The sequence below is a fragment of the Pseudomonas sp. 37 R 15 genome, from assembly GCF_900004865.1.
Lineage (GTDB): Bacteria > Pseudomonadota > Gammaproteobacteria > Pseudomonadales > Pseudomonadaceae > Aquipseudomonas > Aquipseudomonas fluorescens_AM.
On sequence record NZ_CVTV01000060.1, the window covers coordinates 1 to 57,671 of the forward strand.

Below are 57,671 nucleotides of genomic sequence, written 5' to 3' on the forward strand. Positions count from 1 at the left end.
TGAACTGGCCTAATGATTTTGGACACTTCAATCGGGCGCTATGATAGCGCCCAAATCTGAGGTGTTTGGTTATGCGTAAATCTTATTCGAGTGAGTTCAAGCTCAAGGCTGCCAGCATGGTGTTGGATGAAGGTCAGCCGGTTACCGAGGTGTGTGCCACCCTGGATATCGGCCCCACAGCCCTGCGCCGCTGGGTCGATCAAGTGCAAAAAGAACGCTTGGGCTCGACCCCGGTAGGGGCCAAGGCGATTACTGCTGATCAACGAGAAATCCAGAGGCTCAAAGCTCTGCTCAGAGAGAAAGACCTGGATATCGAAATTCTAAAAAAGGCCAGTGCTCTCCTGCTTTTGGACGCCAAAGATCATTCACGTTGATCGATGAGCTGGACGAGCAGTACGGCGTTAAAAGGTGTTGCCAGGCGTTTGGGGTCAACCGCAGTAGCTTCTACGCCTGGCGCCAGCGCCAAGGCAGAGCAAATCCTGAGAGGGATAAGCTCAAAGCCGCGCTGGTCAGGCACCACAAGGCGTCCAGAGAGTCGGCCGGTGCACGTACGTTGTCCAAGGAGCTACAAGCCAAAGGGCATCGTATCGGGCGTTATATGGCTCGCAGTTTGATGCGCGAAGCTGGCATCGCCAGCCGTCAGCGCAGGCGCCATAAGTACAGGTCGCCGGGCGTGGAGGCCTTGGTGGCGCCGCACGTGCTCAAGCGAAAATTTGATGTGACGGCGGTTAATCAGGTGTGGTGTGGCGACGTGACATATATCAAGGTCGGCAAGCGGTGGATGTACTTCGCCGCCGTTCTGGATTTGTACGCTCGCAGGATCGTGGGCTGGTCGTTCTCGATGATTTCTGATGCCAACCTGACCTGCGAAGCGCTACGCATGGCGGTTGAGCTACGCGGCCATCCCCAGGATGTGTTGTTTCATTCTGACCAAGGTTGTCAGTACACCAGTCATAAATTCCGAAACGAGCTGCTGAAACAGGGGTTTAGGCAGAGTATGAGCCGTAAAGGCGAATGCTGGGACAACGCCCCGATGGAGCGTTTCTTTGGCAGCTTGAAATCAGAGTGGGTGCCTGAAACGGGCTACAAACTGGAACATGAGGCCCGAGCAGACGTGCAGCGCTATGTCTCGCGCTACAACATCAGCAGGCCTCATAGCTACAACGACTACCGGTCGCCGGTCGTGAAGGAAAGGTTGGCGGCGTGAACCTTAATCAGTGTCCAAGATTACTTGACCAGTTCAAGCCCCCTCCCACATTTAACGATGTTGCCTTCCCCACCGTTGAACGCCGTCAGCCGTGCATTTCAACCACCGCCGCCGAATCCAGGCCTTGAAACGCGGACACTGTGGGAGGGGGCTTGCCCCCGATGACGGAGTGTCAGCAGCAGCTGCACCAGCTGACCCACCGCCATCGGGGGCAAGCCCCCCCCCCCACACATTTAGCGGTGTTGCCTTCCCCACCGTTGAACGCCGTCAGCCGTGCATCTCAACCGCCGCCGCCGAGTCCAGGCCTTGGAACACGGACACTGTGGGAGGGGGCTTGCCCCCGATGACGGAGTGTCAGCAGCAGATGCACCAGCTGACCCACCGCCATCGGGGGCAAGCCCCTCCCACATTTTTGCAGTGCCGGCATTCTCAATGCCCTTGCGGAATAAACGCCACGCTCCCCCCCGACCGCCGCTGAAACAACCGCTCGCCATTGTCCGGCTGCGTCGTAACCACTTGATGATCAACCCCCAAAAATGCCAACGGCTGGGGATCTTCCCTGGAGTACTGCGCGACGATAATCGTGTGCTGCGGATCGACCCCCTGGCCGCTGGTTTTTTCCAGCCAGGCCATGAACGCGGCGCTGTCGCCCTGGCGCGGGAAATCCTGGGTTTCGCTGACGTAGTAGAACGGCTTGCCGCCGTTTTGCAGGTACATCGGCAGCTTGTTGTCCACTTCCACCAGCACCAGTTGCCATTGGTTCCACGGTGCGCTTTTCACCGCTTGGGCTTTCACATCGTCGGCAAAGCGGGTGACGCCGCCGTTGCCGGTGGTCCAGGGGTAGATCACGCCCAGCACCAACAGCATCAAGGCCGCGGCAATGCCGAAGCCTTTTTGCCAGCGCGGCCAGCGGTCCGGTTGTTGGCGCAGGCGTTCGCTCAGCCACCAGGCGCCGAGCAGTTGGGCAAATGGCACCAGGGGCAGTACGTAGTAGCTGCGTCGGCTGCCGCTGGCGGTGAAGAATACGAACAACAGGCCCAGGCTCCACACCAGCCAGCGCACGTTGGGCGGTGTACGGCGCCAATGACGGATGGCGAGCCACGCGCCGAGCATCCAGCACGGCGCCCACGGCAGGGTGTAGGCCGGCAGGTAGATCAGGTAGGTGTAGATCGGGCCCATATGGTCGAAGGGGTCGAAAAAGCGCACCACGTTTTCGCGAAACACCAGTTGCAGGCCGCTCTCGCCGTAGGTGGGAGCGCCGTAGAGGTGGGACAGCAAGAAAGGAATCGCGTAGAAGCCGCCGGCGATCAGCAGCGCCAGCACCAGCCGCGCATTGAGATGGCGTTTGTAGCGCTGCTGGCTGAGCAGATGCGGCAGCAGCACCAACCCTGGCAGTACGAACCCGATCAAGCCCTTGAACAGCGACGTTGCCGCCAGCAACAGGAAGAAGACGCTATAGCGCCCCAGTCGGGTGTCGTCCGGCCCGCGCCAATACCACCAGACCGCCGCCAGCACGCCGCACACGGTCAGCACATCGGCGGTGGCCACGCGGGCCCAGAACAGGAAGTAGAACGTGGTGGCGAGCATCCAGCCGGCGATCAGCCCGGTGCCTTTGCGAAACAGTTGCTCGCCGATCAGGTACACCAGCCAGATGCTCAGCCAGGCCGCGATCACCGATGACAGGCGCAGCGACCACGGGCCCAGGCCTCCCATGAGGTTGGCCAGGCCGGTGATCAGCCAGTAGGAGGGCAGGGGTTTGTCGTAATAGGGTGCGCCCTTCAGATACGGATCGAAGTAGTCACCGCTTTGCAGCATCTGCAGGGCGATGTTCGCCCAGCGCGTTTCCGGCCCCCACAGGTCGCGACTGCCCAGGCCCAGCAGCAGGAGCAAGGCCGAGACACCGAGCAATAAAGCGAGGGCGCCGCGTTCGGTTTTGCACACGCGCATGGGGTGTTCCTGTGAGGGTGATCAAGGTTGTTGGGGATAAATCGTCAGTACCAGGTTGCCCTTGCGGTAGCGCTTGCCACCGGGCGGCAGTTGGCCTTCCTCAAGGTGTTCGCTGGTGCTTTTGACGCGCATCAGCACGCCGACCGAGCCCTGGATTCGTGCTTCGCTCAACCAGGACTGAACGTTGTCCAGGATGACCTTGCGCGGTTGCGTATCCGGGTAATCCAGGCCGTAGCGCAGCTCTCCCGCCGTGTTGTAGAACGCCACCTGCGGCCGGCGCAGGCGCCAGGCCAGGGCGGACGCCGAGCCCAGTTCGTTGCTCAGCAAAGCATGGGTGTGTTGCAGTTCATCCAGATGCTCAAGCACGAACTGGTCGGGCATTTCGTTATCGGCAATGATCTGCGGCATGCTCGCCGGCAGCAGCGCCACCAGCAGGCCGATACCCAGGGCCGGCGTCGCCCATAACGTCAGAGGCCGCATCGCTTGCAGCAGGTTGGCCAGGATCCAGCCGAGCAGCACGATAAAGGCCAGGGACAGGCTGAACATCTCGGCGTGGCTGTTGCTGTAGATCGGGCTGGCGATCTGCAGGTAAATCAGCGCCACCATGGCCGTCATGCCGAGGATGAAATTGAGCGCACCGTTGATGAAGATCGCACGGGTTTTGTGCTGGTTGAGCAGGTCGATCAAGGCATGGCCCATCAGCAACGCCAGGGGTAACAGGCACGGCATGATGTAGGTCGGCAGCTTGCCGCTGCTCAGGCTGAAAAAGCCCAGGGGCAGCAACAGCCACAGGGCCAGAAAGACAATGGCCGGCTCGCGTCTGTCTTTCCAGGCCCTGATCAGGGTGGCGGGCAACAGGGCAGACCAGGGCAGGCACGCCACCACCATGATCGGCAGGAAAAACCACCATGGCCGCGCATGCTGTGCAGTGTCCGAGGCGAAGCGGCGGATGTGTTCATGCCAGAAGAAGAAACGCCAGTAATCCGGCTCGCGCCCATGGATCGCCAGCGCCCACGGCAGGCAGACCAGCACCGCGACCAGGATCGCCAACGGGCCGTAGCGCAGCAACTCGCCGACGCGGCGCTGCCAGATCATGTAAGGCATGGCGATCAGCACCGGCAGCAGCCACGCCAGAAAGCCCTTGGTCATGAAGCCCACGCCGCAGGCCAGCCCCAGTAGGGCCCAGGCCCCCAGACGCGCGCGTGGCGTGGCGCTGCCGAGCGCAAACCAGAGGGCGACCAGGCTCAGGTTGACCCAGAACGTGAATTGCGGATCGAGGTTGGAATACCCGGCTTGCCCGGCCACCAGGCCGAAGCTCATGTAGAGCAATGCGCAGGCGCAGCTTTTACGCGGGTCGCTCCACAGACGGCGGGCAATCAGATAGGCCAGCAGCACGCTCAATGCCGAGGTCAGGACGGAGGCGATACGCACGCCGAACAGGTTTTCGCCAAACACTGCCTGGCCCAGGGCAATCAGCCAATAACCCGCGGCCGGTTTCTCGAAATAACGCACCCCCATGAAGTGCGGCGCCACCCAGTTGCCGCTCATCAGCATTTCCTGGCTGACCTGGGCGTAGCGGGTTTCATCCGGGGTCCACAGACCGTGCAGGCCCAATGGCAGCACCAGGAAAATGACCAGGCCAAGTACCAGCACTGGCAAGGGCTTCAATCGGCTCATGAAAAACTCGCTCCTTGACGTTCAGCCGCAGGCGCGAAGTTTGAATAATTAAAGGCGTCGAGCATTAAGAGAGTCACTGCTTCATCAGAAAGTTAGGGCGTCCTGAACTAACAGGCGCGCTTAAAATGGCAGACGCGGGCTGTCGTTTTGCTGAACGCGCTACGCGGCAATATGTAAAAGAGTGTATTTAAAGTTGCTTCAGTGCGGCTGCCCATTCCTGACGTTTCATTGTGCCCAAGGCTTTGAGTTTGCCGTCGGGCAATACCTGTACGAACAGGGCGCTGCCGTACTCGGCCGCCTGCGCGTGGGGGTAGCCGAGTGCCTCCTGGAAGTCACTCATGCAGGCGCTATGGGTGATCAGCATCAGGTTGCGATCCGCCTGTTTATGGCTGAGGATTTCTTCGCCCATGGCATCACCGCAGATGGCGAGGGGACCGGGGGAAAGTTCAGTCTTGCCGAACATGAACAGCGACGTCTGCGCGGTGCGCGTGGTGGGGCTGCTGAGCACGTCGGTGCGCTCCATGCCCAGGCTTTCAAAGGCGCTGCCCAGGTCGGCCGCGCGTTGTGTGCCATTGACCGTCAGGCCGTCAGCCGGCCCGTAGCAGGGGTTGCCAGAGCGATCACAACGCTCTTCATGCCGTACCAGCACGATCAGGTCGCCGTTGCGCCAACTGGCCAGTACCCCGGAAGTGACCAGGCGGTTGCCGATGCCCAGGTCCTGCGGTGACCTTGGCCAGAATATAAAAACGTTCAATAGCAGGGCGATTACGATGATGCCCGCCACCGGCACGCGGAATTTTCTCAGGCGCTTCAACCTGGCCCTACGGGGTTTGGTCAGGGTAATGTCTGCCACGTTGTTCACCATGGGCACAAGTGATTGTTTGTTGTTAAAAGACCGGCGCAACTCATACGGCAGATGTTCCTGGTGGAGCAAAAGCCTGTCACAAGGCTGCTGTCTTTGAGCTGAACATGTGGATATTAAGAAACACCCTTAGGGGCAACTTAAAAGTTGTCGGTTAATGCTGCCTGGGTGGGGAATTTAAAGTGTTCCGGGTGGGCACGCGGTGAAATCAATGTGAAAAAATTGCGTGGGAACGTCCGGCAGCCGTTATTCTCGTTTGCAGTCCTTAACCCGAGCGTTCGTATGTTGCAGGTAGAAGGTGTTGTAAAAAACTACGCCACCCCCCAAGGCCCGCTGACCGTTCTGGCGGGTGTCGACCTGCACCTGGCGGCGCGCAGCAGCCTGGCATTGATGGGCGAGTCGGGCAGCGGCAAAAGCACGTTGCTGCACCTGGTGGCGGGGCTCGACCGCGTGGATGGCGGCAGTATTCTGATCGGTGACCAGCGCCTGGATCGCCTCAACGAAGGGCAACTGGCCCAGTGGCGGCGCACCGAAATCGGCCTGGTGTTCCAGCAGTTCAACCTGATTGGCAGTTTGCGTGTGGAGGACAACCTGGCGTTCCAGGCGCGCCTGGCCGGGCGGTTCGATGCGCAGTGGCAGGCGCAGTTGGTGGAGCGCCTGGGCCTGGGCGATTTGCTCAAGCGTTACCCGGAGCAGCTCTCCGGCGGCCAGCAACAGCGGGTGGCGGTGGGGCGTGCACTGGCGTCCCGCCCCGGCTTGCTGTTGGCCGATGAGCCCACCGGTAATCTTGACGAAACCACCAGCGATGAGGTGCTGCAACTGCTGCTCGACCTGTTGCGTGACAGTCCCACCAGCCTGTTGATGGTCACGCACAGCCCGCGCCTGGCCGCACGGCTGGATCAGCAGGTCGTGCTGCACCACGGCCGCGTCGTGCCGATGGAGCCGCGCTGAGATGGCGGTGTTCTATTGGGCGCTGCGTGCGCTGTTGAGCCATTGGCGGCGCCACCCGGTGCAGTTTTTCAGTGTGCTGACCGGCCTGTGGCTGGCCACCGCGTTATTGACCGGGGTGCAGGCCCTCAACAGCCAGGCGCGGGATGGCTACGCGCGTGCCAGCCAATTGATCGGCGGCGAACCGCAAGCCAGCCTGAGTGCGCCCGACGGTGCCGGATTCGCGCAAGCCGTGTTCGCCGAACTGCGCCGTGCCGGGTGGCCGGTGTCACCGGTGGTGCAGGGGCGGGTGGTGCTCAAGGGGCATGAAGAGCAGCGTCTGCAATTGATGGGCATCGAGCCGGTGTCGTTGCCCGGCAGCGGCAGCGTGGCGGGGCAACGCTTGAGCCAGGCGCAGATACTGGCGTTTTTCGACGCGCCGGGGCGCACCTGGATAGCCGCGCAAACCTTGCAGGCGCTCGGCCTGCATGAAGGCGAGCAACCGCTGACGGCCAATGGGCAACCCTTGCCGCCGCTGCAGGTGCAGCCGGACATGGCCCCCGGCATGCTGCTCACCGATATCGGTTTCGCCCAACCGCTGCTCGACATGCAGGGCCGGCTGTCGCGCCTGCTGCTGGACAACATCTTCGCCGCCCGTCATCCGACGCCGCCTGCCGGGCTGCAACTCAAGCAGGGCGACGACAATAACCTTTCGCGCCTGACCGAAAGCTTCCACCTGAACCTCGACGCCCTGGGCTTTCTGTCCTTTGTGGTGGGGCTGTTTATCGTGCATGCGGCCATCGGCCTGGCCCTGGAGCAGCGCCGGGGCCTGCTGCGCACCTTGCGTGCCTGCGGGGTCAGCGCACGCATGCTGATCCTGAGCCTGGGCGTAGAGCTGGGATTCCTCGCGCTGCTGGGCGGCGTGCTCGGCGTTGCCAGCGGTTACCTGCTCGCCAGCCTGTTGCTGCCGGATGTGGCGGCCAGCCTGCGCGGCCTCTACGGTGCTGAAGTCGCAGGCCAACTGAGCTTGAGCCCCTGGTGGTGGTTGGCGGGCCTGGGCTTGAGCTTGCTGGGTGCGTTGCTCGCCGGGGCCAGCAGCCTGTGGCGCGCGGCACGCCTGCCGCTGCTGGCGCTGGCCAACGCCCAGGCCTGGCACGAAGCCCACGGGCGTTGGCTGCGGCGCCAGGGCTGGGTGGCGGGTGTGGCGCTGGTCGTTGCGCTGCTGGCGCTGGTCTGGGGCAACAGCCTGGCCGCCGGGTTCGTACTGATGGCGAGCTTGCTGCTGGGCGCCGCACTCGGCTTGCCGGTGCTGCTCAATGGGGTGTTGAAGGGCGTGCTGGGACGCAGCCGTTCGGTGCTGGGCCAATGGTTCCTTGCCGACTGCCGCCAGCAATTGCCGGCCTTGAGCCTGGCCCTGATGGCGCTGCTGTTGGCGCTGGCGGCGAATATCGGCGCGGGCTCCATGACCTCGGGGTTTCGCAGCACCTTCAATAACTGGCTGGAGCAGCGCCTCACCGCCGAGCTGTACCTCAATCCGCAAAATCCGGCCCAGGCACAGCACTTGCAGGCCTGGCTGGCGCAACAACCACGGGTGCGGGCGGTGCTGCCCGGCTGGCAAGTTGCGGTGCAGTTGCAGGGCTGGCCGGCGGAGGTGTTCGGCGTGGTTGACGACCCCACCTATCGCCAGCACTGGCCGTTGCTGGAAGCGGCGAGCACGCCCTGGGACCGCCTGCTGCAGGACGATAGCGTGATGCTCAGCGAACAATTGGCGCGACGCTTGAACGTGCGCCTGGGCGACACCGTTCAAGTCCCCACGCCCCAGGGCCCATGGGCACCGACAATCGTCGGTATCTATGCCGATTACGGCAACCCCAAGGGCCATCTGCTGGTCAACGCCAAGCACTTGCTGGCGCATTGGCCAACGTTGTCACCGGTGCGTTTCAACCTGCGTGTGGCAACCCAGGATGTGCCGCCGCTGGTGCGTGACGTGCAGCGTGAGTTCGACCTGGAAGACAGCCGCATCATCGATCAACAGCAACTCAAGGGCTGGTCCAGCCAGGTCTTCGAACGCACCTTCGCCGCTACCGCCGCGTTGAACAGCCTGACCCTTGGCGTAGCGGGTGTGGCGCTGTTCATCAGCCTGCTGACCCAGAGCCAGAGTCGCCTCGGCCAACTGGCGCCGTTGTGGGCACTGGGGGTCACGCGCCGCCAACTGATGCTGCTCAACCTGGGCCAGACCTGGCTGCTGGCGGTGCTCACCCTGGTGCTGGCGTTGCCCCTGGGGCTGCTGCTGGCGTGGTGCCTGGATGCGGTGATCAACGTGCAAGCCTTTGGCTGGCGCCTGCCGTTGCAAGTGTTCCCCTGGCAGCTGGCGCAACTGATGGGGCTGGCGATGCTTGCCACGCTGCTGGCGTCGGCCTGGCCATTGTGGCAGCTGTACCGCAGCCGCCCGGCGGATTTGTTGAGGACGTTTGCCCATGAAGATTAAGGCGTTGGCGTGGGTAGTTCTGCTGCTGTTGCTGAGCGCATGCGATAAAGCCCCCGCACCCCAGGAAAGTTTCGCCGGCCTTGGCAGCGATGCCGCCGACTTCGTCCAGGTGGTGCCCGGCAAAGTGTTCACCTTCCCCGAGGATCACGGCCCGCATCCAGGCTTTCGCATTGAATGGTGGTACGTCACCGCCAACCTCAAGGACGCTCAGGGCAATGTCTTCGGCGTGCAGTGGACCTTGTTTCGCAATGCCGTGAAAGCCGGACCGCCACAACCGGGCTGGCGCGATTCCACGATTTGGCTCGGCCATGCCGCCGTCACCTCCGCCACCCGCCATTACGCCGCCGAGCGCTTCGCCCGGGGCGGCGTCGGCCAGGCCGGGGCGCAGGCGCTGCCGTTCAATGCCTGGATCGATGACTGGAACTTCGCCACCCGCACTGGCGCCGCCCACACTCTGGCCGACATGCAACTCAAGGCCAGTGGCGCGCAATTCGCCTATGATCTGCAACTGACCTCCAGTCGCCCACTGGTGCTGCAGGGCGACAACGGCTACAGCCGCAAATCCGACCAGGGCCAGGCGTCCTACTACTACAGCCAGCCGTTCTTCAGCGCCAACGGCAGCGTCACTGTCGACGGTCAGACCTACCAGGTCAGCGGCAACGCCTGGCTCGACCGTGAATGGAGCAGCCAGCCCCTGGCCGCCAACCAGACCGGTTGGGACTGGTTCTCCCTGCACCTGGACCGAGGCGAACAACTGATGCTGTTTCGCGTGCGGCAAAAGGACGGTGGCGGCTATCTCACCGGCACCTGGATCGACGCCCAGGGACGCACCGAGACCCTGCACAACGCGGATATCCAACTGGCGCCGCTGACCACCACCGAGATTGACGGACGCAGCATTCCCACGCGCTGGTCGCTGAAGATCCCCGGCAAACACCTGGACATCACCCCCGAGGCCGTCAATTCGAAGGCGTGGATGAACCTGGGGATTCCCTATTGGGAAGGGCCGGTGAAGTTCGACGGTGGGGTGGGGTATCTGGAGATGACCGGGTATTAGGTGATTTGAAGCCCCCGTGGAGGTCGACAAAATCTCAAAAAAAGTACTGTACATAAAAACAGTATTATCCTACAGTCCATCCCAGGTGACCGGATGTCGCCGATCACCTGAACTTCTATTTTTTAACTATGGATGGATAAAAAATGAAATCGAAAAAAGCCCTTATGCTAGGCGCGGCCATCATGGCCTCCTGCTTCGTCTCGGCCTGCGCCCTGGCTCAGCAAGCGCCTCAGAAACTCAGTGCCGACGCGGTCAAGCAGGCCGTGAACAAGGCGCTCAAGTCCGGCGGCAAGCTGGACGCGTCGAAGGTGTCGCCTGAGCTCAAGCAAAAACTCTCGGCGGCCAAGTCCGGCCAGTCCAAGGCGGTGACCAAGGCCCTCAAGTCCGCGCCGTTCGACAGCGTGGTCGGTGAGCTGAAGAAACCGACGCAAAGCGCACTGAAAAGCGCGGCGGTTGCAGCGTTTGAACCACTGTTCCCCACCCTGGATATCAACACGCTCTACACCGTCGATGAGGTGCAGGCCGGTAACGAGTTTGCCTACCACTTCAACCTGCCTCAGAACGCGCGAGTGGAGGTGCAACTGGTCAACCAGAGTGCAGGCGCGGACATGTCGCTGACCCTGTTCCAGGATGATGGCCAGGGCAACCTGAGTGTGGTGGGTACGTCGGATGCCGCAGGCAATGCCGATGAATACCTCAACGGTGTGCTGCCGGCCGGTGACTACTACTGGTACATGGTGGCCAAGGCCGCCGATAACGCGCAGTTCAGTTTCGGCGTGGCGGTGGACAGCAACATCGACGCGTTCGAGCCCAACGACAGCGCGCAAACCGCGTTCGTGTTGCCCGACTCGATGAACAAGGTCAGCGGTAATCTCGACAATGCCGGCGACGTCGATTACTTCGACTTCCAGGCGGTACGTGGCCAAAGTGTGAGCATGTACCTGGCGGGCGACGAGAACGGCAGCCGTAACCAGTGGATCTTCGACCGCTTCGATGGCACCAATTGGGTCACCGTGCCGGCCGGTTCCACCTCGACCTATCCGAGCGTAACGCCGGGTACCACCGTGAAGGTGCGCGTGCGCGCCAACCCGGCGGTGGCGCAGGACCCGAGCAAATATTACCAACTGAGCCTGGGCTCCACGCCGCGCCTGAACGCCAACAGTGTGAAAGGTGACAACATCGTGCGGGTGACCGAAGTGTGGTTGGCCACGCAAACCGCGCGGCTGTTGAATTGGTCGACCCAATGGTCGGACTCCACCGGCGCGCCGCTGCTGGGCGTCACCCCGGTGTTGCGCGTGGATAACCACTTCGTCGACTTGAACTACCGCTGGGTCGACTACAAGGCGACCACCAACAGCGCGGGTGTCTCCGAGGCCACGGCCAATATCGGTACCTGCTTCGGTGACTACACCACAGTGATCAACGACAGCAGCACCGGTGTGCCGTACAAGTGGAGAACCACCTACAACGAGGGCGGCTGGCGCATCGAGCTGGCCGAATTCCCCGGTGTGGGCGTCGGCGGTGACAACGTGCAATACGTCAGCCTGGGGCATATCTGCACCCAGGACATCATCCACTGACACAGTGATGTGAAACAGAAGGGGCAGCCTCCAAGGGGCTGCCCCTTTTTTGCTCCGTGTGCCGCAAATTTTTGCAGGCTGCAACCAATCGAATGTGGGAGGGGGCTTGCTCCCGATAACGGTAGATCAGTCAATGAATTTACTGACTGACCCGCCGCCATCGGGGGCAAGCCCCCTCCCACATTTGGATCGAGTCTGACCAATGACCCCTTGCGCACCTCGCATTTCCTTGTTAGCTTCTGCCAAAATGTTAACGATAACATTTGCTCTAAAAATAAAAACAAAACAGAGACCCACGCCATGAAAATGCTCCCGAAAACCCTGTGTTTATTGGCTGCCAGTATCACTCTGGGCAGCGTTTCCCCTGTGTTTGCCGAAGCCGCCAAGCCGATCCGCATCGGCGCCTCGTTCCAGGAAATCAACAACCCCTATTTCGTCACCATGAAAAACGCCCTGGAAGAAGCCGGCGCGAGCATCGGGGCGACACTGATCATCACCGACGCCCGCCATGATGTGTCCAAGCAGGTCAGTGATGTCGAAGACATGCTGCAAAAAGGCATCGATATCCTGCTGATCAACCCGACCGACTCGGTCGGTGTGCAATCGGCGGTCAAGTCCGCCCATGCTGCCGGTGTGGTCGTAGTGGCGGTGGACGCCCAGGCGGAGGGCCCGCTGGATTCTTTCGTCGGCTCGAAAAACTTCGACGCCGGTTTCCAGGCCTGTGAGTACCTGGCCAAACACATCGGCGACAAAGGCAATATCGCCATCCTCGACGGCATTGCCGTGGTGCCGATCCTGGAGCGTGTGCGCGGTTGCAAGGAGGCGGTGGCCAAGCACCCGGACATCAAGATTGTCAGCATCCAGAACGGCAAGCAGGAACGTGACCAGGCGCTGACCGTCACCGAAAACATGTTGCAGGCCCAGCCCACCCTCAAGGGCATTTTCAGCGTGAACGACAACGGCTCCCTCGGCGCGCTGTCGGCCATCGAAGCCAGCGGCATGGACGTGAAGCTGGTCAGCGTCGACGGTGCGCCGGAAGCGATCAAGGCGATCCAGAAACCCGGCAGCAAGTTCATCGCCACCTCGGCCCAATACCCCCGTGACCAGATCCGCCTGGCCCTGGGCATAGCCCTGGCCAAAAAGTGGGGCTCGCAAGTGCCCGCCACGGTTCCGGTGGACATCACCCTGATCGACCAGGCCAAGGCCGGGGACTTCAGCTGGTAAACCCCGGTGCCCCACGTCCGCCGTGGGGCCCTGGTCTTCCTCCTGAGTGCGAGGCCTTCGGTATGAGCAGTCTTCTGAAGCTGGAAAATATCTGTAAGTGTTACCCGGGGGTGCAGGCCCTCAAGTCCATCAACCTGCAAGTGGAGCGCGGCGAAATACACGCGTTGCTCGGAGAGAATGGCGCGGGCAAATCCACCCTGATGAAGATCCTTGGCGGCGTCGAGCATCAGGATGAGGGGCAGATCCTGATCGACGGCCAGCCCCGGCAATTTGCGACTTACCGTGATGCGATCGCGGCCGGCATCGGCATCGTGTTCCAGGAATTCAGCCTGATTCCCTACCTCACGGCGGTGGACAATATCTTCCTCGGCCATGAGCTGAGCAACCGCTTCGGCCTGTTGCGCAAACGTCAAATGTTCGAGGCCTGCGAGGCCTTGTTCAAGCGCCTGGGCGTGTCGATCAACCTGGAATGCGCAGTCAGGCACCTGAGCGTGGCGGAGCAGCAGTTTGTCGAGATCGCCAAGGCCCTGGCCCTGGATGCGCGTTTGCTGGTGCTCGATGAACCCACCGCGACGCTGACGCCCAGCGAGGCCGAGCTGCTGTTCGAGATCATGCGCGAACTCAAGCGCCAGGGCGTGGCAGTGATTTTTATCTCGCACCATCTGGAGGAGATTTTCCAGGTGTGCGACCGCATCAGTGTGTTGCGCGATGGCGGCAATGCAGGCGTCACTGCTGTGGCCGACAGCGATATCGACCGTCTGGTCGAGATGATGGTCGGCCGCCGCCTGGAATGCAGTTTCCCGCCCAAGCCCACCACAGCACGCGGGCCTTTGCTGCTGGAGGTCAAGGACATCCAGCTGGTGCGCAACGGCCCGCATAACCGCTTCGACTTGCACAAGGGTGAAATCCTCGGCTTTGCCGGCCTGGTCGGTTCCGGTCGCACCGAACTGGCCCTGGGCATGCTGGGCGCGCTGCCCTCGGTGAGCAAAGACGTGTGGCTGCGCGGCGAAAAGGTCAGCCTCGACGACCCGGCCCAGGCCTTGGCGCACGGCATCGGCCTGTTGCCGGAGAGCCGCAAGAGCGAAGGGCTGATCACCGATTTCAGCATTCGCGAAAATATCTCGTTGAACAACCTGCCCAAATACCAGAACGCCACGGGCCTGATCGACAAGGCCAGAGAGTGCGCCAGCGTCGAAGCGCTGATGCGCCAGCTGTCGATCAAGGCGCCCAGCGCGGAAAGCCGGGTGTTCAACCTCAGTGGCGGCAACCAGCAAAAGGTCGTGATCGCCCGCTGGATCAACCACCACTGCGACGTGCTGGTGTTCGACGAACCCACCCGTGGCATCGATGTGGGCGCCAAGGCGCAGATCTACGCGCTGATGCGCAGTCTCACTGAGCAGGGCTACGCGATCATCATGATTTCCTCCGAACTGCCGGAAGTCATCGGCATGTGCGACCGCGTCGCGGTGTTCCACAAAGGCGCGATCGTCAAGGTACTGGAAGGGTCCGCCGTCAATCCTCAAGAGGTCATGCGCCATGCAACAGGGGGTTCAAGTGAATACGTCCATTAACACCGCAGGTACCGGCCGGTTACGCCTGAACCTGGCGCGGTTGCTGCGCTCGCCGGCGTTTTATCCCTTTGTCGGGCTGGTGGTGGTGACCCTGGTGATGATCCTCGCCAGCGACACCTTCCTCACCGCCAGCAACCTGTCGAACATTGCGCGCCAGGTGTCGATCAACGCGATTATCGCGGTGGGCATGACGTGCGTGATTCTGACCGGCGGCATCGATCTGTCGGTGGGCCCGGTGATGGCACTGTCCGGCACGCTCACGGCCGGCTTGATGGTCGCGGGGCTGCCGCCAGGCCTGGCCATCGGCGCCGGGATGCTGGTGGGTGTGGCGTTCGGCATCGGCAACGGCCTGTTCGTGGCCTACCTGCATATGCCGCCGATCATCGTGACCCTGGCGACCATGGGCATCGCCCGGGGGTTGGGGCTGATGTACACCGACGGCTATCCGATTTCCGGGCTGCCGGAGTGGTTTGCGGTGTTCGGCCGCGCCAGCGTATTGGGCATCCAGGTGCCGATTCTGATCATGCTGTTCACTTACCTGGCGGCCTACGTGCTGCTGCAACACACGCGCATCGGCCGCTACATCTACGCCATCGGCGGCAATGAAGAAGCGGTGCGTTTGTCCGGTGTGCGCGCCGCGCGCTTCAAGTTGCTGGTGTACGGCATCAGCGGCCTCACCGCAGCGATTGCCGGGCTGGTGCTGACCTCACGCTTGATGAGCGGCCAGCCGAATGCCGGTGTGTCGTTCGAACTGGATGCGATTGCCGCCGTGGTACTGGGCGGTGCGTCGATTGCCGGCGGGCGCGGCGTGATCGTCGGCACCTTGCTCGGCGCCATGTTGCTCGGCGTCTTGAACAACGGCTTGAACATGCTCGGCGTATCGCCTTACGTGCAGAGCGTGATCAAGGGCGCAATCATTTTGCTGGCGATCTTTATCAGCCGTCAGCGCCATCGCTGAACCCCTATCCACACAGGAACGAACACCATGGACAAGCACACTGATATGCAAGCCGTCGTCTGCCACGGCCCCAAAGACTACCGCCTGGAACGCATCGGCAAACCCCAGGCGCGGCCCAATGAATTGGTGATCCGCATTGCCGCCTGCGGCATCTGCGCCAGCGACTGCAAGTGCCATTCCGGCGCGGCGATGTTCTGGGGCGGCGACAATCCCTGGGTCAAGGCGCCTGTCGTGCCGGGCCACGAGTTTTTCGGCTATGTGGTGGAGGCGGGCGAGGGCGCCGAGGAGCACTTCGACGTGGCGGTGGGCGACAAGGTGATCGCCGAGCAGATCGTGCCGTGCGGCAAGTGCCGATTCTGCAAGTCCGGCAAATACTGGATGTGCGAGGTGCACAACATTTTCGGCTTTCAGCGTGAGGTCGCCGAGGGTGGTATGGCCCAGTACATGCGCATTCCCAAGACCGCCATCGTGCACAGGATTCCCGAGTCGGTGTCCCTGGAAGACTCGGCGCTGGTGGAGCCCATGGCCTGTTCGATCCATACGGTCAACCGTGGCGATATCCAGCTTGACGACGTGGTGGTGATTGCCGGCGCCGGTACCCTGGGCCTGTGCATGGTGCAGGTGGCGGCGCTGAAGACGCCGAAGAAACTGGTGGTGATCGATATGGTCGACGAGCGTCTGGAGCTGGCGAAAAAGTTCGGCGCCGACGTGGTGATCAACCCGTCGCGCGACAACGCTCGCGCACTCATCAACGGCCTTACCGACCATTACGGCTGCGACGTGTACATCGAAACCACCGGCGTACCGGCCGGCGTCACCCAGGGCCTGGACCTGATCCGCAAGCTCGGGCGTTTTGTCGAATTCAGCGTGTTCGGCGCCGAGACCAGCGTGGACTGGTCGATCATCGGCGACCGCAAGGAGCTGGACGTGCGCGGCGCCCACCTCGGCCCCTATTGCTACCCGATTGCCATCGACCTGTTCGAGCGCGGCCTGGTCACGTCAAAAGGCATCGTCACCCATGACTTCCCCCTGGATGACTACGCCGAGGCCTTCGAACTGGCCAACTCGACCAAGTCGATCAAGGTGCTGTTGAAGCCGGTGCTCTGACGATGAACTACGTGATGGGTGTAGACATAGGGACCCAGAGCACCAAGGCGCTGCTGGTGGATGCCCACGGCACGATCATCGCCCAGCACAGCCAGGGCTATCGCGTGGATACGCCGAAAGTGCGCTGGGCCGAGCAATGGCCGCAGGTGTGGCTGGATGCGGTCGAGGCCTGTGTGGCGCAGTGCATGGCCAAGTCCGGCGTCGTGGCGCAACAGGTCAAGGCGTTGTGCATCAGCAGCCTGTATGGCGGCTCGGGGATCGCGGTGGATGCGCAGATCACACCGTTGCACCCGTGCCTTATCTGGATGGATCGGCGCGCCGGTGAACAGGTGCAGTGGGTACGTGAGCATGTGGACCTGGACCGGCTGTTCGCCGTCACCGGCAACTCGCTGGACAGCTACTACGGCTTCACCAAGATGCTCTGGCTCAAGCAGCATCGGCCCCAGGTGTGGGCCGACACGCGCTACCTGCTGCCGCCCAACAGCTATATCAACTGGTGCCTGACGGGCGAGCTGGCGGTGGACCACAGCAGCGCCGGCAATATCGGCGGTGTCTACGATGTGGCTGCGCGCGGCTGGTCGGGCGAGATGCTCGATGCACTGGGCATCCCGCCGGCGATGATGCCGCAGCGGTTGCTGTATTCCGGTGAGGTGGTGGGCGGTTTGCTCCAGGGCTGGGCCGCCCGCCTGGGCTTGCCGGCGGGCACGCCGGTGCTCGCCGGTGGCGTGGATGCGGCCATGGCGACCCTGGCTGCGGGCGTCACCCAACCGGGCAACCATGTGGCGATGATCGGTACCAGCATGTGTTGGGGCTACCTCAACCAGCGGGTGGACGCGCGGCACGGGTTGGTCAGCATGCCTCACGTCTATAACGGTCATCGCGACCTGTACATCTTTGGTGGCGCGATCACCGCCGGGGCGTCGGTCAGCTGGTTCCGCGAGCAGTTCTGCCAGGCCGAGGAGCAACAGGCCCAGGCCAGCGGCCAGGACAGCCTGGTGTTGCTGGAGCGCAGCGCGATGAATATCCCGGCGGGCAGCGAAGGCCTGTTGTTCCTGCCATACCTGATGGGCGAGCGCAGCCCGGTGTGGGACGACCGCGCCAGCGGCAGTTTTGTCGGGCTGAACCTGTATCACAGTCGCATCCACCTGTACCGCGCCGTGCTCGAAGGAGTGAGTTTTGCCCTGCGCCACAATATCGAAGCCGGCACCCGGGGCGCGCATTCCCTTGACCCGCGTTTGATCGTGGTAGGCGGTGCGAGCCATTCGGATGTGTGGATGCAGATCATCGCGGATGTGACGCGCTACCCGGTGTACACCATCGTCCAGGAAGTCGAAGCGGCGCTGGGGGCGGCGTTGCTGGCGGCGCACACGGTGGGGTTGGTCAGTGATGAGGCGATGGACAAGGGCTGGGTGCAGTTGGCGTTGCGGGCGCAGCCCAAGCGGGAGAATGTCGCGGTCTACGATCACGCGTTTGCCGAGTACCTGAAGCTGTATCCCGCGCTGAAACCGATCATGCACACCTTGCAGGCCAACTGACCCAACAGGGTCAAAAATGTGGGAGGGGGCTTGCTCCCGATGGCGGTGTAACAGTCGCCGCCTGTGTTGAATGACACACCGCTATCGGGGGCAAGCCCCCTCCCACAGTGGATCTTCATTGTTCTTGAGATTTTGATCTATGAACGCAATTTTTGACTTCACTCACCACCGCATCCTCGTCACCGGCGCCAGCAGCGGGATTGGCCGCGAAATCGCACAGCAGCTCATTGCCAGTGGCGCCGAGGTGTTCGCCCTGGGCCGGGACGCCCGGGCACTGGCCGAACTGGGCTGCCACATCCTGAGCGTGGATATCGCCGACAGCGCCGCGCTCGACCACGCCTTGAATGAGCTGCCGGCGCTGCACGGTCTGGTCAACTGCGCCGGCATTTCACGCCTGGAGCCCGCCGCCGCCATCAGCGCCGAGGCGTTTGATCAGGTGATGAGCGTCAACGCTCGCGCCGCTGCGCAGGTGGCCAGCCGCGTGGCGGCGAAAATGATCGAAGAGAACATCGCCGGCAGCATCGTCAACGTCTCCAGTCAGGCCTCGCTGGTGGCGCTGGATGATCATCTGAGCTACTGCGCCTCCAAGGCCGCCCTCGATGCGATCACCCGCGTGCAGTGCGCTGAATGGGGCCGCTTCGGCATTCGCGTCAACAGCGTCAACCCCACTGTCACGCTCACGCCGATGGCGACCATGGCCTGGTCCGATCCGGTCAAGCGCGACCCGGCGCTGGCCGCCATTCCCCTGGGCCGTTTTGCGCACACCGTGGAAGTCGCGTTGCCGGTGCTGTTCCTGCTCAGCGATGCGGCCAGCATGATCAGTGGCGTGAGCCTGCCCATCGATGGCGGCTATACCAGCCGTTAGCCGTTCTCCAACTGCCCGGCGATGACCACCTTGTCCCGTGGCTTGTACGGGTCTTGCAGGCGATCAAGCAGCAGGCGCACCGCGCTGCTGCCGGCCAGCGAGGCATCGTGGGCCACGCAGGCGATGGGCACGCCGAAAATATCGGCGAACGGCAGGCGGTCGATGCCGCAGATGGTCAGGCTGTCGTGGGCGATGTTGTGCATGCGTAACGCGCGCAGGGCGCCGAGGGTGATCAATTGGTTGAAGCCCATGATCGCGTCCGGCGCCGAGTGGGCGGCGAGGTAGTCGAGGGTGTGCAGGTAGGACGGCATCAGCGTGTAGTCCCCGGCCTGCACCTCGACCTGCACCTGAGGATGTTCGGCCAGCACTTCGCGCAGGCCCTTGAGGCGTTCGACGGTGATGCGCGAGTGCTCGGGGCCGGTCAGCACCAGCAGGCGCTTGAGGTCCGGGGTCTGGCGCAACAGGTAGTGCGCGGCCTGGATGCCGCTGTGGTAGTTGTCGAGCACCACGCGGCTGAACGGGCTGTCGTGGAGCGTGCGGTCAAGCAGCACCACCGGGGTCTTGCCGTTGCCCAGGCGCTCGAGATAGTCGGGTTGGTAGCTTGGCTCATCGGAGACCGGCGACAGGATGATCCCCGCCACGCGATAACCCAGCAGGGTATCGACGGCCTTGCTTTCCAGTTCTTCCAGCTCATCGGTGTCCACCAGCATGATGGTGTAGCCGTGCTTTTTTGCTTCGCGGGAGATCGCCTTGATCATCTCGCTGTAGAAGGGGTTGTCCACCGACGCGGTGATCACACCGATGATCAGGCTTTCACTGCGCTTGAGCCCGCGCGCGAAGGCATTGGGCACGTAGTCGAGCTCGCGCGCCACTTCCAGAATGCGCGCCAGGGTGGCGGGTTTGACCAGATCAGGTTTGCTCAACGCCCGGGACACGGTAATGGTGGTCATGCCCACCCGTTTGGCGATGTCGCTGATGGTGACGGACTTTTTCTTGTTCATCGGTAAGGCTGCAAGAGGACACTCCCGCAGGCTAGCATGCGCGCAGGCCCAGGGTGACTCAAATCAGCGGGTCCCAGCGTTGCGACCAGTCACCTTCGGTCTTGACCACTTCACGCAACAGGGTCAACGCCTGCTGCAGCACCGCAGAATCTCGTGCCCGCGAATACACCAGGTACGTCGGGAAACTGAATTCCGGCGCCTTGGCCACCCGCTGCATCACGCCGCTGTCCAGGTAGCTCTGCACCACGCGCGTGCGGAAATACCCGGCGCCGCCGTTCACCAGGATGTACTGCAGCGCCAGCGGCCCCAGATTGAAACCCACGGCGGCGCGCGCGCGGTCGGGCAAGGCGGCGTCGTGCTGTTGGCGAAAACCCTGGCCCCAGTCGATATACACATAGGGCTCGGGTTTGCTCGCCAGTTGCACCAGGATCAGTTTTTCTTCCAGGACTTGCTCGACCTGCAAGCCCGGCCAGTACTGCGGCTGGAACACCAGCGCGGCGTCAAGCACGCCCAACTCCAACTGACGCAACAGGTACTCGCCCTCGCGAATTTCGGTGCGCAGGGCATGCCCGGGGATATGCTCGCGCAGCGCCTTGGCCCAGCCGAGCATCAGCGGATTGCACAGGCTGACCTCTGCGCCGATATGCAGCACATTGCGATAGCCATCGGGCAAGGGCAGGTCGCGGCGCGCCGCTTCCCAGGTTTGCAGCAACTGGTTGGCGTACACCACAAAGGCCTCGCCGTCGGCGGTCAGGCGTGCACCAGCGCGATTGCGCACGAACAGCGTACTGCCCAACTGGTTTTCCAGGTTCTTCACCCGTGCGGTGATGGCGGTCTGGGTGACGTGCAGTTTCTCCGCCGCTGCGGCGAGGCTGCCGCAGCGGGTGATTTCCAGAAAGGTGCGTGCCAGTTCGATGTCCATGAAGCCCCCGGGAGATGAGTGGAGGGCATTGTAGTGGAACGCGGTGAGCACTGTGGGAGGAGGCGTGCCCCGATAGCGGTGTGTCAGTCACAGAGGCATTCACTGACACTCAGTAATCGGGGGCAAGCCCCCTCCCACATTCAATTGAATTTCAGCTCGGGTTGTGTGGTGCTTGCAAGTGCTTGGTAGGGGATGCCTTTGCATAAGCGTGACTTGCGCACCTTCGTCCATGCCCGAACCCTGCGGTGCGTTGTGACCCGCTTCGAGGGCAGGCATTTTTCAGTGATTGGAATGCAGTGCAAATGTGGGAGGGGGCAAGCCCCTTCCCACATTTCAATTGAATTTCAGCTCGGGTTTTGTGGTGCTTGCAAGTGCTTGGTAGGGATGCCCTTGCATAAGCGTGACTTGCGCCCCTTCGTCCACTCCCGAATCCTGCGGTACGTTGTGACCCGCTTCGAGGGGCAGCCATTTTTCAGTGATTGGAATGCAATGCAAATGTGGGAGGGGGCTTGCCCCCGATAGCGGTAGATCAGTCACAGATGCAGTGACTGACACTCAGTAATCGGGTTGTGCGGTGAATCAAGAGTGATCGAACGCCAGTGGATCCAGTTTCAAAGGGTCGTAGACCTGCGGCTCACTCCCAGCCGCCACGGTCGAGACACCGGGTGCTCGTCGGTGGCTGTTTGCCGTAGGCCAGAAACTCCCCGAGCCAGCGGCTGACACAGCCGTCGGCGGTTGTCTGGGCGGGTTCCTTGAGCAGTAGCGACTCGACGCCGGAAGCGCCCGGTTCGCCGTGCCCTGCGTTGACCAGCACCATGCGTGCGACACGTTCGGGAAACCGCGTCGCGTAGCGGTTGCCCAGGCGCGCCGCGTCGGCATTGCCGACGTAGTTGAGCCGGGACTCGCCCAGTTGCCCGCGCACATACTCCATATCCTGTGCCGCCTGTTCGAGGGCGTCGCCCCCTGTGAGGTCGCGGCTGCTCAGTTCGATCATGTCGTAGCGGTCGACCAGCTTACGGTAAGCCGGGTTGGCGTAAGACTCCCAAAGGCTGGCCAGATGCAGGGCAAAGGTGGCGTTTTTAGCTGTATGCGGCTCGCCGGACTGGATAAACACCACGCCCTCGCGGTTGAGCGGGTCGCGCGCGCCGACGCGTGTCACGCTCAGGCGTATGCGGCCGCGTCCAGGAGCGGCATGGTCGCGGGGCACCGTCACCAGGCCACATTGGGTACGGTCGAGTACGTCGGGGGCGAGCCGCTCAAGCACCGGGAAAGGGCAATCGAGTAACCAATCAATGGCGGTGGGCGCGATCAGGGGGTCGGCCAGGGCCAGGTGTGCGATCAACCAGCCGCCGAGGCAGACCAGGCATTTTCCAACAACGCTGGGTTTCATTAAAAGGTCCCGGGAAGCCGTATGAAGTCGGCTTTTTTACCAAGGACCTTGGGTCTAATAATGTAAGGCGATTAAACGGATCGTGTACGAAACTGGAGTTTCGTTTATCAGGTGTCGCTATTCCAGCCACCGCCCAATGCTTTGTACAACGCGATGCTGGCTTGCAGGCGCGACAGCCGCAGCTGCACGTCCAAGTCCTGGGCCGCGTACAGGGTGCGTTGGGTCTCCAGCACCGTGAGCAGATCTTCGGCACCGGCCTGGTAGCGGCTTTCGGCGATCCGGAACGCGGTTTGGGCCTGTTGCAGTTCTTCAACTTGCCATTGGCGTTGCTGGTCGAGGCGGCTGATGCTGCTGAGGGCTTTTTCCACATCGGCAAAGCCGTTGATGATCGCCCCACGGTAGATTTGCAGAAGCTCATCCTGGCGCGCGCGGGCCTTGTCGCGTTCGGCGCTTAAACGACCGTTGTTGAAGATCGGCGCCACCAGGCCCGAGGTCAGGGTGTAGAACGGGCTGCGCAGGATATCGTCGGCCTTGTATGCGCCCGAGCCCAGGGTCGCGCCCAGGGTCACTGCAGGCAGCATCGCTGCACGGGCTACGGTGACGTCGGCACTTGCCGCCGCCAGCTGTGCCTCGGCCTGGGCGAGGTCGGGGCGCCGGCTCAATAACTGGCTTGGCACGCCGGGCCCGATGGTTGGCCAGGTCAGTGCCGGGAACGCCTCGGTGCCCAGTTCCAGCGCCTGCACGGGCTGGCCGAGCAACGCGGCCAGGGTGATGCGCGCCTCTTCGGCCAGTTGCTCGACCAGCGGCAGTTGCCGCTGCTGGCTGGCCACCAGGCTTTTCTGTTGCGCCAGTTCCAGAGCCGTGGCGGAACCGGCGTCGTAGCGGGTTTGCACCAGGTTCAGCACCGCGCGCGCATTCGCCAGGTTCAGCTCGGCGATCTGCACGCGTTGGCGCGCCGCCAGGGTTTGCGCGTAACGATCGGCGACGTTGCTCAGCAGGGTCAGTTCCACGTTGGCCTGGTCGAACTGGCTGGCCTGCAGGCTATGCAGCGCGCTGTCCCGCGCAGCGGCGCGACCGCCCCAGAAGTCGAGTTCGTAGCTGGCCGTGAGGTTGGCGTCATAGCGGGTGACGGTTTTATTGCTCTCGGTGGCGTCCAGGTCCGAGTTGCCGCTGCCGCGCAACAGCTTTTCGCGGGTGGTGGTGAGGTTGAAGTTGATCTCGGGCAGCAGCGGCGCCCCGGCAATCACCGCCGTTGCCTGCGCCTGGCGCACCCGAGCCATGGCGGCGGCCACGTCGAAACTGTCACGCCGGGCCTGGTCGATCAGGCGGTTGAGCGATGGGCTGCCAAAGTGCGTCCACCAGCGCTGGTCGGTGGCTTGGCTGGCCGCGCGTTCGCCATAATGCCAGGCGGCGGGTGGCGCGATGCCGCTGTCGACGGCGGCGGGGTTGCCGGCGCAGGCGCTGAGCAGCAGGCACAGGCTTAGCACTGACAGTTGTGGTGCGATGGATCGTTTATTCACTGGTCAACGCCTTAACCGGATCGAGCCGGGCAGCTTTACGGGCCGGCATAAAGCCGAATACGACGCCGGTGACCAGCGCGCAGCCAAAGGCGCCGAGCATCGCCACCAGGGAAAACTGCACCGCCACGTCGGCCAGCACCAGCACGCCGCCCACCAGCAGCGCCAGGGCGATACCGAACAGCCCGCCGACCACCGAGAGCATCACCGCCTCAGTCAGGAATTGGCGCAGGATGTCGCGCTGGCGTGCGCCGGTGGCCATGCGGATGCCGATTTCACGGGTGCGTTCGCGCACGGTCATCAACATGATGTTCATCACGCCGATACCGCCCACCAGCAGGGAAATCGCGGCAATCGAGCCGAGCATCAGCGACAGGGTGTTTTGCGTGCGCGCTTCAGCCTGAATCATCGCTGCGTCGTTGGTCAGGTGGAAGTCGCGTTTGCCGCCGTGCAACTTTTGCATAAGCTGACCGATGGCTTGCTCGGCCTCTTGCACCTTGCGCGCATCGGCGGCGGCAATGACCACGTATTCGGGGTTATAGGTGCCGAACAGGCGCACGCTGGCGGCGGTGTAGGGAATGGCGACACGGTCGTCGCTGTCTTGCATGCCGGAGCTGGAGCCTTTTTCCGCCAACACGCCAATCACCTGAAAGGGCACGTTTTCGATCAGGATGTATTGGCCGATGGGGTCTAGCTGGCCTTTGAACAGTTTTTCGCGCACGCGATGACCGATCACCGCCACCGTGGCCCCGGCGCGCTCGTCGGCTTCGGTAAAGTAGCTACCTTCGGCCACCGGCCAGTTGAAGATGTCCGGGAAGTTGGTGTCGTTACCGCCCACATAGGCCGTGTAGTCGACGTTGCCGAAGCGCACGCCGGCGTAGGTGCCGTTCACCGGCATGATGCGCTTGACCTGGGGCAATGTAGCCAATGCCGCCACATCATTGAGGGTCACGATACCTGGCGGCGTGCGCGGGTTAGGCGAAAAGCCACTCAGGTAGATGATGTTGGAGCCGAAGGCCGCCATCTGCGCCATGACCTGGCGCTTGCTGCCTTCGCCCACTGCCAGCACCACCACCACCGACGCCACGCCGATGATGATCCCCAGCAGCGTCAGCGCGGTGCGGAAGCGGTTGATCCACATCACCCGCCAGGCCGCCTGCACCGCGTCCAGCAGCTCGGCTTTCCAGGCACCATTGTGTTCGGCGCCGTCGGCCAGGCGCTGGCGCAGGTCCACGGCTTGCAATGCATTGCTGCCGGCCGTGATGGGCACGTGGATGTTACTCAACGCCGAATCGCTGATGATCAGGCCGTCGCTGATCTCGATGATGCGGTTGGCGTGCGCCGCGACTTCGCGGTCGTGGGTGATCAGGATCACTACGTGGCCCTGGCTCGCCAACTCATCCAGCAGCAGCATCACCTCGGCGCCGCTGTGGCTGTCGAGGGCTCCGGTGGGTTCGTCCGCAAGGATGATATGCCCGCCGTTCATCAACGCACGGGCAATCGAGACGCGTTGTTGCTGGCCACCGGAGAGCTGGTGCGGGCGGTTGTTGGTGCGGTCGGCCAGGCCCAGGCGGGTCAGCAGAGCCTTGGCGCGGGCATGGCGTTCGGCGGCGCTGATGCCGGCATAGATCGCCGGCATCTCGACGTTTTCCTGGGCCGAGCCGGAGGGGATCAGGTGGTAGCCCTGGAACACGAAACCAAAGGCTTCGCGGCGCAGCCAGGCCAGTGCATCGCTGTCCAGGTGCGCGACGTTTTCCCCGGCGAACAGGTAGTCGCCCACGGTGGGGCGGTCGAGGCAGCCGAGGATGTTCATCAGTGTGGATTTTCCGGAGCCCGAGGCGCCGACGATGGCAACGAACTCTCCCGCATGGATAGACAGGTCGATCCCGCGCAATACGTCGACCTGCGGGCTGTCGCCGCCACCGTAGGACTTGCGGATGTTCTTGAGTTCGATCAATGGCGTGGTCACATCAACCCCCGCTGCCGCTGGCTGGGCCGATCAACAGGTGATCGCCTTCGTTGAGGCCATCCAACACTTCAACGCGCAGGCGGTCACTGATACCCAGGTGTACTTCGCGCTCCTCGATGGCGCCATTTTCGGTGACGACCCGGGCGATCTGCTTGTCGGTGCCTTGGCCGCCGAGCAGCGCCGCGACCGGGACGGTGAGAGCGTCCTTGACCTGGCTGGCGACGAAAAACACCTGGGTGGTCATTTCGGCCATCAGCGCATTGTCAGTGTTGTCCACATCCAGCAGTACGGTGTACAGCACTACGCGGCCACTACCGGTTTTGCTCGTGCTGGTGGGGCTGCCACTGCCCTGGCTGGTTTCATTCAGCGGCTTGGGCGGGATCGGCAGGATCTGGCGTACGGTGCTGGTCCAGCGCCGGTTGCCGCCGGCGAGGGTAGTGAAATAGGCGCTCATGCCCGGTTTGACGTGGCTGATATCGGCTTCGGACACTTCGGCCCATACGGTCATCGGCGACAATTTGGCGATGCGCAGGATCAACGGCGTTTGTTGCTGGGCGTTGAGGGTCTGGCCGACCCGTGCATCTACCGCCACTACGGTGCCGCTCATGGGCGCGTAAATCCGCGTATAGCCCAGTTCGGCCTCGTCACTGCGCAGGCTGGCCTGGGCCTGGCGGATCTGCGCCTGGAACATATCGACACGGGCTTGGGTGGCGCTCAGTTCGGCTTTGGCGGTTTGCACATCTTCTTCACGGGTGGCGTTGCCTGCAACCAAGCGTTGCTGGCGCTGGTATTTCTGGCGTGCGAGTTCGTGCTGGGCTTTCTGTTCCTGCAACTGCGCCTTGAGGTTTTCAATGGAGTAGCGGCTGGCGTCGAGCTTGGCCTGTTGCGTGGCAGGGTCGATTTCCACCAGCAACTCGCCTTCCTTGACTTGATCACCGGCCTCCACATGGATCTTGCGAATCTGTCCGGATGCCTGGGCACCCACGTCGACATACCGGCGCGGCTGCAGGGTGCCAAGTGAGGTGACGCTGTTTTCAATGTTGCCGCGGGTTACGGCGACCGTGGGCAGGCTGTCGCGGCCCGACGGCAGCACTTGCCAGGCAACCACCGCGAGGATGCAGAGCAGGCACGCCATCACCAGCAGGGCGCGTCGGGCAGGTCGAGGGCGTTTCATGTCTTGGTTCCAGCCGGGAGGTATTGACCGCAGGAGCGGGGAGTTGACAGTTATACGAGAAAATTGCCTGGAGATTTAGGCCCTTACACACGTGGTAACAGCTCGCCCGACGAAAAAAAAAGCACCGGTGATGCAAGACTTCTTTAAAAGTAGATGAGAATTACTATAAATTGCACACACTCAAACTGCCATCATCGATGGACGTGTTCCTAAAAAGGTTGGCATCGTCAGCACCACGGCCATGGGGCCAGGAGTCATGTTGGAAAACTACTATCGCGAGCTGGTGTGTTTCCTCAACGCCAAGCTGGGCAACCGTCAGGTGGCCGAGGATGTGGTGCATGACGCGTATGTGCGGGTGCTGGAGCGCTCCAGTGACACGCCGATCGAACAGCCGCGCGCGTTCCTGTACCGCACCGCGTTGAACCTGGTGATCGACGGCCATCGGCGCAACGCCCTGCGCCAGTTGGAACCGCTGGAGGTGCTGGACGCTGAAGAACGCTTCGCCCCCTGTTCACCGCACACCAGTCACGACCAGGGCCAGCGTCTGGAGATGCTCGAGCGCGCCCTGGCCGAGCTGCCGGCGGCCTGCCGCGACAGTTTCCTGTTGCGCAAGCTCGACGGCCTGTCCCACCTGCAAATCGCCGAGCGCCTGTGCATTTCCCGCGCGCTGGTGGAAAAGCACATCGTCAATGCCATGAAGCACTGCCGGTTGCGCATGCGTGAGTGGGAAGTGCACTGAAGCGCTGTTAGTTAAATTTTATTTCACTGTCCTCGTTTCCTATCAACACACGGCCTGTTGTTCAGGCCATGAAGGTATTCCCGCCCCAACCGCCAAGGGGCTTATCCAGAGGACACTGGAATGACACAGGCAATTGCTTCGCCCGCGGTTCACGACCTGATCGGCATCGGCTTCGGCCCTTCGAACCTGGCGCTGGCCATCGCCCTGCAGGAGCGTGAGAAGGCGCAGGGCAAACTGGACGTGCTGTTCCTCGACAAACAAGCCGACTACCGCTGGCACGGCAATACCCTGGTGACCCAGAGCGAATTGCAGATTTCGTTCCTCAAGGACCTGGTGACCCTGCGCAACCCCACCAGCCCGTATTCCTTCGTCAATTACCTCAAGGCCCACGACCGCCTGGTGGACTTCATCAACCTGGGCACCTTCTACCCGTGCCGCATGGAGTACAACGACTACCTGCGCTGGGTTGCCGGGCAATTCCAGGCCCAGGCCCGCTACGGCGAGGAAGTGCTGGCCATCGAGCCGATCCTGCACCAGCAACAGGTTGAAGCGCTGCGTGTGATTTCCCGCGATGCGCGGGGCGAACAGCATGTGCGCACCACACGCTCGGTGGTGGTCAGCGCCGGCGGCACGCCGCGTATTCCCGAAGCCTTCAAGGCGCTCAAGGGCGACAGCCGGGTGTTTCACCATTCCCAGTACCTGGACCGCATGGCCAGCCAGCCGTGTGTGGACGGCAAGCCCATGCGCATTGCGGTGATCGGCGGTGGTCAAAGCGCCGCCGAAGCCTTTATCGACCTCAACGACAGCTTTGCGTCGGTGCAGGTCGACCTGATTCTGCGCGGTTCGGCGCTCAAACCGGCGGATGACAGCCCGTTCGTCAATGAAGTGTTCTCGCCGGCCTTTACCGACCTGGTGTTCCAGCAAGTCGGCGCCGAACGTGAGCGCCTGGTCGCCGAGTACCAGAACACCAACTACTCGGTGGTGGACCTGGACCTGATCGAGCGCATCTACGGCATCTTCTATCGGCAGAAAGTTTCCGGCATCGCGCGTCAGGCCTTCCGCACCATGACCGTGGTCGAAAAGGCCACCCCCGGCCCGCTGGGCATTGAACTGACGCTGCGCAACAACGCCACCGGCGAAACCAGCGTGAATCACTACGACGCGGTGATCCTCGCCACCGGTTACGAACGCCAGATGCACCGCGAACTGCTCGCGCCGCTCGAAGCCTACATGGGCGATTTCGAAGTGGCCCGCGACTACCGCATCGTCACCGACGAGCGCTGCAAGGCCGGTATTTACATCCAGGGGTTCAGCCAGGCCAGCCATGGTTTGAGCGATACGTTACTGTCGGTGCTGCCGATTCGTGCCGATGAAATTGCCGCGTCGTTGTATGCCAATGACCGTAGCCGTGGCAGCGCGCGCTCGGTGCAGGACCTGCTGCTCGCCACTGCAAGCTGATCGGATTGTGTAGGAGCGAGGCGGGCGGCTAGCCCTTGCTCGCGAAAAACGTCAACGATAACGCGCCTGTTCTGAATCAACGCGGCGCTCTCGCGTTCTTCGCGAGCAAGGGCTAGCCGGCCGCCTCGCTCCTACAGGCGGTACTTGTGACATGGGGTTGCTGCTGATACTGTACAAAAAACCAGTATCGGTAGCTCTCCATGCAGTTGATCGAAAAGCTCAGCATCCTCGCCGACGCCGCCAAGTACGACGCTTCGTGCGCCAGCAGTGGCGCACCCAAGCGCAGCTCCGAAGGCAAGGCCGGGCTGGGTTCCACCGATGGCATGGGCATTTGCCACAGCTATACGCCCGACGGCCGTTGCGTGTCGCTGCTCAAGGTTTTGCTCACCAACTTCTGTCTCTACGACTGCCAGTATTGTGTCAACCGCCGTTCCAGCGATGTGCCGCGTGCGCGATTCAGCCCGGAAGAAGTGGTCACCCTGACCCTGGACTTCTACAAGCGCAATTGCGTCAGCGGGCTGTTTCTCAGTTCCGGCATCATCCGTTCAGCCGACTACACCATGGAGCAGTTGGTGCGGGTCGCCAAATTGCTGCGTGAAGAGCACGATTTTCGCGGCTATATCCACCTCAAGACCATTCCTGAAGCTGACCCTGCGTTGATCGCCGAGGCCGGGCGCTATGCCGACCGCCTGAGCGTGAATATCGAACTGCCCACCGATACCAGCCTGCAAACCCTGGCGCCCGAAAAGCAGATCGTCTCGATCAAACAGGCCATGCAGACCATCTACACCGGTGAACAGACGGTGCTCAACGAACCCCGTGCACCGCGCTTCGCCCCGGCCGGGCAGAGTACCCAGATGATCGTCGGCGCCGATGACACCGACGACAGCACCATCCTGCACGGTGCCGAAGCCTTGTATGGCAATTACAAGCTGCGCCGCGTGTATTATTCCGCGTTCAGCCCGATTCCCAACAGTCCGAAGAGCGTGCCCCTGGCCGCACCGCCGCTGATGCGCGAGCATCGTCTGTACCAGGCCGACTTTCTGTTGCGCAGCTACGGCTTCAGCGCCAATGAACTGTTCGAAGGCCCCGGCCACCTGGCCCTGGATATCGACCCCAAGCTGGCGTGGGCCCTGGAGCATCGCGAGGTGTTCCCCCTGGACCTGAACCGCGCCGAACCGACCTTGATCGCGCGCATCCCCGGCATTGGCCTGCGCACCACCCAGCGCCTGGTAGATCTGCGCCGCGAACGCAAGATCCGCTTTGAAGACCTGGCCCGCATGCGCTGCGTGCTGGCCAAGGCCAAGCCGTTTTTCATCACCAGCGATTACCACCCACAGCAGGCCGATAGCACCAGTGTGTTGCTGCGCGAACAGCTGCGTGATCGCCCGCAACCGCAACAGATGGGGTTGTGGGGATGATCAGCCTGGAATGCGACAACCTGTTCAGCACCTGGCGCGAACAGGCGCGCTGGCTGCTCAGCCATCAGGTCGACCCCAGCCAGGTGAGCTGGGGCGAAGCCGAGGTGGCGGATTTGTTTGCCACCGACGAACCCATTCCGTCCGGGCCGGGGCCTTTCCAGGCGCGCATTCCCAAGGCCTTGTTGCAACTGTTGGAGTCGGCCGCCTGCTACCAGGGCGATCAGCGTTGGAGTTTGCTGTACGAAGTGTTGTGGCGGGTCAGCCATGGCGATCGCACGGCAATGCTGGCAGGTGACAAGTTGGGCAGCGAGTTGCAGCGCCGCATCAAGCAGGTCAGCCGTGAAGCCCACCACTTGCATGCGTTTGTGCGGTTTATTGCATTGCCGGCCGAAGCCGGGCCCGAGCTGCCGGAGTACGTGGCCTGGCACGAGCCGGCCCACGATATTTTGCACAGTGCCAGCCAGCATTTCGTCGGGCGCATGGGCCGCCATCGCTGGATGATCGCGACGCCGCTGGATGGGGTGTATTACGACGGCGAGCAATTGATTCACCAACGCCAGTGCCCCGAGGCGTGGCAGCAGCTGGCGCAAAATGTCGAAGACCCGCACAGCGCCATGTGGTTGACCTATTACAGCCACATCTTCAACCCGGCGCGCTTGAACCCCAAGGTGATGGAAGGGCATCTGCCGAGCCGGTTCTGGAAGAACCTGCCGGAGGGCAAGTTGATTCCGGGGCTGATCAGCGAGGCGCGCACGGGCAAACAGAAGGATGGGCAGGCCAGGCTGGTGGGCACCAAACCCGGCAAACGCATTTCAAGCGGGCATAATTAGAAAATGTGGGAGGGGGCTTGGTATTGTGGTGTTTGTCAGAGCGTCCTCAGCCAGGAGCAATCATGTCTACCGCTGTTCGTCTTGCCCAAACCGCCGATGCCGAAGGGATCAGCCAGGTCATCCTGGCGGCCTTGCACAGCAGTAACGCACAGGATTACCCGGCGGATGTGATTGCCCGAGTGGCAAGTCATTTCACCCCCGATGCCGTGCTGGCGCTGCTCAAGCGCCGTGTCGTGCTGGTGGCCACCCAGGAGCAGGTGATCGTTGCCACCGCCGCCCTTGACGCCAACGTGGTGCGCTCGGTGTTCGTCAACCCGGCGCTGCAAGGGCAGGGCATTGGTCGCCTGTTGATGATCGAGATCGAACTGCGCGCCCGCGAAGCCGGGGTGACGGTGTTGAGCGTGCCATCCTCGCTGACCGCCGAGGCGTTCTACAGCAAGCTGGGGTTTCACACCGTGCGTGATGTCTATCATGGCAATGAGCGCACGCTGGTCATGGAAAAGGCCCTGCTGTCCCGGCATCCCATCGGCCCGTATCGCGACCGTCAGCACCGTGCGCAAGTGGTTGAGTTGTGGCAGGAGGCGTTCGGCTATGACACCGCGCATAACCTGCCGAGCCTGGCGATCGATAAGAAGCTGGTGGTCAATGACGGGCTATTCTTTGTCGCGACCGATAAAAAAACCGTGATCGGTACGATTCTCGCCGGCTATGACGGCCATCGCGGTTGGCTGTACTCGGTGGCGGTGCATGCCGACTATCGTCGCCACGGCCTGGGATCATCGTTGGTGCGTCACGCCGAACAGGCCTTGACGGCGTTGGGTTGCATGAAGATCAACCTGCAGATCACCGGCGGCAATGACGCGGTGGTGGGGTTCTACGAGGCGTTGGGCTATGGAGTGGAGCCGAGGATCAGCATGGGCAAGAAGATTGCCGGGAATATTCCTCCCCAATCTTGAGAACACAGGAGGCAAATGTGGGAGGGGGCTTGCCCCCGATGGCAGGGTGTCAGTCACCGATGATGTTGACTGATTCACCGCCATCGGGGGCAAGCCCCCTCCCACAGGTTTTGCAGTGTTGCTGAGGCAGTGGCTTAGACCTTGACGATCCAACCCGCTGGCGCTTCAACGTCACCGGTCTGCACGCCCGTCAGCTCTTTGTAGAGCTTCTGGGTAATCGGGCCCACTTCGGTTTCGCTGTGGAACACGTGCAGCTTGCCGTTGTACTGGATGCCGCCGATCGGCGAGATTACCGCAGCGGTACCACAGGCACCGGCTTCCTTGAATTGATCCAGCTTGTCGATGAACACTTCGCCCTCGACCACGGCAAGGCCCAGGCGGCTCTGGGCCAGTTCGATCAGCGACAGGCGGGTAATGCCCGGCAGCACCGAAGGCGACTTCGGCGTGATGAACTGGTTGTCATGGGTGATGCCGAAGAAGTTGGCCGAGCCGACTTCTTCGATTTTCGAATGGGTCATCGGGTCCAGGTAGATCGCGTCGGCGAAGCCGGATTTTTTCGCTTCCGAGCCCGGCATCAGGCTGGCGGCATAGTTACCGCCCACTTTGGCGGCACCGGTGCCTTGTGGCGCGGCGCGGTCGAAGGTGGAGATCTGGAAGTTGTGGGGCACCAGGCCGCCTTTGAAATAGGCGCCGACCGGGATGCAGAACACCGAGAAGATGAACTCCGGCGCGGTGCGCACGCCGATGTTGTCACCGGTGCCGATCACGAACGGGCGCAGGTACAGCGCGCCGCCGCTGCCGTAAGGCGGGATGAAGCGCTCGTTGGCCTTGACCACTTGTTTGCAGGCTTCGATGAAGTCTTCGGTCGACACATGCGGCATCAGCAGGCGGGCGCAGCTACGCTGCATGCGCGCGGCGTTCTGGTCCGGACGGAACAGGTTGATCGAGCCGTCCTTGCAGCGGTAGGCCTTGAGGCCTTCAAAGCACTGTTGGCCGTAGTGCAGGGCGGTAGAGCCCTCGCTGATGTGCAGCACATTGTCGTCGGTCAGGGTGCCTGCTTGCCATTCGCCGTTTTTCCAGACCTGGAGAAACCGCTTGTCGGTCTTGATGTAGTCAAAACCCAGCTTGTCCCAATTGATGCTTTCGTTACCCATGACACCCTCTAATCTCTGGTCAAGTCGGATTTTTTTCTGGATGGGCTCAACAATACTGCATTCTTGGCCGGTGTGGGAGCGGGCGGTTGGACCATTCAACCTCTCTATTGGATGATCCACTGCTATCGGGGGGCAAGCCCCCTCCCACATTTAGAATGCATTCCCCTGTAGGAGGGGGTTTGCCGCCGATGGCCTCGCCACGGTTCTACAGGTGCAACGCATGCCCCAAAGCCCGCAACGCCGCTTCCTGTACGGCTTCGCCCAAGGTCGGATGGGCATGGATCGTTCCCGCCACATCCTCCAGGCGTGCACCCATTTCCAGGCTCAGGCCAAACGCAGTGGACAGTTCCGACACACCCACGCCCACGGCTTGCCAACCGACAATCAGGTGATTGTCACGCCGCGCCACCACCCGCACGAAGCCGGTTTTCGACTCCAGGGTCATGGCCCGTCCGTTGGCGGCGAACGGGAAGCTCGACACGATGCAGTCCAGGCCGGCTGCCTTGGCCTCGTCCGGAGTCTTGCCCACCACCACCAGTTCCGGGTCGGTAAAACACACCGCCGGAATCGCCGCCGGGTTGAATTCGCGAGGTTTACCGCTGATCAGTTCGGCGACCATCTCGCCCTGGGCCATGGCCCGGTGCGCCAGCATGGGCTCGCCGCTCAGGTCGCCAATGGCATACACATTGCGCATGCTGGTCTGGCAACGGCTGTCGATCTTGATCGCGGCGCCGTTCATGTCCAGGTTCAACGCTTCGAGGTTCCAGCCCTGGGTGTTGGGTTGGCGACCAACAGCCACCAGCACCTGATCGGTTTCCAGCGACAGGGTGTCGCCATTCGGGTCGCGCACTTGAAGGCAATGGTCGGCATACCCGGTGACGCTGTGTCTGAGGTACAGCTTCACCCCCAGTTGCTTGAGGGATTCGCTCACCGGTTGAGTCAGTTCGGCGTCATAGGCCGGCAGGATGCGATCCTGGGCTTCGACCACACTGACGTCGGCCCCCAGCTTGCGATAGGCGATGCCCAGTTCCAGGCCGATATAACCGCCACCCACCACGATCAGCCGCTTCGGTACGCGGCTCGGGGCCAGGGCTTCGGTGGATGAAATGATCGGCCCGCCAAGCGGCAGCATCGGCAGCTCGACACTCTTCGAACCGGTGGCCAGCAGCAGGTGTTCGCACTGGATGCGCTGCTCGCCCACGTCGACGGTCTTGCCGTCCACCACCTTGGCCCAGCCGTGGATCACCTGCACCTTGTGCTTCTTCAACAGCGCGGCGACGCCGGTGGTCAGGCGATCGACGATGCCGTCTTTCCATTCCACACTTTTGCGGATGTCCAGGGTGGGCACGTCCACCTCGATGCCCAACTGCGAGCCCTGGCTGTGGTGTACCGTCTGCTGGAATTGCTCGGCCACATGGATCAAGGCCTTGGACGGAATGCAGCCGATGTTCAGGCAGGTGCCGCCCAACGCCTGGCCTTCCACCAGGAGGGTCGGGATGCCCAGTTGGCCGGCGCGAATTGCGGCCACATAACCGCCCGGGCCGCCGCCGATAATCAGCAGCGTGGTGTGTAGTGTCTGAGTCATGCCCTTACTCCAGGAACAGGCTGGCGGGTTGTTCGAGCAGGCCTCGCACGGCCTGGATGAATTGCGCCGCGTCCATGCCATCGACCACACGGTGATCGAACGAGCTGGAGAGGTTCATCATCTTGCGCACCACGATCTGGCCCTTTATCACCATCGGCCGCTCGACGATGCGGTTGACGCCGACAATCGCCACTTCCGGCAGGTTCAGCACCGGCGTGCTGACGATGCCACCCAGCGCGCCGAGGCTGGTCAGGGTGATGGTCGAGCCCGACAGCTCTTCGCGGCTGGCCTTGCCGTTTCGGGCTGCTGTGGCCAAACGCGCGATTTCTTCGGCAGTGCCCCACAGGCTGCGGGCTTCGGCGTGGCGCACCACTGGCACCATCAGGCCGACATCGCTCTGGGTGGCGACGCCCACATGCACCGCACCGAGACGGGTAATGACCTGGGCTTCGTCGTCATAGTGTGCGTTGATCTGCGGAAAATCGCGCAGTGCCACCACCATGGCGCGCACGATGAAGGGCAGCAGGGTCAGCTTGCCGCGTGTGGCGCCGTGTTTTTCATTGAGGTGCACGCGCAGTTCGTCCAGCGCCGTGACGTCGATTTCTTCCACGTAGCTGAAATGCGCGGCGCGGCGGGTGGCATCCTGCATGCGCTGGGCGATCTTGCGGCGCATGCCGATCACCGGGATCTGGTGCTCGTCGTTGCGTTCGGCATAAGGGTTGGCGGCGGCCGAGGCTGGGCTGGCGCCTTGCTGAAGGTAAGCTTCGAGGTCTTCATGCAGGATCCGCCCGGCCGGGCCGGAGCCCTGTACCAGGCGCAACTGGATACCCGCATCCAGGGCATGCTTGCGCACGGCGGGGGAGGCCAGCGGGCGCTCATTGGCCTCCCGCGCCACGGGCGCCTGGACGTTGGCCGCGACAGGCGCGGGCTTGCCTGGAGCCGGTTGCGGCTGGCTCTCCACCACCGGCGCGGCTTTTTCCAGCGGTGCGGCCACGGCCGGCGCTTCCCTGGCGTTACCGGCGCCTTCCACTTCAATGCTGATCAAAATACTGCCCACCGCCATGACTTCACCCGGCTCGCCGCCCAGGGAAATCACCTTTCCGTGGACCGGCGAGGGAATGTCCACCATCGCCTTGTCGGTCATCACATCCGCCAGCACCTGGTCTTCGACGACCAGGTCGCCGACCTTCACATGCCACTGCGACAGTTCAACTTCCGCGATGCCTTCGCCAATGTCCGGCATCTTGATAACGTGCGTGCCCATTCAGACCTCCATGACCCGTTTCAACGCCGCGCCCACTCGGGACGGGCCTGGGAAATACGCCCACTCCTGCGCATGCGGGTAGGGCGTGTCCCAGCCGGTGACGCGCTCGATCGGCGCTTCCAGGTGGTGGAAGCAGTGCTCCTGCACCAGCGACACCAGCTCGGCACCAAAACCGCAGGTGCGCGTGGCTTCGTGCACCACCACGCAACGGCCGGTCTTTTTCACCGAGTTGACGATGGTGTCCAGGTCCAGCGGCCACAGGCTGCGCAGGTCGATGACTTCGGCGTCGATGCCGGTTTCTTCGGCGGCGACTTGCGACACATACACCGTGGTGCCGTAGGTCAGCACGGTCACCGCAGACCCCGGACGCACGATGGCGGCCACGTCCAGCGGTACGGTGTAGTAACCGTCCGGCACCTGCGCCTGCGGGTGTTTCGACCACGGGGTTACCGGGCGGTCGTGATGGCCATCGAACGGGCCGTTATACAGGCGCTTGGGTTCAAGGAAGATCACCGGGTCATCGTTTTCGATGGAGGCGATCAGCAGGCCCTTGGCGTCGTAGGGGTTGGACGGCATCACCGTGCGCAGGCCGCAGACCTGGGTGAACACCGCTTCGATACTCTGGCTGTGGGTCTGGCCGCCATAGATGCCGCCGCCGCACGGCATGCGCATGGTCAAGGGCGCGGTGAACTGGCCGGCTGAGCGATAACGCAGGCGCGCGGCCTCGGAAATAATCTGGTCGGTGGCGGGGTAGACATAGTCGGCAAACTGGATTTCCGCGACCGGACGCAGGCCGTAGGCGCCCATGCCCACCGCCACGCCGATGATGCCGCTTTCGGAAATCGGTGCGTCGAATACCCGCGAGCTGCCGTATTTGGTCTGCAAGCCTTCGGTGCAACGGAACACGCCGCCGAAGTAACCGACGTCCTGGCCGAACACCACCACGTTGTCGTCCCGTTCAAGCATCACATCCATGGCCGAGCGCAGGGCCTGGATCATGGTCATGGTGGTGGTGGTCATGGCGGTTTCCAGTTCGATGCTGTTGTTGTGATCGTTCATGTCACACCCCCAACGCTTGACGCTGGCGCTTCAAGTGCTCCGGCATCTCTTTATAGACGTCTTCGAACATGGTCGCGGCGCTTGGAATCTGGCCGCCGGCGAGGGTGCCGTACTGTTCGGCTTCTTTCTGCGCCTTGACCACTTCGGCTTCCAGTTCGGCGCTGACCGCCGCGTGTTCCTCTTCGGACCACTGGCCGATCCTGATCAGGTGCTGCTTGAGACGGGCAATCGGGTCGCCCAATGGGAAATGGCTCCAGTCGTCGGCGGGGCGGTATTTGGACGGATCATCGGAGGTGGAGTGCGGACCGGCGCGGTAGGTGACCCACTCGATCAGCGTCGGCCCCAGGTTGCGGCGGGCACGCTCGGCGGCCCAGGCGGAGGCGGCGTACACGGCGATAAAGTCGTTGCCGTCCACGCGCAGGGAGGCGATACCGCAACCGACGCCGCGTCCGGCGAAAGTCGTGGCTTCACCGCCGGCAATGGCCTGGAAGGTGGAAATGGCCCACTGGTTGTTGACCACGTTGAGGATCACCGGCGCACGGTACACGTGAGCAAAGGTGAGGGCAGTGTGGAAGTCCGATTCTGCGGTGGCGCCGTCGCCGATCCAGGCCGAGGCGATCTTGGTATCGCCCTTGATCGCCGAGGCCATGCCCCAGCCCACGCCCTGTACGAACTGGGTGGCAAGGTTGCCGGAAATCGTGAAGAAACCCGCGTCCTTGACCGAGTACATGATGGGCAACTGGCGGCCCTTGAGCGGGTCGCGCTCGTTGGACAGCAGTTGGCAGATCAGGTCCACCAGCGGCACGTCGCGGGCCATCAGGATGCTTTGCTGGCGGTAGGTGGGGAAGCACATGTCGTCGATGTTCAAGGCCAGGGCCTGGGCGCTGCCGATGGCTTCTTCGCCAAGGCTTTGCATGTAGAACGACATTTTTTTCTGGCGCTGGGCGACCACCATGCGGTTGTCGAAGATGCGCGTCTTGAGCATCGCGCGCATGCCTCTGCGCATGATGTCTGCCGAGACACCCTCGGCCCACGGCCCGAGCGCCTGACCCTGGTCGTCGAGCACGCGGATCAGGCCTTTGGCCAGGTCGGCGGTGTCGGCGGGTTCCACGTCGATGGCGGGTTTGCGTACCAGGCCGGCGTCGGTCAGGCGCAGGTAGGTGAAGTCGGTCTTGCAGCCTGGACGGCCCGAGGGTTCGGGAACGTGCAGGCGCAGCGGTGCATACGGCTGGTTCATGGCTTTCTACGCTCGATCTTGTGAATTTCTTGTAGTGGGCGCGCTAGCTGACAGTCAGTCTTCGGGTAGAAGAAATCTTGTCCTACAACAATCATAGGCGTGGCGTAGAAGAATATTTATCTGTGTTTCGTTGCGCTCAGGATCATTTGCGGATAAAAAATCTGCATAAACATAATAAACAGGTGACTTTGTCTCATGCGCAAACTGGACCGTACCGATATCGGCATTCTCAATGCCCTGCAGGAGAATGCCCGCATCACCAACGCCGACCTGGCCCGCTCGGTCAACCTGTCGCCCACGCCGTGCTTCAACCGGGTCAAGGCGATGGAAGAACACGGCCTGATTCGCGAGCAGGTCACGTTGCTGGACGCCGATCTGCTGGGGCTGCATGTCAACGTGTTCATCCATGTGAGCCTGGAAAAGCAGAATGAACTGGCGTTGCAGCAATTCGAAGGTGCGATCTCGGACCGGCCGGAAGTGATGGAGTGTTACCTGATGGCTGGCGACCCGGATTACCTGATCCGGGTGCTGGTGCCGACGATCCAGTCGCTGGAGCGTTTCATGATGGATTTTCTGACCAAGGTGCCGGGGGTGGCGAATATCCGCTCCAGTTTTGCCTTGAAGCAAGTTCGCTATAAAACCGCGCTGCCATTGCCGGCCAACGGCATCAGCCTCGGTTCCTGATTCAACGGTGGACAAAATGTGGGAGGGGGCAAGCCCCCTCCCACATGTTTAAATGCATTTCAAAGTTGGTTGAGCGGGATCTTGAGGTAGGTGACGCCATTGTCTTCCGCTGGCGGCATATGCCCCGCCCGCACATTCACCTGGATCGCCGGCAACAATAGCGTCGGCATCCCCAGCCCGGCATCGCGGGTGGTGCGCATCGCGACAAACGCCGCCTCATCCACCCCGTCATGCACATGGATATTCTGCGCGCGCTGTTCAGCCACCGTGGTCTGGCATTTCGCCTCGCGGCCCTCGGGTGGATAGTCATGACACACGTACAGCTGGGTCTCGGGCGGGAACGCCAGCAGCTTGCGCATCGACGCGTACAACTGCCGCGCATCGCCGCCGGGGAAGTCGCAGCGGGCGGTGCCGACGTCGGGCATGAACAGGGTATCGCCCACCAGGATCAGGCGGCCATCGATCAGGTAGGCCATGTCCGCCGGGGTGTGCCCGGGCACATGCAGCGCCTGGGCCTGCAAGCCACCGATATGAAAGATTTCATCCGGCGCGAACAGGTGATCGAACTGTGAGCCATCCACCCGAAACGCCGGCTCCAGATTGAACAGCTGCTTGAATACGCCCTGCACCTTGCTGATGGACTGGCCAATCGCAATCTTGCCGCCCAGGGTGCGGCGCAGGTACGGCGCGGCGGACAGGTGATCGGCGTGGGCGTGGGTTTCCAGCAGCCACTGCACGTGCAGGCCATGCTCGCGCACGAAGGCAATCACCTTGTCGGCCTGCGCGGTATCGGTGCGCCCGGAGGCCGGGTCGTAGTTGAGCACCGAATCGACGATGGCGCACGGGCCGCCGTCGGCTTCATAGACCACATAGGTGTAGGTCGACGATGCCTCGTCCAGAAAGGCTTGAATCAACGCTGGCATGGCGGCTATCCCCGATGAAGAAAAAAGTGGTTACAATCAGTTTACGTTTAAACATAATGTTTTGAGCTTAAGTGAGTTAAAGGAGCCGAGGCAAATGGAATCTACATTGAGTGAGGGCGAGGTCGCCCAGTTGCGTGCATCGGCGTCCAAGGCCTGTTCCTTGCTCAAGGCCCTGGCCAATGAAGATCGCTTGTTGATCCTTTGCCAGTTGACCCTGGGCGAGCGCAACGTCGGCGAGCTGGAAGCCCAGACTGGCGTGCGCCAGCCCACGTTGTCACAACAGTTGGGCATCCTGCGGGACGAAGGGTTGGTCGCCACCCGTCGGGAAGGTAAATACATCTTCTACGGGCTGGCCAGCCATGAAGTGATTCAAGTGATGAAGACCCTGTCCGGCCTGTACTGCGGCGCGGTCATAAAAAGCTGGGCGTGACGCCATCCGGCAGCGACCCTTGTGTGCATTGACTCCAAAAAGGCAGTAGACAATGACCGAACAACACTGGGGACCCACCATCAGTGGCGATATCGTCGTCATCGGCGGCGGCTCGGCAGGCATCGGCCTGCTGGCCAGCCTGCTCAAGCGCGACCCGCAACTGAACCTCATCCTGATCGAACCCAACGACTTCCATTGCTATCAACCCGCCTGGACCCTGGTGGGCGGCGGCGCCTATGACCTGCAAAAGACCCGGCGCCCGCTGGCCGACGTACTGCCCAATGGTGTCACCTGGGTCCAGGCCGCCGTCAGCGAGTTATTGCCTGACGAGCAAACCCTTGTGCTCGACAGCGGCCAGCGCGTCACTTGGAAAAACCTGATTGTGTGCCCCGGCCTGCGCCTGGCGTGGGAAAAGATCGAGGGCCTGCAGGAGACCCTCGGTCGCCACGGCGTCACCTCCAACTATAGCTACGAACACGCGGCCTATACCTGGCAACTGGTGCAGCACCTCAAGGGTGGCAAGGCGCTCTTCACCCAGCCGGCCATGCCGATCAAATGCGCCGGTGCGCCGCAGAAGGCCATGTACCTGTCCTGCGATCACTGGCTCAAGCAGGGCAGCCTGAAAAACATCGAGGTTGAATTCAACCTGGCCGGTGCCGCGCTGTTTGGTGTGCCAACGTTTGTGCCGCCGTTGATGAAGTACGTCGAGAAATACAACGCGCGCCTGGCGTTCAATGCCAACCTGATCAAGGTCGATGGCCCGGCAGGCAAGGCCTGGTTTGAAGTCAAGGACGCCGAAGGCAACGTCAGCGTCGTCGAAAAAGTGTTTGACCTGCTGCATGTGGTCCCGCCGCAAGTCGCCCCGGATTTTATCCGGCATAGCCCGCTGGCCGACACCGCCGGCTGGTGCGAAGTGCACCCCCACAGCCTGCAGCACCTGCGCTATCCGAACATCTTCGGCCTGGGAGACGTGTGCGGCACCGCCAACGCCAAGACCGCGGCGGCGGTGCGCAAGCAGATCGTGGTGGTCGCTGAAAACCTGCTGGCCCTGCGCAAACAGGCACCGCTGCCGCTCAAGTACGACGGCTATGGCTCCTGCCCGCTGACGGTGGAGAAGGGCAAGGTAGTGCTGGCGGAGTTCGGTTACGGCGGCAAGCTGCTGCCGACCTTTCCCCTGGACCCCACCCAGGCGCGTCGCTCGATGTGGTTCCTCAAGGCCACATTGCTGCCGTGGTTCTACTGGAACGGCATGCTCAAGGGCCGCGAGTGGCTGACCCGCCTGAGCAAGGTGGACTGAATGCTGCTGGCCAGTGTATTGGGTGTATTGATGGGCCTGGTCATGGGCCTGACCGGCGCGGGCGGCGGCATTCTCGGAGTGCCGGCGCTGGTGTTGGGCCTGGGGTTGACGATGACTCAGGCCGCGCCGGTGTCATTGCTCGCGGTGGGCGCAGCCGCGGCGGTAGGCGCGATCGACGGCCTGCGCCATGGTTTGGTGCGTTACCGCGCGGCGTTATTGATCGCGTTGCTGGGCGCGCTGTTTTCGCCGTTGGGGGTGTTCGTCGCCCATCAACTGTCGGAGCCGGTGCTGATGGGCCTGTTCAGTGCATTGATGGTGCTGGTGGCCTGGCGCATGTTGCAGCGCGAAAAGGTCCAGGCTGGGCCGAGTGACCATGGCGCCGCCTCCTGGGGCCAGAAAAACTGCATGCTCAACCAGCAGACCGGGCGCCTGGCCTGGACCGCCAAATGCACTGTGACCCTGGCTGCATTGGGCGCGGTGACGGGCGCGGTCTCGGGGTTGCTCGGCGTGGGCGGCGGTTTTCTGATTGTGCCGGCGTTCAAGCAACTCACCGATGTGCAGATGCGCGGGATCGTCGCGACCTCGTTGATGGTGGTCAGCCTGCTGTCGCTGATCGGCGTGGCGGGGGCCTTTCACGCCGGCGTGAGCATCGAGCCGGTGGGCTGGGCGTTCATTGGCGCGAGTATCGTCGGGATGCTAGCGGGACGGCGTCTGTGTTCGGTGATTCCCGCCCGCAGCTTGCAGGTGGGGTTTGCCAGCCTGTGTGTAGTAGTGGCGATTGGAATGTTGTTCAACGCGTTGATCTGACTCTGTGCCGGCGACTCGTAAGATCGCCGTGCATTGCGGCAGTCACAAAATCTAGTAGGTGGGCAGGAACCTGCTGATTGGGTTTTAACACCCAGTGAGCACGGCAAACGCCAGGATGATTTTTTGACTACGGATAGACATCGCTCATGACCTCCATTCCCCCTGCACAGCGCTTTTCCTCACCGCCGGTACTGGCGCCCGGCAATCAGTCAGCGCCGGTCAACGAAGAACTCGATAGGTTGGCCACCCCCGTTAGCCCAGGCCCTGCGCTGGGTAATCTGGGCGGGGCGCTGTCCTGGCCGATACCCTTGAGCGCAGACGAACAACGGCGCTTGCGTCTTATCACGATGAATCACGAACACCCTCTGGGCGACCAGCCTTTGGTGATGCAAACCAAGGGCGGTGTGCTGGAGTTCTTGCGGTATCGTCAGCCATTGCCAGCGTCCGCGCAGAACGACCCTGCCAAAATAATCGAGGCGCTAGTGCGCTCCCCCCAGGGGCAACGGATGGGCAAGGCGCTGCAGCAAAGAATGCAAGGCATCGACAACGAGAGTAGCGCAACGGACTACTTGTTGGCGGGGATCGCACTGCAGATGGATCCTGAGTCGATTACCGCCCCTGATCGCAACAAAATAGCCGGCTTCGATCTGGCCAGTGACAAACATTGGGGCCGCCACCCCTCTGCAGTTGGGGATGCCCTGGCCGAACACTTGAGCAGCTCAGGCAGAACCAGCGCTGCGCTTGCAAAGGTGGGGGCATACCTGTTGCTGGCCCGCTCGGCCCCGCAGTTTCTGATTAAAGACATTCCCCCAAGTGTGAAGATCGGCAGCCAGGCATGGGCCAGCCTGACGATTGCAGCCATGACGATCGAGGCGCAGACACCGGGCAAAGTCCTCGGCATGACGTTTGCCCAGGTCATGCGCGAGGCCGAAAAGGCGTGGCTGGTTGACCCTGCGATCACCCACACAGCACAAATGGCTGCTTTGCTGGACTGGGCAATCGCCAATGGAGTGCTCACAAAAAGAAGCAATGACAACTACCTCCCCGCACACCTCGAATCGGCAAGAACCGCCTTCAACGCGCAACTTGACACCCGGCTATCTGCCTCTCAGGCACTGGACAAAGCATTACCCACACGAAAAGAGATCGCACTGACCAAACTCAAGGAACGGTTTGGCGACCTGGGCGCGTTTTTCGAAGAAAAAGTATTCGCTGTTGATCAGCGTTACGTGGTGATTGAAGGGGGAGGGATTTCGCTACTGGATGTCGCCATGAACGACTGGCTCGAACCCAGACCCTTCAAGGCGCATGAGCCCAGCAGCTCGCTTGAGTCGGGTGACCTGCGCAGGGTGCTGACGATGTTGAACGCCAACCCGCAGTTTGGCGTGCCGGCTGAATTCGACAGGCAGTTCAACCGCGCAATCGAGGAAAAAAAGGCCGCCGTCAATACAACGGTCAGGCACATGATTTCGCAACTGCCATTGGCGGATCGAAAGAACTTCGAATTGGGGACAATCAGCTTTTTCCAGGAAGGCTCGTATGTCATGGATGGTCATTTCAATAATACATACGCTCAAAATAAACCGGGGCTGCTGGTCAAAACCGAGCTGCAGGGCACGTCCCAAGCCTATGTAATCGATTTCAATAAAGGCACGATTGAAAAGGCGTCCCTGTCCAAAGCGGTGGTCAAGGAGGTCAGGGACGGCAAAAACGTTTCTACAACCAAAGCGCTCACGCCCCGTTATTCAGCAGATGATCTGGGTCGTGAGCGCCCTTCGAATAATTCACTATTGAATAGTTTCACCAGCCATCGGTCCGAAGCGATTGCCAGGGCGTTTGTCCAGCACTTGGCACTCGACGATCCGGCTATCAAAGAACAAGCCCGCGGACAGACAAGCTTGGACAAGGCGAACGCACAGTTGAGCGAGTTTTTGCTGAACCTGATCCCCTTCAGGTCCGCCATTGTCAATTTTCAGAACGGCCAGTCCGGCGCGGGCACATTCGATCTCTTGCTGGATGTATTCGGGTTTCTTACCGCTGGCACTGCCACCGCAGGAAAACTACTCAAGATCGGCCGGACTGCGCTGTCCACCGGCGTCAAGGCGTTGTGGGCGGCCAAGGTCATCGGCGTGGCAACCATTGACGTGCTCAACCCCCTGGGGGGCTTGAGTGATCTGCCCAAGCTTGTGGGCAATGGCGGTCTTTATCTGCTGTCCAAAGGCGCCAAAGCTGTCAACCGGTTCAGGGGCGCCAGTGCCAGTTACGATGTGTTGAAGGCAGTGAGTAAACAGTACGACGCCGCAGCAACGGGCATCGTGAAGGGGGTCGACCAGACGGTGGAAGGGGCTGCAGTGCTCAAGAGCGGCCATTGGTATGCTTTTGATGGCGACACGATGCGGCCTTATGGCAGCCCGCTCGATGGTTTTGCGCCCACGACGCAGGCGGTCGCCGGCAAGGTGGGCGTTGCGCACGTCGATGAAGCGGACGCGCTGAGCCATGAGCTGTTCGGTCACTACAAGATGCCAGCCTCCACCATCGCCGGGCTCTCACGCAACAATCAGGGCGTGTATGTGGCAACCGATGGGCATCTTTCGCATATACGCCACACCGACAGCAACGGTGAAACAGCGGTGTACGAGGTCCGGCAGGTCACTCGCACGGAAGAGGGCGTTGTGCAGGCACGGGTTTATCACAACAACCGGCAAACCGAGTTGGTGGTCCAGCACATACAGGGGGATCAATGGCAACGCCTGGGGGCAGCCGGTGGAGGGAGGCAGATTAGCGCTGAACATTTGCGGGCGTGGGAAGCATTGTCCCGCCAGGAACAAATAAGACTTACCCCCAGGGGCTTTGCCCGACAGCATCAACTGCCCTGGAGGGCGTTTGAGTACTGCGTGAAAGATGTTGACGGTCGACTCAGCGAAACCGGCTTGATCATACGTAACCGGCCCGCTGACACACCCTTCAATAAGGTGACCCAAGTGCATCTGCATAGCTGGCGAGGCATGACACAGCAGGAGCGTAGCGCGATGACCTTGGAGGGGTTTGCCGGTCATCATCACCTTAATAGCCATACGCTGAAAAATTACGTGCGGGCCGATGGCGGCCTGGGGCCACAGGGCAGGGAACTGTTGGGTAGGGTTGCTGCAGGTACGGCCTACGAGGTGATTACCGATGAGCATTTACAGCAGTGGCGCACGCTCTTCGCGCAACCGAACAACTCAGTGACACAAGAGCAGTTCATCAGCCAACACAGGCTCAGTCCAGCCAGTTGGAGTCGCTTCGTTAAAAAGGATGGTTCCTTGAAAGGCGCGGCCGTGGAACGTCTCAATCCAGTGGAGCAAAACGCTGCGCTTGCCCCCACGTTCCAGACGCAGCCACGCAAGCAGCTAATCACTGCCGAACATCTACGCGAGTGGGAAGCGTTGTCGCCCGCCCAACAGCAAAGCATTACCCGTGAGCACTTTGCCCAACAGAGGAACCTGCCGCCGAAAACCTTTGCCTACTACGTGCAAGCCGACGGCCAGTTGAGCGATACCGGCAAGATCGTGCGCGACCGCGCGGTCAACACACCTTTCAAGACGCTGACTGAAACACATATTCGTGATTGGCAAAGCAAGACACAGCAGGCGCGTGACGCCATGACCATGAACGGGTTTGCCGGTCATTATCACCTCAATCCGAGTACCTTCAAAAATTGTGCACGGCAGGATGGCGGCCTGGGGCCGCCCGGTGAAGCGTTGTTGAACAGGGCAGCTGGTCGCACCTATACCGCGCTGACCGATGACTATTTACGCCAGTGGCGCGAGCTGTTGGCTCAACCGAACAATTCAGTCACACAGTCGCAGTTCTTGAGCCAACATGGGCTCAACCCAAACACTTGGAGCCAGCACGTTAAAGTCGACGGTTCGTTAAAGGAGGCGACCGTGCAACGCCTCAATCGGGCAGGGCAAACCACCGAGCACCCCCCCGCGTCCGAGCAACCTGCTGCGGGTACGACACGCAAACGGCCTGCGCAAGACCCTCTGGATCCGCCGCCGCCGAAATCTTCGGACCTGGACAAGCCCACCGACACGCCACAGAGCGAACACACCTCTGGCTCATCGTCGGACGTCGTCGTTATAAAAGTTGAACCCAATGTTACTGCCCCACTGCCTCGTCATCAGATCGACAATACGCTGCCGATTCTGCAGGACCCGGTGAACCCCAGGCTCAGCTTGACCCAAACACTTGAGGGCCCTGTCGATGACATCCGTATTGCCCATTGGAATGGCGTGCTGGACGGGCTTGATAGCCCGACAAAGGCACGCGTTTCAGCGCAAATCAAGGCGTCGATCAAGAACTGGCTGAGCACCGAAGGTCAACACCAGTCTCGGTTTGAGGAGGCTATGGAGGTGGTCACAGTGCTCGACGATGGCGGGCCGGCTCGCGGCGCTTCGGTGTGGGCGCGGCGTGACATTCCCCAGTTCGAAGTGCTTGGCCCGTATGCGGGCAAATACCATGCGGACGAGGCGTCGCTGTTCCAGGAGCAACGCAAGCAAGGCTCGCGAGCTGTGCTGACCTACCTGTTCGGTACACGTTCGGGAACGCGCACGGTCAGTGGGCTGCACACGGGTAACACCCTGAGCCTGATCAATACCTCGCAACTGCGTAACGGGCCGGTGTGGCAGTCCAACAATGTGGTGTCCATCGCAGTCGGGAAAAACCTGACGTTCTATGTGGCGCTCAAAGACATCAAGAAAGGTGATGAATTGCTGCTGGACTATGGCCCGTTCTATGAACCGGTGCCTGATATCGCGATCAAGCCGGATCCTGATAGCTGAGTTCAAGTGCTCGGTGCCCGTCTGAGGAGCAATTGCGCCCTTGGCATGGCAAGATAAACGCTGCTCAGGTTCACTGCGCCCTGAGTAGCGGCTTCACCGGCCTTGCACGTCGGTTCATCAAGGTCACCGAATGGATAAATACACCCCCCACACCTGGCAACCCCACGAGCGGCCGAGCCTGCCCGGTTCACCGTCGACGCCGTTGCACCCCACCCACAAACGCTGGCTGTTTGCGCTGGTGGGTGTGCTGGTGGCAATCACCGGTGGCTTGGGCAACGCCCTGGTCATCGCCAACCTGCAATACCTGCAAGGCGCCCTGGGCGCGACCACGGCGGAAATGGCCTGGCTGCCCGCCGCCTATGTGATGACCAACGTGTGCATGAACCTGCTGCTGGTGAAATTCCGTCAGCAGTTCGGCTTGCGGGCGTTTACCGAAGTGTTCCTGGTGCTGTATGCGCTGGTGACTTTCGGCCACTTGTTCGTCAACGACCTCAACTCGGCCATCGCCGTGCGGGCGGCCCACGGCATGGTGGGGGCGGCGCTGAGTTCGTTGGGCTTGTACTACATGATCCAGGCGTTCCCGGCCAAGTGGCGTCTCAAAGCCCTGGTGCTGGGGCTGGGCACCGCGCAGCTGGCGTTGCCCCTGGCGCGGCTGTTCTCCGAGGATTTGCTGCAAATCGCCGAGTGGCGTGGCTTGTACCTGTTCGAGCTGGGCCTGGCGCTGATCTGCCTGGGCTGTGTGTTTCTGCTGAAATTGCCGCCCGGCGACCGGTTCAAGACCTTCGAAAAACTCGACTTCCTCACCTTCGCGATCCTGGCCACCGGCGTCGCCCTGCTCTGCGCGGTGTTGTCCCTGGGCCGCATCGACTGGTGGCTGGAAGCGCCCTGGATCGGCATCGCCTCGGCCTGTTCGCTGGTGCTGATCATGGCCGGGTTGACCATCGAGCATAACCGCGCCAACCCGCTGCTGATGACGCGCTGGCTGGGCAGCGGCACCATGATTCGCCTGGCCTTGGCGGTGATCCTGATTCGGATGGTGCTGTCTGAACAATCCACGGGCGCAGTGGGTTTCATGCAGATGCTGAACATGAGTTACCAGCAGATGCACACCTTGTACGTGGTGATGCTGGCCGGAGCGATTGCCGGGCTGGTGGTCAGCGCCTTGACGATCAACCCGGCGCATCTGTTGATGCCGCTGATCATTTCCCTGGCGCTGATGGCGACCGGGTCGGTGATGGACAGTTTTTCCAGCAACCTGACGCGGCCGCAGAACCTGTATATCAGCCAGTTCCTGCTAGGCTTCGGCGGGACCTTCTTTCTCGGGCCGACCATGGTGCTGGGCACCAAGAACGTATTGACCAACCCGCGCAACCTGGTGAGTTTTTCGGTGATGTTCGGGATTTGCCAGAACCTCGGCGGCCTGATCGGGGCGGCATTGCTCGGCACTTTCCAGATCGTGCGCGAGAAGTACCACTCGAGCATGATCGTCGAGCACCTGACCTTGCTCGACCCGCGTGTGGCGGCGCGGGTACAGAGTGGCGGTTCGGCCTATGGCGGTATCGTCGCCGACCCGGAACTGCGCAACCTTATGGGCATTCGCAGCCTGGCCACGGCGGCCACCCGTGAGGCGAACGTCATGGCGTACAACGATGTCTTCATGCTGATTGCGATTATCGCGATCCTGACCATGATCTGGATCTTTATCCGTAGCCTGTGGCTGATGAGCACCACCAAAGCAGCAACCCCTCCCGTTCAACCTGTCGGCGCCTCTTCATGACCGAACCCACGACCACGACCACCAACGCCATCGCTTCCACGCCCGAGGGCGCCACGCCACCGGGCGCCGCCGTGACCGAACCGCGTTCATTGCGGGTACGCATCCTTTCGTCCCTGGGCTTTGCCGCCGTTGCCATCGTCGGCGTGCTGATCGTGCTGTATGCGTGGCAACTGCCGCCGTTCAGCAGCGCCGTGGAAACCACCGAAAACGCCTTGGTGCGTGGGCAGGTGACGATCATCGGCCCGCAGCTCAGCGGCTACGTATTCGAAGTGGCGGTGCAGGATTTCCAGTATGTGAAAGCCGGTGACCTGCTGGTGCGCCTCGATGATCGCATCTACAAGCAGCGCCTGGACCAGGCCCTGGCGCAACTGGCGGTGCAGAAGGCTTCGCTGGCCAATGTGGTGCAGCAACGCAACAGCGCCGAAGCGACCATCAAGCTGCGCCAGGCCGCCTTGGTCGACAGCCAGGCGCAGGCGCGCAAAAGCACCGCCGACCTGCGCCGCAATGAAGAATTGATCAGCGACGGCTCGGTGTCCAAGCGGGAGCTGGACGTGACCCGCGCCGCCAATGCCCAGACGGTGGCAGCCGTGGCCCAGGCCCAGGCCAGCCTGGAAATCGCGCGGCAGGACCTGCAAACGGTGATCGTCAATCGCGGCTCCCTGGAGGCGGCGGTGGCCAGTGCGGAGGCGGCGGTGGAATTGGCGCGGATCGACCTGTCCAACACCCGCATTACCGCACCCCGGGATGGCCAGTTGGGGCAGATTGGCGTGCGCCTGGGGGCCTACGTCAACTCCGGCGCGCAGTTGATGGCGCTGGTGCCCAAGCAGTTGTGGGTGATTGCCAATATGAAAGAAACCCAGATGGACAATGTGCAGGTCGGCCAGCCGGTGACCTTCACCGTGGATGCGCTGAACCACCGCAGGTTTCACGGCACGGTGCAGCATATTTCCCCGGCGACCGGCTCGGAGTTCAGCCTGTTGCAGGCGGACAACGCCACCGGCAACTTCGTCAAGATCGCCCAGCGCGTGCCGGTGCGAATCACCGTGGACCCTGACCAGGCCGAGAGTGAACGGTTGCGGCCGGGGTTGTCGGTGGTGGTGAGTATTGATACCGCCGGGCGCCTTAAAAACTCACCCCCCTGACCCTGACACAACAGGGAGCAAACTGTGGGAGGGGGCTTGCCCCCGATGGCAATGGATCAGTCATATTTGCAGTGACTGTCACACCGCCATCGGGGGCAAGCCCCCTCCCACATGTGGAGTGTATTTCAGGTTGAAACTGAGTTGGGTTGACTGGCCTTGCTCCAGCAGTTTGAGGCCAGGCCTGCCCGGCAGGTGATGGGCATTTACCGGATGACTTACCGGCTCGATGCAGAAAAACCCCAACCCCGGCGGGCAATACAGCAGGAAGTAATCGGCGCCGGTGGCCTGGCATTCAAGGGTATGACCAAGCTCTGGTTGCTCGATCAGGCAGTGCCCATCCCAGCCACAAAAGCCATTGTCCACCAGGCTTTGCGGCAGCGTTCCGGTTTGCCTGAAATCCCAATCCTCCGGTACCGCCGCCAATTGCGTCGGCAGTTTGGCCGCATCGCTCAACCACACCTGCGATGCCTTGGCCTGCAACCGCGTACCCTGACGTCGTGGAAAATACGGGTGCAATCCCAGCCCATGCCATGCTGCGTTTTTGCCCAGATGAGTCACGCGTAATTCAATCGTCAGCACACCGTCGCGCAACCGAAACCGTTGCTCGGCGCGGTACGCGAACGGTGCATCGCAGAGTACCTGCAACACCACTTCATCTGCGGTCTGGCGGCTCACCTGCCACGCCTGTTGCCAGGCCGAGCCGTGAATCGGCAGCGGGTCAGTGTGGCTGTTGGGCTTGAGGGCCAGCCAGCCGTCGGGGTTATCGAAGCCGCCGTGGGCGATTCGGTTGGACCAGGGTGCCAACGGGTAGCAGCCCAGCTTGCCCGGCAGCCCGGTATTGATCGCCTGCTCATCGCTGTGGCGCAACAGCGGTTGGCCGGTGGCGCGTACCGTCCAGTTCACGAGACTGCCGCCGATGGCGGGCGCGAGTACCAGATGGGTGAATGGATCCCTAAGCTCAACGAAGTTCAAAGACACGATCGACCTGCCGCATGGAAATAGTAAAAACAGCGCTGCCCGACAGGTGGGAGGGGGCTTGCCCCCGATTGCGGTGTTTCAGTCAAAGATGCTCAGACTGACCCACTGCTATCGGGGGCAAGCCCCCTCCCACATTCAAGCACCTGTGTTCTTGAGATTGGTGTTACAGCACCACGCTGGGCAACCACAGCGACAGTGCCGGAATGTAAGTCACCGCCATCAGCACCAGGAACAGCACCGCATAAAACGGCAGCAGCGCCTTCACGGTCTTCTCGATGCTGACCTTGCCCACCGCCGCGCCCACGAACAGCACCGCGCCCACCGGCGGGGTGATCAGGCCAATCCCGAGGTTGACCAGCATGATCATGCCGAAGTGCACCGGGTCGACGCCGATGCCGAGCACCACCGGCAGCAGGATCGGCGTGAGAATCAGGATCAGCGGCGCCATGTCCATCACCGTGCCAAGCAACAGCAGCATGGCGTTGATGCACATCAGGATCACGTAGCGGTTGTCCGACAGGGTCAAAAACAGCGTGGTGATCTTCGCCGGGATCTGCATCAGGGTCATGATGTAGCCGAAGCTGGCGGCGAAGGCGATCAGGATCATCACGATGGAAATGGTGCGCACCGTGCGGTGCATCAGCTTGGGCAGCTCGCGCCATTTGTAGTCGCGGTAGATGAACATGGTCACGAAGAACGCCCACAGCACCGCAATCGCGGCCGACTCGGTGGCGGTGAAGATACCCGACAGGATGCCGCCGAGGATGATCACCATGGCCATCAGGCCCCAGAGCGCGTCTGCGGCGATCTTCAGCGCCTGCCTCAAGGGGATGACTTCGCCTTTGGGATAGTCGCGCTTTTTCGCGAAGATCAGGCACAGCACCATCAGGCACGCGCTCATCAACAAGCCCGGCACCACGCCGGCCATGAACAGCGAAGCGATGGACACCGTGCCGCCCGCCGCCAGGGAGTAGAGCACCGAGTTATGGCTGGGCGGCGTCAACAGCGCCTGCACCGAACCGCTGACCGTCACGGCTGTTGCAAACTCCCTGGGGTAGCCGCGGCGTTCCATCTCCGGAATCAGCACCGAACCCACCGACGCGGTATCGGCCACCGACGAGCCGGAGATCGCGCCGAAAAAGGTCGAGGCCATGATGTTGACCAGGGACAGACCGCCGCGCACAAAACCCACCAGCACCCCGGCAAACGCCACCAGCCGCCGCGACATGCCGCCCTCGGCCATGATCGCGCCGGCCAGCACGAAGAACGGGATCGCCATCAGCGAAAACTTGTTCACGCCGCCCGCCACCTGGATCATCAGGGCCTGGAACGGGATGTCGATCCACCAGGCGCCGATCAACGCCGACAAGCCCAGGGCGTAGGCCACCGGCATGCCGATCAGGATCAAGGCGATAAAACTGCCCAACAGAATCAATGCGTCCATATCAGGCGGCCCCTTCGCTTTCTTCTACCAGGTCCAAGCGCACCACGCGCCGCTTGCTCTGGTCGCCCAGCAGCAGTTTCTCCATCACGAAGATCAGGGTCAGCAAGCCGCCAATCGGGATCGGCATATAGGTGATGCCGACGCGCAGGGTGGGGATGGCGCTCATGAACTGGTTCCAGGTGGACAGGCACAGCTTGGTGCCCCAGATCGTCATGAACAGACAGATGCTGCCCATCAACAATTGCGAAACAATACTGACGACGCGGCGTTGGGTGGCAGGCAGGCGGTCGGTGACCATGGCCACCGACATATGTGCACCGGCGCGGTAGCTGGCGGCGGCGCCGACGAAGGTGAACACCAGCATCAGCAGGATGGCGGTGGGCTCCGGCCAGCTTGAGCCGGTGCCGAGGATGTAGCGGGCGAAAATGCCCCAGGGAATGATCAGTGCGACCCCGAGTACCGAGAGACCGGCGACCCAGATGCAGGTCATGTAAATGCGGTCATTGATGCGCAGCAGTAGATTCTTCATGGCGTTCACCGTAACCGGGCGCGGCTCGCTGAAGCAGCGGACCGCGCCGGGCTTTGTTTGGGAGGAGGGCGTTACTGAACGGCGTCGATACGCTTGATGATGTCGGCGTAAGGCGCGCCGTACTTGGCGCGAACCTGCGCGGTGGCGTCATAGAAGGGTTTTTTGTCGACAGTGATGAACTCGACCCCGGCCTTCTTGAGTTTCTCTTCACTGCTGGCGGACTTGGCGTCCCACAACACGCGCTCGTCGGCCTGGGCGGCCTTGGCGGCCTTTTTGACCATGTCCTGTTGCGCGGGGGTGAGCTTGTTCCAGGTGATTTTCGACATCACGATGGGTTCGGGCAGGATCAGGTGCTCGGTGAGGGTGTAGTACTTGGCGTTCTGGTAGTGGTTGTGCTCGAGCAGCGTCGGCGGGTTGTTTTCCGCGCCGTCGATCACACCGGTCTGCAAGGCGCTGAAAATCTCGCCGGTGTCCATGGCGATGCCGTTGGCGCCCATCGCGTTGAACGCATCGATGAACAGCGGGTTGCCCTGTACGCGAATCTTCATGCCCTTGAGGTCTTCGATCTTGCGCACCGGTTTCTTGGTGTAGAGGTTGCGCGTGCCGCCGTCCATCCAGGCCAGGGCCACCAGGCCGAACTCGGAATTGGTGATCTTGGCAAGGATCTCGTCGCCAATCTCGCCGTCGATGACTTTGCGCATGTGCGCCTGGTCACGGAACACGAAGGGCAGGTTGAACACGTTGACGTCGGGCACCACCGGGCCGACGATGCCGAGGCTGACGCGGGTCATCTGCACGGCGCCGACCTGGGCCTGTTCGACCACTTCCTTTTCAGAGCCCAGCACGCCGCCCGGGAAGTACTTGAAGGTCAGTTCGCCGTTACTTTCTTTGGTCAGGGCTTTGCCCATGTTTTCTTCGGCGACGACCGTGGGGTAGCCGGCGGGGTGGATGTCGGCAAATTTGATTTCCAGCGCGTGGGCGGCGCTGCTGAGGGCGACGAGTGTGGCGGCGAGCAAGGTGCGTTTGAAGTCCATGGGAAGTCATTCCTGTCTTGTTATTGTTGTATTCAAGGCACAGCGATGCAGCTAGAGGATAAAGCGCGGTTCGGGCAGTCCCTGGACGCCGGGGTTGAGGGCGAACACGCCGCCGGACAGTGACTGCTCACTCGGGTCGTCACGGATCGAGGTGACGTACAGGGTGTCCAGGCGACTGCCGCCGAAGGCGCACATGGTGGGTTTTTTTACCGGTACGTGATGCGACTGGTCGAGGCGACCGTCCGGGGTGAAGCGGTGCACCAAACCGGCATCGTTGGCGCAAATCCAGTAGCAGCCGTCCGCGTCCACCGCTGCACCGTCGGGCCGACCGAGGTGTCGATGCATGTCGACAAATACGCGGCGGTTGGACGGCGTGCCGGTGTCAATGTCGTAGTCGAAGGCCCAGATCTGCTGCACCAGGGGGTGTGAGTCCGAGGCGTACATCGTGCGACCATCGGGGCTGAAGGCCAGGCCGTTGAGGGTGATGAAGCCGCCCAATTGTGCATGGGGCGCGTTGCCTGAGGCGTAGCGATAAAGGGTGCCCTCGGCGGCGTTCAACCCCATGTCCATCACCATGCTGCCGGCCCAGAAGCGACCCTGGCGATCACAGCGGCCGTCGTTGAGGCGCATGCCCGCGCGTGGGTGCTCGACCTCGGCCAGGCATAGGGTGTCGAGGCTGCCATCGCTGTGCGGGGTCAGCTGGAAAAATCCGCACTCCATGCCGGCGACCCAGTTGCCTGAATCAGTACGGGCAATACAGGCGAGCATCTGCGGGGCTTGCCACGTTGCAACCTGGCCCGTGGCGGCGTTCCAGCGCTGCAGCCGACCGTTGGGGATATCCACCCAGTACAGAGCATTTTCCTCGGGTACCCACACCGGGCATTCGCCCACGGCGTTGCGGGCGTCGACAATCAATTCTGCACTCATAGCCACTCATTCCCTTGGGTTGCCGTGAACTCAGTCACCAAACGGGCCTGCCGCGCAGAACGCGCCGCCCTGATAGATTCTGGCCGGGTCATTGTCAGCCACCGGCGGCTGGGCCTCGACCTGGGCGCGGAACACTTCGGAGCTGTCCTTGGGGGCGAAGCCCAGGTGCGCGGCGTAGCGGTTGTCCCACCAGGTGTCGAGGTTGTCCGACATGCCGTAGACCACGGTGTGCCCGACATTTGGCGTGTACAGCGCGCGTTCGAGCAGTTGGGTCAGGTCGTCGAAGCTCAACCAGGTGTGCATCATCCGGCGGTTCTGCGGCTGCGGGAACGACGAGCCGATACGAATGCTCACGGTCTGGATGCCGTAGCGATCAAAGTAGAAACTCGCCATGTCTTCGCCGTAGGACTTGGACAGGCCGTAGTAACTGTCCGGGCGGCGCGGTGAATGGGCATCGAGTTGTTCGCCCTGCTTGTAGAAGCCGATCACATGGTTGGAGCTGGCGAAGATCACACGCTTGACCCCATGACGCCGCGCGGCTTCGTAGATGTGGAAGACGCCACTGATATTGGCGCCGAGCACCTCTTCAAAGGGACGCTCCACCGACACGCCGCCAAAATGCAGGATCGCGTCGACGCCTTCCACCAGATGGTGCACCGCTTGTTTGTCGGAAAGATCGCAGGGTTGTACTTCTTCATGGGCGGCGGCGGGGGCCATGTCGGCGATGTCTGACAGGCGCAGCACGTTGGCGTAGGGGCGCATGCGTTCGCGCAAGACTTTACCCAGGCCACCGGCGGCGCCAGTGAGCAGGATGCGGTTGAAGGGAGCAGGGCTGGTGGTGGTCATGGGCATTCCAATTTTTGTTGTAGGTTGTCGTATGACTATGCCGAAATAGTGTTAGGGATTCCCCGTGTTGTCAACGCCCTTCCAGCCAGTGAGAGCAAATGTGGGAGGGGGGGTGCGACGATTCGACTTGCCCCCGATGAGGGACTGTCTGCCAATACATCTTTCACTGAGCCACCGCTGGCTTTTGTAGGAGCGAGCAAGCTCGCTCCTACAGCACAGTTTTTTGCGGTGGCTGACAGACGGCCTGCTGCCTTACAGCAGTGATATCGGATAGCTCACAAAGATCCGGTTCTCATCGAATTCGTTGTTGCTGAAATCCCGACGCATGGTCGAGTTCCTCCAGCGCACGTTCAGATTCTTCAATGCACCGCTCTGCACGGTATAGGCCAACTCGGACTCGCGGCCCCATTCCTTGCCGTCGGTGATCGCCCCGGTGTGTACGTTACTGCCGCTGATGTAGCGGTTCATCATGGTCAGTCCGGGAATGCCGAGCACCACAAAGTTGAAGTCGTGGCGCAGTTGCCAGGATTTCTCCCTGGCGTTGTCATAACTGGCGTTGTAGCTGTCGTTGGCCAGGGTGCCGCCGCTGGTGCCGTTGATGCGCATCCACGCACTGTCGCCGGTGAGTTTTTGCAGGCCGACATAGAAGGTGCTGCCGCCGTATCTGGCCGAAAGCAGGGCGAAGGCGGTCTTGTTATCGAGGTCGCCGGCCAGCGCGCTGCCATCTTCCTTGCCATTGAAGAAACCGAGGTTGGCGCCCAGGGTCCAGTCGCCCACCGGCTGGCTGTGGGTGAGGTTGAGGTACTGTTGCTGGTAGATATCGGTCAGTTCGGCGTACCACAGGCCGACCTGGGTGCGCTTGTCGTTGAACGTGTATTCGCCGCCGCCGAAGTTGAAGCGGTCGGACGTGAACGCGGCTCTGCCGTTCATGAACATGTCTTCCATGCTCGCGTCGTTGCGCGGGCTGTTGCCGCGGAACTGGCCACCGTAGAGGGTCAGGCCGGCAATCTCGTTGGACGTCACCTGGCCGCCGCGGAAGGTCTGGGGCAGGGAGCGGCCGTCATCGGAGCGCAGGATCGGCAGCACCGGCATCCATTCGCCGACCTTCAGTTCAGTCTTCGATAACTTGGTTTTCAGCGCCACGCCCAGGCGTCCGAAGTTATCGGCCGGGCGACCATCATCGTGCACCGGCAGCAGTTGGGTGCCGGCGGTGCCTTTGCCGCCATCGAGCTTTTGCGAGTACAGGCCCAGCACGTCAATGCCCAAACCCAGGGTGCCACGGGTGTAGCCGGACTTGGCATCCAGAATGAAGTTCTGCGTCCATTCTTCGGCCTTGCCCTGCGGATTGG

General features: G+C 62.0%; 46 protein-coding genes (1 of these 46 running past the window's edge). 24 read left to right on the plus strand and 22 right to left on the minus strand.

What is annotated here, in order from left to right; genetic code table 11:
* Positions 1 to 71: 71 nt before the first annotated feature.
* Positions 72 to 374: a transposase gene (locus tag BFQ04_RS30570; protein WP_065949522.1), complete on the plus strand. Its 303-nt coding sequence runs from the start codon at positions 72 to 74 to the stop codon at positions 372 to 374.
* The gene (locus BFQ04_RS24410; protein WP_065949523.1) at positions 371 to 1,207 is read left to right on the plus strand and encodes an IS3 family transposase; all 837 of its coding nucleotides are present in this window, start codon (positions 371 to 373) and stop codon (positions 1,205 to 1,207) included. Before BFQ04_RS30570 ends, BFQ04_RS24410 begins: the two co-directional genes overlap by 4 nt.
* Before the next feature lie 429 nt (positions 1,208 to 1,636).
* Here the strand turns inward: BFQ04_RS24410 and BFQ04_RS24415 are convergent, their stop codons facing one another.
* The 3 genes from BFQ04_RS24415 to BFQ04_RS24425 form a co-directional block, all read right to left on the minus strand.
* Complete coding sequence (locus tag BFQ04_RS24415; RefSeq protein WP_065952993.1) at positions 1,637 to 3,154, minus strand: ArnT family glycosyltransferase; 1,518 nt, start codon at positions 3,152 to 3,154, stop codon at positions 1,637 to 1,639.
* Between the two features lie 21 nt (positions 3,155 to 3,175).
* The gene (gene arnT / locus BFQ04_RS24420; RefSeq protein ID WP_065952994.1) at positions 3,176 to 4,831 is read right to left on the minus strand and encodes a lipid IV(A) 4-amino-4-deoxy-L-arabinosyltransferase; all 1,656 of its coding nucleotides are present in this window, start codon (positions 4,829 to 4,831) and stop codon (positions 3,176 to 3,178) included.
* A 187-nt stretch (positions 4,832 to 5,018) separates the two neighbouring features.
* Positions 5,019 to 5,696 carry a lipopolysaccharide core heptose(II)-phosphate phosphatase PmrG gene (locus tag BFQ04_RS24425; protein ID WP_065953206.1) on the minus strand — a complete coding sequence of 226 codons (678 nt, stop codon included), beginning with the start codon at positions 5,694 to 5,696 and terminating at the stop codon, positions 5,019 to 5,021.
* Positions 5,697 to 5,975: 279 nt separating this feature from the next.
* Between BFQ04_RS24425 and BFQ04_RS24430 the strand changes: the two genes are divergently transcribed.
* The 10 genes from BFQ04_RS24430 to BFQ04_RS24475 all read left to right on the plus strand — a co-directional run bounded on the left by BFQ04_RS24430 (position 5,976) and on the right by BFQ04_RS24475 (position 19,005).
* The gene (locus tag BFQ04_RS24430) at positions 5,976 to 6,644 is read left to right on the plus strand and encodes an ABC transporter ATP-binding protein (protein WP_065952995.1); all 669 of its coding nucleotides are present in this window, start codon (positions 5,976 to 5,978) and stop codon (positions 6,642 to 6,644) included.
* 1 nt (position 6,645) lies between these two features.
* Positions 6,646 to 9,108: an ABC transporter permease gene (locus BFQ04_RS24435; RefSeq protein ID WP_065952996.1), complete on the plus strand. Its 2,463-nt coding sequence runs from the start codon at positions 6,646 to 6,648 to the stop codon at positions 9,106 to 9,108.
* The gene (locus BFQ04_RS24440) at positions 9,098 to 10,165 is read left to right on the plus strand and encodes a lipocalin-like domain-containing protein (protein WP_065952997.1); all 1,068 of its coding nucleotides are present in this window, start codon (positions 9,098 to 9,100) and stop codon (positions 10,163 to 10,165) included. Before BFQ04_RS24435 ends, BFQ04_RS24440 begins: the two co-directional genes overlap by 11 nt.
* A 143-nt stretch (positions 10,166 to 10,308) precedes the next feature.
* The gene (locus tag BFQ04_RS24445) at positions 10,309 to 11,745 is read left to right on the plus strand and encodes a hypothetical protein (protein WP_065952998.1); all 1,437 of its coding nucleotides are present in this window, start codon (positions 10,309 to 10,311) and stop codon (positions 11,743 to 11,745) included.
* Between the two features lie 300 nt (positions 11,746 to 12,045).
* Entirely contained in the window at positions 12,046 to 12,969 is a 924-nt protein-coding gene (locus BFQ04_RS24450; RefSeq protein ID WP_065952999.1) for a substrate-binding domain-containing protein, read from the plus strand.
* A 62-nt stretch (positions 12,970 to 13,031) separates the two neighbouring features.
* Entirely contained in the window at positions 13,032 to 14,540 is a 1,509-nt protein-coding gene (locus BFQ04_RS24455; RefSeq protein WP_065953000.1) for a sugar ABC transporter ATP-binding protein, read from the plus strand.
* Positions 14,506 to 15,498 (plus strand): ABC transporter permease, encoded by a 993-nt coding sequence (locus tag BFQ04_RS24460; RefSeq protein ID WP_065953207.1) that lies wholly within the window; start codon positions 14,506 to 14,508, stop codon positions 15,496 to 15,498. The genes BFQ04_RS24455 and BFQ04_RS24460 overlap by 35 nt, the downstream gene beginning before the upstream one ends.
* A gap of 27 nt (positions 15,499 to 15,525) precedes the next feature.
* The gene (locus BFQ04_RS24465) at positions 15,526 to 16,605 is read left to right on the plus strand and encodes an alcohol dehydrogenase catalytic domain-containing protein (RefSeq protein ID WP_065953001.1); all 1,080 of its coding nucleotides are present in this window, start codon (positions 15,526 to 15,528) and stop codon (positions 16,603 to 16,605) included.
* A gap of 2 nt (positions 16,606 to 16,607) precedes the next feature.
* On the plus strand, positions 16,608 to 18,140 hold the full coding sequence (locus tag BFQ04_RS24470; protein WP_065953002.1) for an FGGY-family carbohydrate kinase: 1,533 nt from the start codon (positions 16,608 to 16,610) through the stop codon (positions 18,138 to 18,140).
* A 139-nt stretch (positions 18,141 to 18,279) separates the two neighbouring features.
* Positions 18,280 to 19,005, plus strand: a complete 726-nt coding sequence (locus BFQ04_RS24475; RefSeq protein ID WP_065953003.1) for an SDR family oxidoreductase — start codon at positions 18,280 to 18,282, stop codon at positions 19,003 to 19,005.
* On the opposite strand, the gene BFQ04_RS24480 is transcribed toward BFQ04_RS24475, so the two are convergent.
* The 6 genes from BFQ04_RS24480 to BFQ04_RS24505 all read right to left on the minus strand — a co-directional run bounded on the left by BFQ04_RS24480 (position 19,002) and on the right by BFQ04_RS24505 (position 26,978).
* The gene (locus BFQ04_RS24480) at positions 19,002 to 20,006 is read right to left on the minus strand and encodes a LacI family DNA-binding transcriptional regulator (RefSeq protein ID WP_065953004.1); all 1,005 of its coding nucleotides are present in this window, start codon (positions 20,004 to 20,006) and stop codon (positions 19,002 to 19,004) included. The two genes, BFQ04_RS24475 and BFQ04_RS24480, sit on opposite strands and share 4 nt — an antisense overlap.
* A 58-nt stretch (positions 20,007 to 20,064) precedes the next feature.
* A complete protein-coding gene (locus tag BFQ04_RS24485; RefSeq protein WP_065953005.1) occupies positions 20,065 to 20,928 on the minus strand; it encodes a LysR family transcriptional regulator in 864 nt (287 codons plus the stop codon).
* 634 nt (positions 20,929 to 21,562) lie between these two features.
* Positions 21,563 to 22,318 carry a proteinase gene (locus BFQ04_RS24490; protein ID WP_065953006.1) on the minus strand — a complete coding sequence of 252 codons (756 nt, stop codon included), beginning with the start codon at positions 22,316 to 22,318 and terminating at the stop codon, positions 21,563 to 21,565.
* A gap of 107 nt (positions 22,319 to 22,425) precedes the next feature.
* Positions 22,426 to 23,838 (minus strand): efflux transporter outer membrane subunit, encoded by a 1,413-nt coding sequence (locus BFQ04_RS24495; protein WP_065953007.1) that lies wholly within the window; start codon positions 23,836 to 23,838, stop codon positions 22,426 to 22,428.
* A complete protein-coding gene (locus tag BFQ04_RS24500; RefSeq protein WP_065953008.1) occupies positions 23,831 to 25,804 on the minus strand; it encodes a MacB family efflux pump subunit in 1,974 nt (657 codons plus the stop codon). The genes BFQ04_RS24495 and BFQ04_RS24500 overlap by 8 nt, the downstream gene beginning before the upstream one ends.
* A gap of 1 nt (position 25,805) precedes the next feature.
* A complete protein-coding gene (locus tag BFQ04_RS24505; protein ID WP_065953009.1) occupies positions 25,806 to 26,978 on the minus strand; it encodes an efflux RND transporter periplasmic adaptor subunit in 1,173 nt (390 codons plus the stop codon).
* Positions 26,979 to 27,234: 256 nt separating this feature from the next.
* Here BFQ04_RS24505 and BFQ04_RS24510 point away from each other — a divergent pair, with 256 nt between their 5' ends.
* The 5 genes from BFQ04_RS24510 (at position 27,235) to BFQ04_RS28995 (ending at position 32,382) form a co-directional block, all read left to right on the plus strand.
* Complete coding sequence (locus BFQ04_RS24510) at positions 27,235 to 27,717, plus strand: sigma-70 family RNA polymerase sigma factor (protein WP_065953010.1); 483 nt, start codon at positions 27,235 to 27,237, stop codon at positions 27,715 to 27,717.
* A gap of 120 nt (positions 27,718 to 27,837) precedes the next feature.
* Complete coding sequence (locus BFQ04_RS24515; RefSeq protein ID WP_065953011.1) at positions 27,838 to 29,175, plus strand: lysine N(6)-hydroxylase/L-ornithine N(5)-oxygenase family protein; 1,338 nt, start codon at positions 27,838 to 27,840, stop codon at positions 29,173 to 29,175.
* Positions 29,176 to 29,375: 200 nt separating this feature from the next.
* The gene (locus BFQ04_RS24520) at positions 29,376 to 30,596 is read left to right on the plus strand and encodes a putative DNA modification/repair radical SAM protein (RefSeq protein ID WP_065953012.1); all 1,221 of its coding nucleotides are present in this window, start codon (positions 29,376 to 29,378) and stop codon (positions 30,594 to 30,596) included.
* Positions 30,593 to 31,426 carry a TIGR03915 family putative DNA repair protein gene (locus BFQ04_RS24525; RefSeq protein WP_065953013.1) on the plus strand — a complete coding sequence of 278 codons (834 nt, stop codon included), beginning with the start codon at positions 30,593 to 30,595 and terminating at the stop codon, positions 31,424 to 31,426. Before BFQ04_RS24520 ends, BFQ04_RS24525 begins: the two co-directional genes overlap by 4 nt.
* Positions 31,427 to 31,488: 62 nt before the next feature.
* Positions 31,489 to 32,382: a GNAT family acetyltransferase gene (locus BFQ04_RS28995; RefSeq protein WP_083218066.1), complete on the plus strand. Its 894-nt coding sequence runs from the start codon at positions 31,489 to 31,491 to the stop codon at positions 32,380 to 32,382.
* Positions 32,383 to 32,516: 134 nt separating this feature from the next.
* On the opposite strand, the gene BFQ04_RS24535 is transcribed toward BFQ04_RS28995, so the two are convergent.
* From BFQ04_RS24535 to BFQ04_RS24555, 5 genes are all read right to left on the minus strand, one after another.
* Positions 32,517 to 33,536, minus strand: coding sequence for a branched-chain amino acid aminotransferase (locus tag BFQ04_RS24535; RefSeq protein ID WP_065953014.1), 1,020 nt, complete (start codon positions 33,534 to 33,536; stop codon positions 32,517 to 32,519).
* A 205-nt stretch (positions 33,537 to 33,741) separates the two neighbouring features.
* Positions 33,742 to 35,121, minus strand: a complete 1,380-nt coding sequence (gene lpdA / locus BFQ04_RS24540; RefSeq protein ID WP_065953015.1) for a dihydrolipoyl dehydrogenase — start codon at positions 35,119 to 35,121, stop codon at positions 33,742 to 33,744.
* Between the two features lie 4 nt (positions 35,122 to 35,125).
* The gene (locus BFQ04_RS24545) at positions 35,126 to 36,385 is read right to left on the minus strand and encodes a dihydrolipoamide acetyltransferase family protein (protein ID WP_065953016.1); all 1,260 of its coding nucleotides are present in this window, start codon (positions 36,383 to 36,385) and stop codon (positions 35,126 to 35,128) included.
* Positions 36,386 to 37,444 (minus strand): alpha-ketoacid dehydrogenase subunit beta, encoded by a 1,059-nt coding sequence (locus BFQ04_RS24550; protein WP_065953017.1) that lies wholly within the window; start codon positions 37,442 to 37,444, stop codon positions 36,386 to 36,388. It abuts the gene before it with no gap.
* Position 37,445: 1 nt separating this feature from the next.
* Positions 37,446 to 38,681 (minus strand): 3-methyl-2-oxobutanoate dehydrogenase (2-methylpropanoyl-transferring) subunit alpha, encoded by a 1,236-nt coding sequence (locus tag BFQ04_RS24555; RefSeq protein ID WP_065953018.1) that lies wholly within the window; start codon positions 38,679 to 38,681, stop codon positions 37,446 to 37,448.
* Between the two features lie 195 nt (positions 38,682 to 38,876).
* On the opposite strand from BFQ04_RS24555, the gene bkdR reads away from it, so the two are divergent.
* Positions 38,877 to 39,365 carry a Bkd operon transcriptional regulator BkdR gene (bkdR, locus tag BFQ04_RS24560; protein WP_065953019.1) on the plus strand — a complete coding sequence of 163 codons (489 nt, stop codon included), beginning with the start codon at positions 38,877 to 38,879 and terminating at the stop codon, positions 39,363 to 39,365.
* A gap of 59 nt (positions 39,366 to 39,424) precedes the next feature.
* On the opposite strand, the gene BFQ04_RS24565 is transcribed toward bkdR, so the two are convergent.
* Positions 39,425 to 40,288, minus strand: coding sequence for an MBL fold metallo-hydrolase (locus BFQ04_RS24565; protein WP_065953020.1), 864 nt, complete (start codon positions 40,286 to 40,288; stop codon positions 39,425 to 39,427).
* 94 nt (positions 40,289 to 40,382) lie between these two features.
* Between BFQ04_RS24565 and BFQ04_RS24570 the strand changes: the two genes are divergently transcribed.
* The 6 genes from BFQ04_RS24570 to BFQ04_RS24595 all read left to right on the plus strand — a co-directional run bounded on the left by BFQ04_RS24570 (position 40,383) and on the right by BFQ04_RS24595 (position 50,564).
* Positions 40,383 to 40,718: an ArsR/SmtB family transcription factor gene (locus BFQ04_RS24570; RefSeq protein WP_057007617.1), complete on the plus strand. Its 336-nt coding sequence runs from the start codon at positions 40,383 to 40,385 to the stop codon at positions 40,716 to 40,718.
* A gap of 52 nt (positions 40,719 to 40,770) precedes the next feature.
* Positions 40,771 to 42,015 (plus strand): NAD(P)/FAD-dependent oxidoreductase, encoded by a 1,245-nt coding sequence (locus BFQ04_RS24575; RefSeq protein WP_065953021.1) that lies wholly within the window; start codon positions 40,771 to 40,773, stop codon positions 42,013 to 42,015.
* The gene (locus BFQ04_RS24580; RefSeq protein WP_065953022.1) at positions 42,016 to 42,822 is read left to right on the plus strand and encodes a sulfite exporter TauE/SafE family protein; all 807 of its coding nucleotides are present in this window, start codon (positions 42,016 to 42,018) and stop codon (positions 42,820 to 42,822) included. It begins immediately after the preceding gene.
* Positions 42,823 to 42,968: 146 nt separating this feature from the next.
* Entirely contained in the window at positions 42,969 to 47,645 is a 4,677-nt protein-coding gene (locus tag BFQ04_RS24585; RefSeq protein WP_065953023.1) for an SET domain-containing protein-lysine N-methyltransferase, read from the plus strand.
* A 130-nt stretch (positions 47,646 to 47,775) separates the two neighbouring features.
* Complete coding sequence (locus BFQ04_RS24590; protein ID WP_065953024.1) at positions 47,776 to 49,422, plus strand: MFS transporter; 1,647 nt, start codon at positions 47,776 to 47,778, stop codon at positions 49,420 to 49,422.
* Positions 49,419 to 50,564, plus strand: a complete 1,146-nt coding sequence (locus BFQ04_RS24595) for an HlyD family secretion protein (protein ID WP_065953025.1) — start codon at positions 49,419 to 49,421, stop codon at positions 50,562 to 50,564. The genes BFQ04_RS24590 and BFQ04_RS24595 overlap by 4 nt, the downstream gene beginning before the upstream one ends.
* Positions 50,565 to 50,642: 78 nt before the next feature.
* Here the strand turns inward: BFQ04_RS24595 and BFQ04_RS24600 are convergent, their stop codons facing one another.
* The 7 genes from BFQ04_RS24600 to BFQ04_RS24630 form a co-directional block, all read right to left on the minus strand.
* Positions 50,643 to 51,542, minus strand: a complete 900-nt coding sequence (locus tag BFQ04_RS24600; protein WP_256544618.1) for an aldose 1-epimerase — start codon at positions 51,540 to 51,542, stop codon at positions 50,643 to 50,645.
* A gap of 163 nt (positions 51,543 to 51,705) precedes the next feature.
* Positions 51,706 to 52,986, minus strand: coding sequence for a TRAP transporter large permease (locus tag BFQ04_RS24605; RefSeq protein ID WP_065953027.1), 1,281 nt, complete (start codon positions 52,984 to 52,986; stop codon positions 51,706 to 51,708).
* A gap of 1 nt (position 52,987) precedes the next feature.
* Positions 52,988 to 53,515: a TRAP transporter small permease gene (locus BFQ04_RS24610; RefSeq protein ID WP_065953028.1), complete on the minus strand. Its 528-nt coding sequence runs from the start codon at positions 53,513 to 53,515 to the stop codon at positions 52,988 to 52,990.
* Positions 53,516 to 53,586: 71 nt separating this feature from the next.
* Positions 53,587 to 54,549 (minus strand): TRAP transporter substrate-binding protein, encoded by a 963-nt coding sequence (locus tag BFQ04_RS24615; RefSeq protein WP_065953029.1) that lies wholly within the window; start codon positions 54,547 to 54,549, stop codon positions 53,587 to 53,589.
* A gap of 51 nt (positions 54,550 to 54,600) precedes the next feature.
* Entirely contained in the window at positions 54,601 to 55,476 is an 876-nt protein-coding gene (locus BFQ04_RS24620; protein ID WP_065953030.1) for an SMP-30/gluconolactonase/LRE family protein, read from the minus strand.
* 30 nt (positions 55,477 to 55,506) lie between these two features.
* Positions 55,507 to 56,322 carry an NAD-dependent epimerase/dehydratase family protein gene (locus BFQ04_RS24625; protein WP_065953031.1) on the minus strand — a complete coding sequence of 272 codons (816 nt, stop codon included), beginning with the start codon at positions 56,320 to 56,322 and terminating at the stop codon, positions 55,507 to 55,509.
* Positions 56,323 to 56,574: 252 nt separating this feature from the next.
* Positions 56,575 to 57,671 carry the 3' portion of an OprD family porin gene (locus BFQ04_RS24630; protein WP_065953032.1) on the minus strand. Its footprint extends 157 nt past the window's final position, so 1,097 of the gene's 1,254 nt are visible here — the last part of the coding sequence; the start codon falls outside the window, past its right edge; it ends in the stop codon at positions 56,575 to 56,577.

What these genes read in the sequence shown, in the direction of transcription:
- BFQ04_RS24485 (WP_065953005.1), bottom strand. Translation starts at nt 20,928, where the DNA reads ATGGACATCGAACTGGCACGCACCTTTCTGGAAATCACCCGCTGCGGC.
- BFQ04_RS24445 (WP_065952998.1), top strand. Translation starts at nt 10,309, where the DNA reads ATGAAATCGAAAAAAGCCCTTATGCTAGGCGCGGCCATCATGGCCTCC.
- BFQ04_RS24565 (WP_065953020.1), bottom strand. Translation starts at nt 40,288, where the DNA reads ATGCCAGCGTTGATTCAAGCCTTTCTGGACGAGGCATCGTCGACCTAC.
- BFQ04_RS24575 (WP_065953021.1), top strand. Translation starts at nt 40,771, where the DNA reads ATGACCGAACAACACTGGGGACCCACCATCAGTGGCGATATCGTCGTC.
- BFQ04_RS24505 (WP_065953009.1), bottom strand. Translation starts at nt 26,978, where the DNA reads ATGAAACGCCCTCGACCTGCCCGACGCGCCCTGCTGGTGATGGCGTGC.
- BFQ04_RS24595 (WP_065953025.1), top strand. Translation starts at nt 49,419, where the DNA reads ATGACCGAACCCACGACCACGACCACCAACGCCATCGCTTCCACGCCC.
- BFQ04_RS24555 (WP_065953018.1), bottom strand. Translation starts at nt 38,681, where the DNA reads ATGAACCAGCCGTATGCACCGCTGCGCCTGCACGTTCCCGAACCCTCG.
- BFQ04_RS24470 (WP_065953002.1), top strand. Translation starts at nt 16,608, where the DNA reads ATGAACTACGTGATGGGTGTAGACATAGGGACCCAGAGCACCAAGGCG.
- BFQ04_RS24460 (WP_065953207.1), top strand. Translation starts at nt 14,506, where the DNA reads ATGCAACAGGGGGTTCAAGTGAATACGTCCATTAACACCGCAGGTACC.
- BFQ04_RS24415 (WP_065952993.1), bottom strand. Translation starts at nt 3,154, where the DNA reads ATGCGCGTGTGCAAAACCGAACGCGGCGCCCTCGCTTTATTGCTCGGT.
- BFQ04_RS24590 (WP_065953024.1), top strand. Translation starts at nt 47,776, where the DNA reads ATGGATAAATACACCCCCCACACCTGGCAACCCCACGAGCGGCCGAGC.
- BFQ04_RS24615 (WP_065953029.1), bottom strand. Translation starts at nt 54,549, where the DNA reads ATGGACTTCAAACGCACCTTGCTCGCCGCCACACTCGTCGCCCTCAGC.
- BFQ04_RS24550 (WP_065953017.1), bottom strand. Translation starts at nt 37,444, where the DNA reads ATGAACGATCACAACAACAGCATCGAACTGGAAACCGCCATGACCACC.
- BFQ04_RS24625 (WP_065953031.1), bottom strand. Translation starts at nt 56,322, where the DNA reads ATGACCACCACCAGCCCTGCTCCCTTCAACCGCATCCTGCTCACTGGC.
- BFQ04_RS24480 (WP_065953004.1), bottom strand. Translation starts at nt 20,006, where the DNA reads ATGAACAAGAAAAAGTCCGTCACCATCAGCGACATCGCCAAACGGGTG.
- BFQ04_RS24490 (WP_065953006.1), bottom strand. Translation starts at nt 22,318, where the DNA reads ATGAAACCCAGCGTTGTTGGAAAATGCCTGGTCTGCCTCGGCGGCTGG.
- BFQ04_RS24515 (WP_065953011.1), top strand. Translation starts at nt 27,838, where the DNA reads ATGACACAGGCAATTGCTTCGCCCGCGGTTCACGACCTGATCGGCATC.
- BFQ04_RS24620 (WP_065953030.1), bottom strand. Translation starts at nt 55,476, where the DNA reads ATGAGTGCAGAATTGATTGTCGACGCCCGCAACGCCGTGGGCGAATGC.
- BFQ04_RS24545 (WP_065953016.1), bottom strand. Translation starts at nt 36,385, where the DNA reads ATGGGCACGCACGTTATCAAGATGCCGGACATTGGCGAAGGCATCGCG.
- BFQ04_RS28995 (WP_083218066.1), top strand. Translation starts at nt 31,489, where the DNA reads ATGTCTACCGCTGTTCGTCTTGCCCAAACCGCCGATGCCGAAGGGATC.
- BFQ04_RS24435 (WP_065952996.1), top strand. Translation starts at nt 6,646, where the DNA reads ATGGCGGTGTTCTATTGGGCGCTGCGTGCGCTGTTGAGCCATTGGCGG.
- BFQ04_RS24585 (WP_065953023.1), top strand. Translation starts at nt 42,969, where the DNA reads ATGACCTCCATTCCCCCTGCACAGCGCTTTTCCTCACCGCCGGTACTG.
- BFQ04_RS24610 (WP_065953028.1), bottom strand. Translation starts at nt 53,515, where the DNA reads ATGAAGAATCTACTGCTGCGCATCAATGACCGCATTTACATGACCTGC.
- BFQ04_RS24440 (WP_065952997.1), top strand. Translation starts at nt 9,098, where the DNA reads ATGAAGATTAAGGCGTTGGCGTGGGTAGTTCTGCTGCTGTTGCTGAGC.
- BFQ04_RS24475 (WP_065953003.1), top strand. Translation starts at nt 18,280, where the DNA reads ATGAACGCAATTTTTGACTTCACTCACCACCGCATCCTCGTCACCGGC.
- bkdR (WP_065953019.1), top strand. Translation starts at nt 38,877, where the DNA reads ATGCGCAAACTGGACCGTACCGATATCGGCATTCTCAATGCCCTGCAG.
- BFQ04_RS24450 (WP_065952999.1), top strand. Translation starts at nt 12,046, where the DNA reads ATGAAAATGCTCCCGAAAACCCTGTGTTTATTGGCTGCCAGTATCACT.
- lpdA (WP_065953015.1), bottom strand. Translation starts at nt 35,121, where the DNA reads ATGACTCAGACACTACACACCACGCTGCTGATTATCGGCGGCGGCCCG.
- BFQ04_RS24465 (WP_065953001.1), top strand. Translation starts at nt 15,526, where the DNA reads ATGGACAAGCACACTGATATGCAAGCCGTCGTCTGCCACGGCCCCAAA.
- BFQ04_RS24430 (WP_065952995.1), top strand. Translation starts at nt 5,976, where the DNA reads ATGTTGCAGGTAGAAGGTGTTGTAAAAAACTACGCCACCCCCCAAGGC.
- BFQ04_RS24580 (WP_065953022.1), top strand. Translation starts at nt 42,016, where the DNA reads ATGCTGCTGGCCAGTGTATTGGGTGTATTGATGGGCCTGGTCATGGGC.
- BFQ04_RS24605 (WP_065953027.1), bottom strand. Translation starts at nt 52,986, where the DNA reads ATGGACGCATTGATTCTGTTGGGCAGTTTTATCGCCTTGATCCTGATC.
- BFQ04_RS24525 (WP_065953013.1), top strand. Translation starts at nt 30,593, where the DNA reads ATGATCAGCCTGGAATGCGACAACCTGTTCAGCACCTGGCGCGAACAG.
- arnT (WP_065952994.1), bottom strand. Translation starts at nt 4,831, where the DNA reads ATGAGCCGATTGAAGCCCTTGCCAGTGCTGGTACTTGGCCTGGTCATT.
- BFQ04_RS30570 (WP_065949522.1), top strand. Translation starts at nt 72, where the DNA reads ATGCGTAAATCTTATTCGAGTGAGTTCAAGCTCAAGGCTGCCAGCATG.
- BFQ04_RS24425 (WP_065953206.1), bottom strand. Translation starts at nt 5,696, where the DNA reads ATGGTGAACAACGTGGCAGACATTACCCTGACCAAACCCCGTAGGGCC.
- BFQ04_RS24535 (WP_065953014.1), bottom strand. Translation starts at nt 33,536, where the DNA reads ATGGGTAACGAAAGCATCAATTGGGACAAGCTGGGTTTTGACTACATC.
- BFQ04_RS24570 (WP_057007617.1), top strand. Translation starts at nt 40,383, where the DNA reads ATGGAATCTACATTGAGTGAGGGCGAGGTCGCCCAGTTGCGTGCATCG.
- BFQ04_RS24520 (WP_065953012.1), top strand. Translation starts at nt 29,376, where the DNA reads ATGCAGTTGATCGAAAAGCTCAGCATCCTCGCCGACGCCGCCAAGTAC.
- BFQ04_RS24510 (WP_065953010.1), top strand. Translation starts at nt 27,235, where the DNA reads ATGTTGGAAAACTACTATCGCGAGCTGGTGTGTTTCCTCAACGCCAAG.
- BFQ04_RS24455 (WP_065953000.1), top strand. Translation starts at nt 13,032, where the DNA reads ATGAGCAGTCTTCTGAAGCTGGAAAATATCTGTAAGTGTTACCCGGGG.